At 67.7% G+C, this 55,262-nt stretch carries 57 protein-coding genes, 1 pseudogene and 1 riboswitch (1 of these 59 running past the window's edge); of the genes and pseudogenes, 26 read left to right on the top strand and 32 right to left on the bottom strand.

Annotation, left to right across the window (positions count from 1 at the left end):
* The 3 genes from PSV00_RS08020 to PSV00_RS08010 form a co-directional block, all read left to right on the top strand.
* A protein-coding gene (locus PSV00_RS08020; RefSeq protein WP_300446003.1) for an ATP-binding protein crosses the window boundary here: on the top strand, positions 1 to 1,507 show its 3' portion. It extends 827 nt beyond the left edge of the window; 1,507 of the gene's 2,334 nt are visible here — the last part of the coding sequence; the start codon falls outside the window, past its left edge; its stop codon occupies positions 1,505 to 1,507.
* Between the two features lie 83 nt (positions 1,508 to 1,590).
* Complete coding sequence (locus PSV00_RS08015; RefSeq protein WP_300446002.1) at positions 1,591 to 2,436, top strand: HAD family hydrolase; 846 nt, start codon at positions 1,591 to 1,593, stop codon at positions 2,434 to 2,436.
* Between the two features lie 65 nt (positions 2,437 to 2,501).
* On the top strand, positions 2,502 to 3,068 hold the full coding sequence (locus tag PSV00_RS08010; RefSeq protein ID WP_300446001.1) for a hypothetical protein: 567 nt from the start codon (positions 2,502 to 2,504) through the stop codon (positions 3,066 to 3,068).
* Positions 3,069 to 3,083: 15 nt separating this feature from the next.
* On the opposite strand, the gene PSV00_RS08005 is transcribed toward PSV00_RS08010, so the two are convergent.
* A complete protein-coding gene (locus PSV00_RS08005) occupies positions 3,084 to 3,884 on the bottom strand; it encodes a kinase (protein ID WP_300446000.1) in 801 nt (266 codons plus the stop codon).
* Between the two features lies 1 nt (position 3,885).
* On the bottom strand, positions 3,886 to 4,206 hold the full coding sequence (locus tag PSV00_RS08000) for a 2Fe-2S iron-sulfur cluster-binding protein (RefSeq protein WP_300445999.1): 321 nt from the start codon (positions 4,204 to 4,206) through the stop codon (positions 3,886 to 3,888).
* An 80-nt stretch (positions 4,207 to 4,286) separates the two neighbouring features.
* Between PSV00_RS08000 and PSV00_RS07995 the strand changes: the two genes are divergently transcribed.
* Positions 4,287 to 4,517, top strand: coding sequence for a hypothetical protein (locus tag PSV00_RS07995; RefSeq protein ID WP_300445998.1), 231 nt, complete (start codon positions 4,287 to 4,289; stop codon positions 4,515 to 4,517).
* Positions 4,514 to 4,888, top strand: a complete 375-nt coding sequence (locus PSV00_RS07990; protein ID WP_300445997.1) for a PIN domain-containing protein — start codon at positions 4,514 to 4,516, stop codon at positions 4,886 to 4,888. The genes PSV00_RS07995 and PSV00_RS07990 overlap by 4 nt, the downstream gene beginning before the upstream one ends.
* A 50-nt stretch (positions 4,889 to 4,938) precedes the next feature.
* Here the strand turns inward: PSV00_RS07990 and PSV00_RS07985 are convergent, their stop codons facing one another.
* Genes PSV00_RS07985 through sdhC form a run of 4 tightly spaced genes read right to left on the bottom strand, consistent with a single transcriptional unit; the run spans position 4,939 to position 8,389 of the window.
* A complete protein-coding gene (locus tag PSV00_RS07985; RefSeq protein WP_300445996.1) occupies positions 4,939 to 5,736 on the bottom strand; it encodes a succinate dehydrogenase iron-sulfur subunit in 798 nt (265 codons plus the stop codon).
* Positions 5,737 to 5,738: 2 nt separating this feature from the next.
* Positions 5,739 to 7,523, bottom strand: a complete 1,785-nt coding sequence (gene sdhA / locus PSV00_RS07980; protein ID WP_300445995.1) for a succinate dehydrogenase flavoprotein subunit — start codon at positions 7,521 to 7,523, stop codon at positions 5,739 to 5,741.
* A 6-nt stretch (positions 7,524 to 7,529) separates the two neighbouring features.
* Positions 7,530 to 7,937: a succinate dehydrogenase, hydrophobic membrane anchor protein gene (gene sdhD, locus PSV00_RS07975; protein WP_300445994.1), complete on the bottom strand. Its 408-nt coding sequence runs from the start codon at positions 7,935 to 7,937 to the stop codon at positions 7,530 to 7,532.
* Positions 7,934 to 8,389: a succinate dehydrogenase, cytochrome b556 subunit gene (sdhC, locus tag PSV00_RS07970; RefSeq protein WP_300445993.1), complete on the bottom strand. Its 456-nt coding sequence runs from the start codon at positions 8,387 to 8,389 to the stop codon at positions 7,934 to 7,936. The genes sdhD and sdhC overlap by 4 nt, the downstream gene beginning before the upstream one ends.
* Positions 8,390 to 8,577: 188 nt before the next feature.
* On the opposite strand from sdhC, the gene PSV00_RS07965 reads away from it, so the two are divergent.
* Positions 8,578 to 9,072 (top strand): hypothetical protein, encoded by a 495-nt coding sequence (locus PSV00_RS07965; RefSeq protein WP_300445992.1) that lies wholly within the window; start codon positions 8,578 to 8,580, stop codon positions 9,070 to 9,072.
* Here PSV00_RS07965 and PSV00_RS07960 read toward each other — a convergent pair.
* The 5 genes from PSV00_RS07960 to PSV00_RS07940 form a co-directional block, all read right to left on the bottom strand.
* Positions 9,069 to 9,485: an HIT domain-containing protein gene (locus PSV00_RS07960; protein WP_300445991.1), complete on the bottom strand. Its 417-nt coding sequence runs from the start codon at positions 9,483 to 9,485 to the stop codon at positions 9,069 to 9,071. The genes PSV00_RS07965 and PSV00_RS07960 overlap by 4 nt on opposite strands.
* A gap of 38 nt (positions 9,486 to 9,523) precedes the next feature.
* A complete protein-coding gene (locus tag PSV00_RS07955) occupies positions 9,524 to 9,907 on the bottom strand; it encodes a VOC family protein (protein WP_300445990.1) in 384 nt (127 codons plus the stop codon).
* Positions 9,908 to 9,957: 50 nt separating this feature from the next.
* Positions 9,958 to 10,254 carry a BrnA antitoxin family protein gene (locus PSV00_RS07950; protein ID WP_300445989.1) on the bottom strand — a complete coding sequence of 99 codons (297 nt, stop codon included), beginning with the start codon at positions 10,252 to 10,254 and terminating at the stop codon, positions 9,958 to 9,960.
* A 38-nt stretch (positions 10,255 to 10,292) separates the two neighbouring features.
* Complete coding sequence (locus PSV00_RS07945; RefSeq protein WP_300445988.1) at positions 10,293 to 10,556, bottom strand: BrnT family toxin; 264 nt, start codon at positions 10,554 to 10,556, stop codon at positions 10,293 to 10,295.
* 78 nt (positions 10,557 to 10,634) lie between these two features.
* Positions 10,635 to 11,408: an EcsC family protein gene (locus PSV00_RS07940; protein WP_300445987.1), complete on the bottom strand. Its 774-nt coding sequence runs from the start codon at positions 11,406 to 11,408 to the stop codon at positions 10,635 to 10,637.
* A 109-nt stretch (positions 11,409 to 11,517) separates the two neighbouring features.
* Between PSV00_RS07940 and mdh the strand changes: the two genes are divergently transcribed.
* Positions 11,518 to 12,480, top strand: a complete 963-nt coding sequence (gene mdh, locus PSV00_RS07935) for a malate dehydrogenase (protein ID WP_300445986.1) — start codon at positions 11,518 to 11,520, stop codon at positions 12,478 to 12,480.
* A 174-nt stretch (positions 12,481 to 12,654) separates the two neighbouring features.
* On the opposite strand, the gene PSV00_RS07930 is transcribed toward mdh, so the two are convergent.
* Both PSV00_RS07930 and zapE read right to left on the bottom strand, forming a co-directional pair.
* Entirely contained in the window at positions 12,655 to 13,227 is a 573-nt protein-coding gene (locus PSV00_RS07930) for a YbjN domain-containing protein (protein ID WP_300445985.1), read from the bottom strand.
* Between the two features lie 155 nt (positions 13,228 to 13,382).
* Positions 13,383 to 14,471: a cell division protein ZapE gene (zapE, locus tag PSV00_RS07925; protein ID WP_300445984.1), complete on the bottom strand. Its 1,089-nt coding sequence runs from the start codon at positions 14,469 to 14,471 to the stop codon at positions 13,383 to 13,385.
* 135 nt (positions 14,472 to 14,606) lie between these two features.
* Here zapE and PSV00_RS07920 point away from each other — a divergent pair, with 135 nt between their 5' ends.
* Both PSV00_RS07920 and rarD read left to right on the top strand, forming a co-directional pair.
* The gene (locus PSV00_RS07920; protein WP_300445983.1) at positions 14,607 to 15,653 is read left to right on the top strand and encodes an aspartate-semialdehyde dehydrogenase; all 1,047 of its coding nucleotides are present in this window, start codon (positions 14,607 to 14,609) and stop codon (positions 15,651 to 15,653) included.
* Positions 15,653 to 16,576 (top strand): EamA family transporter RarD, encoded by a 924-nt coding sequence (gene rarD / locus PSV00_RS07915; protein WP_300445982.1) that lies wholly within the window; start codon positions 15,653 to 15,655, stop codon positions 16,574 to 16,576. Before PSV00_RS07920 ends, rarD begins: the two co-directional genes overlap by 1 nt.
* Here the strand turns inward: rarD and PSV00_RS07910 are convergent.
* Together PSV00_RS07910 and PSV00_RS07905 are read right to left on the bottom strand one after the other, a co-directional pair.
* The gene (locus PSV00_RS07910) at positions 16,573 to 17,718 is read right to left on the bottom strand and encodes a serine hydrolase domain-containing protein (protein ID WP_300445981.1); all 1,146 of its coding nucleotides are present in this window, start codon (positions 17,716 to 17,718) and stop codon (positions 16,573 to 16,575) included. The two genes, rarD and PSV00_RS07910, sit on opposite strands and share 4 nt — an antisense overlap.
* Positions 17,719 to 17,759: 41 nt before the next feature.
* Positions 17,760 to 19,427, bottom strand: coding sequence for a M28 family metallopeptidase (locus PSV00_RS07905; protein WP_300445980.1), 1,668 nt, complete (start codon positions 19,425 to 19,427; stop codon positions 17,760 to 17,762).
* 255 nt (positions 19,428 to 19,682) lie between these two features.
* On the opposite strand from PSV00_RS07905, the gene PSV00_RS07900 reads away from it, so the two are divergent.
* From PSV00_RS07900 to PSV00_RS07890, 3 genes are all read left to right on the top strand, one after another.
* Positions 19,683 to 20,261: a fasciclin domain-containing protein gene (locus PSV00_RS07900; RefSeq protein WP_300445979.1), complete on the top strand. Its 579-nt coding sequence runs from the start codon at positions 19,683 to 19,685 to the stop codon at positions 20,259 to 20,261.
* Positions 20,262 to 20,390: 129 nt separating this feature from the next.
* Entirely contained in the window at positions 20,391 to 21,050 is a 660-nt protein-coding gene (locus tag PSV00_RS07895; protein WP_300445978.1) for a heme-binding protein, read from the top strand.
* A 125-nt stretch (positions 21,051 to 21,175) separates the two neighbouring features.
* On the top strand, positions 21,176 to 21,469 hold the full coding sequence (locus PSV00_RS07890) for a hypothetical protein (protein WP_300445977.1): 294 nt from the start codon (positions 21,176 to 21,178) through the stop codon (positions 21,467 to 21,469).
* Between the two features lie 462 nt (positions 21,470 to 21,931).
* Here PSV00_RS07890 and PSV00_RS07885 read toward each other — a convergent pair.
* A pseudogene (locus tag PSV00_RS07885) lies at positions 21,932 to 22,141 on the bottom strand (IS6 family transposase); the annotation flags it as partial.
* Positions 22,142 to 22,888: 747 nt separating this feature from the next.
* Between PSV00_RS07885 and PSV00_RS07880 the strand changes: the two are divergent.
* A complete protein-coding gene (locus PSV00_RS07880; protein ID WP_300445976.1) occupies positions 22,889 to 26,800 on the top strand; it encodes an autotransporter outer membrane beta-barrel domain-containing protein in 3,912 nt (1,303 codons plus the stop codon).
* 1,046 nt (positions 26,801 to 27,846) lie between these two features.
* Here PSV00_RS07880 and PSV00_RS07875 read toward each other — a convergent pair.
* A complete protein-coding gene (locus tag PSV00_RS07875; RefSeq protein WP_300445975.1) occupies positions 27,847 to 29,064 on the bottom strand; it encodes a TIGR03862 family flavoprotein in 1,218 nt (405 codons plus the stop codon).
* Between the two features lie 107 nt (positions 29,065 to 29,171).
* Between PSV00_RS07875 and greA the strand changes: the two genes are divergently transcribed.
* Positions 29,172 to 29,651 (top strand): transcription elongation factor GreA, encoded by a 480-nt coding sequence (gene greA, locus PSV00_RS07870; RefSeq protein ID WP_300445974.1) that lies wholly within the window; start codon positions 29,172 to 29,174, stop codon positions 29,649 to 29,651.
* A gap of 162 nt (positions 29,652 to 29,813) precedes the next feature.
* Positions 29,814 to 29,975: a hypothetical protein gene (locus tag PSV00_RS07865; protein WP_300445973.1), complete on the top strand. Its 162-nt coding sequence runs from the start codon at positions 29,814 to 29,816 to the stop codon at positions 29,973 to 29,975.
* Here PSV00_RS07865 and PSV00_RS07860 read toward each other — a convergent pair.
* Positions 29,972 to 31,300 carry a terminase family protein gene (locus tag PSV00_RS07860; protein ID WP_300445972.1) on the bottom strand — a complete coding sequence of 443 codons (1,329 nt, stop codon included), beginning with the start codon at positions 31,298 to 31,300 and terminating at the stop codon, positions 29,972 to 29,974. The two genes, PSV00_RS07865 and PSV00_RS07860, sit on opposite strands and share 4 nt — an antisense overlap.
* Positions 31,301 to 31,446: 146 nt before the next feature.
* Complete coding sequence (locus tag PSV00_RS07855; RefSeq protein WP_300445971.1) at positions 31,447 to 31,959, bottom strand: hypothetical protein; 513 nt, start codon at positions 31,957 to 31,959, stop codon at positions 31,447 to 31,449.
* Positions 31,960 to 32,224: 265 nt separating this feature from the next.
* Between PSV00_RS07855 and PSV00_RS07850 the strand changes: the two genes are divergently transcribed.
* Together PSV00_RS07850 and PSV00_RS07845 are read left to right on the top strand one after the other, a co-directional pair.
* Positions 32,225 to 33,274 (top strand): thymidylate synthase, encoded by a 1,050-nt coding sequence (locus PSV00_RS07850; RefSeq protein ID WP_300445970.1) that lies wholly within the window; start codon positions 32,225 to 32,227, stop codon positions 33,272 to 33,274.
* The gene (locus PSV00_RS07845; RefSeq protein ID WP_300445969.1) at positions 33,261 to 34,181 is read left to right on the top strand and encodes a hypothetical protein; all 921 of its coding nucleotides are present in this window, start codon (positions 33,261 to 33,263) and stop codon (positions 34,179 to 34,181) included. Before PSV00_RS07850 ends, PSV00_RS07845 begins: the two co-directional genes overlap by 14 nt.
* On the opposite strand, the gene PSV00_RS07840 is transcribed toward PSV00_RS07845, so the two are convergent.
* From PSV00_RS07840 to groES, 4 genes are all read right to left on the bottom strand, one after another.
* On the bottom strand, positions 34,178 to 35,143 hold the full coding sequence (locus tag PSV00_RS07840; protein ID WP_300445968.1) for an ImmA/IrrE family metallo-endopeptidase: 966 nt from the start codon (positions 35,141 to 35,143) through the stop codon (positions 34,178 to 34,180). The genes PSV00_RS07845 and PSV00_RS07840 overlap by 4 nt on opposite strands.
* A 125-nt stretch (positions 35,144 to 35,268) precedes the next feature.
* Positions 35,269 to 35,526: a hypothetical protein gene (locus PSV00_RS07835; protein WP_300445967.1), complete on the bottom strand. Its 258-nt coding sequence runs from the start codon at positions 35,524 to 35,526 to the stop codon at positions 35,269 to 35,271.
* A gap of 227 nt (positions 35,527 to 35,753) precedes the next feature.
* Positions 35,754 to 37,400, bottom strand: a complete 1,647-nt coding sequence (gene groL, locus PSV00_RS07830) for a chaperonin GroEL (protein WP_300445966.1) — start codon at positions 37,398 to 37,400, stop codon at positions 35,754 to 35,756.
* Positions 37,401 to 37,456: 56 nt separating this feature from the next.
* Positions 37,457 to 37,744, bottom strand: coding sequence for a co-chaperone GroES (gene groES, locus PSV00_RS07825; RefSeq protein WP_300445965.1), 288 nt, complete (start codon positions 37,742 to 37,744; stop codon positions 37,457 to 37,459).
* Positions 37,745 to 38,042: 298 nt separating this feature from the next.
* Here groES and PSV00_RS07820 point away from each other — a divergent pair, with 298 nt between their 5' ends.
* Positions 38,043 to 38,588, top strand: a complete 546-nt coding sequence (locus PSV00_RS07820; RefSeq protein WP_300445964.1) for a hypothetical protein — start codon at positions 38,043 to 38,045, stop codon at positions 38,586 to 38,588.
* 930 nt (positions 38,589 to 39,518) lie between these two features.
* Here the strand turns inward: PSV00_RS07820 and PSV00_RS07815 are convergent.
* Positions 39,519 to 39,806, bottom strand: a complete 288-nt coding sequence (locus PSV00_RS07815; protein WP_300445963.1) for a hypothetical protein — start codon at positions 39,804 to 39,806, stop codon at positions 39,519 to 39,521.
* 67 nt (positions 39,807 to 39,873) lie between these two features.
* On the bottom strand, positions 39,874 to 41,502 hold the full coding sequence (gene pgi / locus PSV00_RS07810; protein WP_300445962.1) for a glucose-6-phosphate isomerase: 1,629 nt from the start codon (positions 41,500 to 41,502) through the stop codon (positions 39,874 to 39,876).
* A 97-nt stretch (positions 41,503 to 41,599) separates the two neighbouring features.
* On the opposite strand from pgi, the gene PSV00_RS07805 reads away from it, so the two are divergent.
* A complete protein-coding gene (locus PSV00_RS07805) occupies positions 41,600 to 42,076 on the top strand; it encodes a hypothetical protein (RefSeq protein WP_300445961.1) in 477 nt (158 codons plus the stop codon).
* Between the two features lie 30 nt (positions 42,077 to 42,106).
* Here PSV00_RS07805 and PSV00_RS07800 read toward each other — a convergent pair whose 3' ends face one another.
* From PSV00_RS07800 to PSV00_RS07790, 3 genes are all read right to left on the bottom strand, one after another.
* Entirely contained in the window at positions 42,107 to 44,254 is a 2,148-nt protein-coding gene (locus PSV00_RS07800; protein ID WP_300445960.1) for a thioredoxin family protein, read from the bottom strand.
* Positions 44,255 to 44,319: 65 nt separating this feature from the next.
* Positions 44,320 to 44,775 carry an OmpA family protein gene (locus PSV00_RS07795; RefSeq protein WP_300445959.1) on the bottom strand — a complete coding sequence of 152 codons (456 nt, stop codon included), beginning with the start codon at positions 44,773 to 44,775 and terminating at the stop codon, positions 44,320 to 44,322.
* Between the two features lie 120 nt (positions 44,776 to 44,895).
* Positions 44,896 to 45,234: a YMGG-like glycine zipper-containing protein gene (locus PSV00_RS07790; protein ID WP_300445958.1), complete on the bottom strand. Its 339-nt coding sequence runs from the start codon at positions 45,232 to 45,234 to the stop codon at positions 44,896 to 44,898.
* Positions 45,235 to 45,406: 172 nt separating this feature from the next.
* On the opposite strand from PSV00_RS07790, the gene PSV00_RS07785 reads away from it, so the two are divergent.
* Genes PSV00_RS07785 through PSV00_RS07775 form a run of 3 tightly spaced genes read left to right on the top strand, consistent with a single transcriptional unit; the run spans position 45,407 to position 47,650 of the window.
* Positions 45,407 to 45,754: a hypothetical protein gene (locus PSV00_RS07785; protein ID WP_300445957.1), complete on the top strand. Its 348-nt coding sequence runs from the start codon at positions 45,407 to 45,409 to the stop codon at positions 45,752 to 45,754.
* 58 nt (positions 45,755 to 45,812) lie between these two features.
* Positions 45,813 to 46,799, top strand: coding sequence for a diacylglycerol kinase family protein (locus PSV00_RS07780; RefSeq protein WP_300445956.1), 987 nt, complete (start codon positions 45,813 to 45,815; stop codon positions 46,797 to 46,799).
* Positions 46,799 to 47,650 carry a metallophosphoesterase gene (locus PSV00_RS07775; protein WP_300445955.1) on the top strand — a complete coding sequence of 284 codons (852 nt, stop codon included), beginning with the start codon at positions 46,799 to 46,801 and terminating at the stop codon, positions 47,648 to 47,650. Before PSV00_RS07780 ends, PSV00_RS07775 begins: the two co-directional genes overlap by 1 nt.
* An 81-nt stretch (positions 47,651 to 47,731) precedes the next feature.
* On the opposite strand, the gene PSV00_RS07770 is transcribed toward PSV00_RS07775, so the two are convergent.
* The 3 genes from PSV00_RS07770 to PSV00_RS07760 all read right to left on the bottom strand — a co-directional run bounded on the left by PSV00_RS07770 (position 47,732) and on the right by PSV00_RS07760 (position 48,752).
* Positions 47,732 to 47,902: a DUF1328 domain-containing protein gene (locus PSV00_RS07770; RefSeq protein WP_300445954.1), complete on the bottom strand. Its 171-nt coding sequence runs from the start codon at positions 47,900 to 47,902 to the stop codon at positions 47,732 to 47,734.
* Positions 47,903 to 47,991: 89 nt separating this feature from the next.
* Positions 47,992 to 48,375, bottom strand: coding sequence for a hypothetical protein (locus PSV00_RS07765; RefSeq protein ID WP_300445953.1), 384 nt, complete (start codon positions 48,373 to 48,375; stop codon positions 47,992 to 47,994).
* On the bottom strand, positions 48,375 to 48,752 hold the full coding sequence (locus PSV00_RS07760) for a DUF883 domain-containing protein (protein WP_300445952.1): 378 nt from the start codon (positions 48,750 to 48,752) through the stop codon (positions 48,375 to 48,377). Before PSV00_RS07760 ends, PSV00_RS07765 begins: the two co-directional genes overlap by 1 nt.
* A 164-nt stretch (positions 48,753 to 48,916) precedes the next feature.
* On the opposite strand from PSV00_RS07760, the gene PSV00_RS07755 reads away from it, so the two are divergent.
* The 3 genes from PSV00_RS07755 (at position 48,917) to PSV00_RS07745 (ending at position 51,195) form a co-directional block, all read left to right on the top strand.
* On the top strand, positions 48,917 to 49,576 hold the full coding sequence (locus tag PSV00_RS07755; protein WP_300445951.1) for a fumarylacetoacetate hydrolase family protein: 660 nt from the start codon (positions 48,917 to 48,919) through the stop codon (positions 49,574 to 49,576).
* A complete protein-coding gene (gene maiA / locus PSV00_RS07750) occupies positions 49,573 to 50,205 on the top strand; it encodes a maleylacetoacetate isomerase (protein ID WP_300445950.1) in 633 nt (210 codons plus the stop codon). Before PSV00_RS07755 ends, maiA begins: the two co-directional genes overlap by 4 nt.
* Before the next feature lie 81 nt (positions 50,206 to 50,286).
* Positions 50,287 to 51,195, top strand: a complete 909-nt coding sequence (locus tag PSV00_RS07745) for an aldo/keto reductase (RefSeq protein ID WP_300445949.1) — start codon at positions 50,287 to 50,289, stop codon at positions 51,193 to 51,195.
* Here PSV00_RS07745 and PSV00_RS07740 read toward each other — a convergent pair.
* On the bottom strand, positions 51,179 to 53,029 hold the full coding sequence (locus tag PSV00_RS07740) for a TonB-dependent siderophore receptor (protein WP_300445948.1): 1,851 nt from the start codon (positions 53,027 to 53,029) through the stop codon (positions 51,179 to 51,181). The two genes, PSV00_RS07745 and PSV00_RS07740, sit on opposite strands and share 17 nt — an antisense overlap.
* Positions 53,030 to 53,196: 167 nt before the next feature.
* Positions 53,197 to 53,422: riboswitch (cobalamin riboswitch) on the bottom strand.
* 54 nt (positions 53,423 to 53,476) lie between these two features.
* Here PSV00_RS07740 and mutS point away from each other — a divergent pair.
* Positions 53,477 to 55,262 (top strand): DNA mismatch repair protein MutS (mutS, locus tag PSV00_RS07735; RefSeq protein WP_300445947.1); only part of this gene is annotated, 1,786 nt, incomplete at its 3' end.

The raw sequence follows: 55,262 nt of genomic DNA, 5'->3' as shown, positions 1-55,262 counted from the left end.
CGAGGCCCATGACGAAACCCTGAACCACCTGGCCGACGCGGTCGCCATCTTCGGCCCGTCCAAGCGGCTGGCCTTCCACAACACCGCCTTCCAGACCCTGTTCAACATCGATCCGGCCTGGCTGGACGAGCGCCCGACCCATGCCGAACTGCTGGATCGCCTGCGCCAGCGCCGCCTGCTGCCCGAGGTCATCGACTATGCCGGCTGGAAGGCGCGCGAGCTGGAATTCTACGGCGCGTCCGAGGCGACGCCCGACGACAGCTGGTCCCTGCCCGACGGCCGCACCCTGCGCGTCGTGCGCCAGCCGCACCCGCTGGGCGGCATATTGCTGCTGTTCTCGGACATCACCGACGAACTGCAGCTGCGCAGCCGCTTCAACGCCCAGATCCAGGTCCAGACCGCGACCCTCGACAAGCTGAATGACGCCGTCGCCGTGTTCGGCTCGGACGGTCGTATCCGCCTGCACAACGAGGCCTTCGAAACCTTCTGGAAGCTGACGGACGACCAGCTGACCGACGCCTCGGACTTCGACGCCATCGCCGAGCTGTGCAAGGCCACCCTGCCCGACCCGGCCCTGTGGCTGGGCCTGAAGGCGCGGGTCGCCGACCCTGACCCCGAAAGCCGCGTCGCCATCTCGGGCGAGGGCCGCACCGCCGACGGCCGCATGGCCTCGTGGCAGACCCGCCCCCTGCCCGACGGCGCGACCCTGGTGGCCTTCTCCGACGTCACCGCCCAGCGCGAACTGGAACAGGCCCTGGCCGCCAAGGCCGCCGCCCTCGAGGAAAGCCAGGCGCTGAAGCGCGAGTTTGTCGGCAGCGTCTCCTATGAGCTGCGCACCCCCCTGACGACCATCGTCGGCTATTCCGAACTGCTGGAGACCCTCGGTGGCCTGCCCGAGCGCAGCCGCCAGCAGGCCGGGGCCATCCGCGTCGCCGCCAGCCAGCTGGCCCGGTCGATCGACGATGTGCTGGACATGGCCCAGATCGACGCCGGCGAGATGGAGCTGAGCCTCGGCGACCTGCACGTCCGCGACATGTTCGCCGGGATCGTGTCCCGCTACCGGCCCCGGGTCGAGGGCCGCGGGGCGACGCTGAAGGCCAAATGTCCGGCCCGGCTGCCGACCATCCGCGCCGACGAACGCCGCATCACCCAGGCGCTCGACCACCTGCTGGAAAACGCCGTCCGCGCCGTATCCGAAGGCGGCGAGGTCACCCTGTCGGCCGAGGCCAACAGTTCCGAACTGCGTATCCGCGTCGAGGATACCGGGCGCGGCATCCCCTATCACCTGCAGGCCCATGTCTTTGACCGCTTCGTGCGGCGCGACCGCGGCGGTCCCGGCGTCGGCCTGGCCCTGGTCAAGGCCATGGTCGAGATGCACGGCGGCTGGGCCGAGGTCGAGAGCGAGCCCGGCAAGGGCGCGGCCTTCATCCTGCATCTGCCGCTGCGCGCCACCGGCGCGTCGGTGCCGCCCGAACTGGGTCTGGTCAGCGCGGTCGGCGCCGAGTGAGACCCGGCCCCGGCGGGCCCTTTTGACCGCCTGCCTTCCTGGCCCTAACTAGCCGCCACCCATCCCCCGCCCCTGGACATCCGATGGCCCTCAAGCCCCTCAAGACCGCCCTGATCTATGATTTCGACGGCACCCTCGCGCGCGGCAACATGCAGGAGGTCAGCTTCATCCCGTCGATCGGCATGACGCCGACCCAGTTCTGGAACGACACGGTCCGCCCCCAGACCATCGCCGCCGATGGCGACGGCATCCTGATGTATATGCAGATGATGCTGCAGGTGGCCCGCGACCAGGGCCAGCCGGTCACCCGCAAGGCCCTGCGTGACCACGGCCAGGACGTGGCCCTGTTCGAGGGGCTGCGCGACCTCAGCTGGTTCGAGCGGATGAACGCCGTCGGGGCCCGGTACGGGCTCGACATCGAGCACTACATCATCTCCGCCGGCCTGACCGAGATGATCGAGGGCTGCCCGATCAACCCGGCCTTCAAACACGTGTTCGCGTCCAAATACGCCTATGACCTTGACGATGTGGCCGTCTGGCCGGCGGTCGGGGTCAACTACACCACCAAGACCCAGTACCTGTTCCGCATCAACAAGGGCGTCCACAATCACTGGGACGACGAGCGTATCAACCGCTTCATCCCCGACGACGAGCGGCCGGTGCCGTTCGAGCGGATGATCTTCCTCGGCGACGGCGACACCGATGTGCCGACGATGAAGATGATGCACACCAAGGGCGGCTATTCGATCGCCGTCTATGATCCCGACAGCACCCCGCGCGACCGCGACAAGGTGCACCGGCTGATCAGCGAGGACCGGGTCAATTTCGTCGCCGCCGCCGACTATCGCGAGGGCACGGCCGTCGACCTGATCGTCAAGGGCCTGATCGGCCGCATCGCCGTCAATGCCGGCACCATGCCGGCGGACTGACCTGAATCAAGGACGGGAGCACCCGGGCCCGGAACACTGCCTCCAGACTGGATGGAGCAAACGCCATGGCCGAGACCGACAGCACCGAGACCGTACGCGAGGCCGTGGGCGTCTTCGCCGACGCCGACGCCCTGCAGGCGGCGATCGACGACCTGCTGACCTCGGGGTTCGACCGGGCCGAACTCAGCCTGCTGGCGGGCGAGGACTCGGTGGTCGAGAAACTGGGCCACCACTACAGCCGGGTCACCGAGCTGGAGGACGAGCCCGAGGTCGCCACCGTCTGCTATGTGTCGCCGGAATCGCTGGGCGGGGCCGAGGGAGCTCTGATGGGCGGCCTGCTCTACCTCGGGGCCGTCGCCACCACCGGAGCCATCCTCATATCCGGCGGCACCCTGGCCGCCGCGGCCATCGGTGCGGTCGCGGTCGGGGGGGCCGGGGGCCTGCTCGGCACCTGGCTGGCCAGGCTGGTCGGAGACGCCCATGCCGAATATCTGCAGGAACAGCTGGACCACGGCGGTCTGCTGCTGTGGGTCCGGACCTGGAACGCCGCCGATGAGGCCAGCGCCGTCAGGATCATGCGCGAGCATTCCGGCCGCGACGTCCATGTGCACGGGCTGCAGCCGGTCCCCTGATCCGGCGGCAGGCTCTCAGCCGGTCGCGATCGCCAGCGGCCGCCGCTCGCGGTCCAGCGATACCACGACGTCGGCGTCGACCCCGCCGGCGATCATCGATCGCGTGATCCGCTCGAAATAGCCGATGAACCCGGCCAGTCGCGCCCGCTCGGCTGCTGGCAGGTCGGCCGGGGCCAGCCCCCGCAGCCCGGCCTCCTGTTCGCAGCGCCAGTCCAGAACGACCGCAAAGGCCGGGGCCCTGAGAAACAGCAGGGCATCGAACCGGTCGAACCGCGCGCGATAGGGTCCGGCCAGCTGGTCATTGGCCGCCCGCCGCCAGCGGCCGTCCGCGTCCCGGTCCCGCTCCAGCGCATTGATCGGTGCCGCCAGAGCCGCCTCACCCTGTGGCCTCGCCCCCAGACACCAGCCGTCCAGCAGTATGGCCGTCGGTCGCCCGGCGAATACCGGCCAGACCTCCGGCGGCAGCCGGTCGTCGGCCAGCTTGTCGAAAGCGGGCAGGGCCGTCCGGGCATCGGGTCCGGCCGCCGCCAGAGCCGCGATCACCCGATCCAGCAGGCCCAGATCATGGGTCCCGGGCGGCCCCCGCGTCCCGAACAGCGGATGGACGGTACGGGCCAGAACCGCGCGCTCGACCCGCGTCAGATAGACATCGTCCAGTGACAGATGGGCCGCCCCGGTGCGGGCGGCCACGGCGCGGGCCAGGGTGGTCTTGCCCGAGCCCTGCGACCCGGCGATGGCGATCAGCGGCACATGACCGGGACGGGCGTGCGCCGCGATCAGGGTCTCCACGGCCGCGATGAGCCGCGGATCGATCATCTCAGTGCTGGTTTTCCGGCAGTCGCACGACCAGGCCGTTCAGGGCGTCCGAGACGCGGATCTGGCACGACAGGCGCGAGTTGGGCTCGACCGCCTCGGCGAAGTCGAGCATCGACTCCTCCATCGCGCTGGGCTTGCCGGTCGCCTCGCGCCAGGCCTCATCGACATAGACGTGGCAGGTGGCACAGGCGCAGGCCCCGCCGCAGTCGGCGTCGATGCCGGGGACATTGTTGCGGATCGCCCCCTCCATCACCGACAGGCCGGTCTTGACCTCGATCACATGCTCGCGGCCGTCGTGTTCGATATAGGTGATCTTCGCCATGGCACGCTCTTGGCAAAGCCGGGCGGGGGAGGCAAGGCCATAGATTGGTGCCGTATAAAAACTATGGTATTTTGTTGGGCATGAATGACGCCCGGAAAATCACGGCGGTCCTGCCCGCCCGCCTGCTGGCGACGGCCCAGACCAACAGCGGTGCCAGCCTGACCCAGACGCTGAAAACTGCCCTCGAGCAGTACAATCATTCGGAATGGTGCCGGAAACTGCTGGCCACACAGGGGCAGTTCAAGCTCGACATCGATCTGGAGGACCTGCGCCGGGATCGGGAGTTCGACGCCCACGGCAACGTGCTTTGATCGCCGCGGACTCCAGTTCCCTGATCGCCTTCTTCGCCGGCGACAAGGCCGCGGACACCGCCGCGATCGCGTCCGCTGCGATTGAGGAACAGCTGAGCCTGCCGCCGATGGTCCAGTTCGAGATCCTCGCCGGCGCGGTCCCCGCCGCCCACCGGGACCTGATCGCCAATGCGACGCTGCTGGAGTTGCAGCCCGGCTACTGGCAGCGCGCCGGACTGATGCGGCTCTCGTTGCAAAAGCGGGGCCTGAAGGCCCGGGCGGCGGACTGTCTGATCGCCCAGTGCTGCATCGACGCGGATGTGTCCCTGATCACCCGCGACCGGGACTTCCGCCATTTCGCCACCCATTGCGGACTGAAGCTGGCGGTCTGATGGTCATTGATGGACCGCCTGTTGGCGCGCCTAACCGCTGATCTTCGCAATCACGCCGTCGCCTTCCTGCGGTCCGGGGCCACCATCAGCTTCTTGGTCTCGGCGATGGCCTTGGCCGGGTTCAGTCCCTTGGGACAGACCTGGGCGCAGTTCATGATCGTGTGGCAGCGGTACAGTTTGAACGGGTCCTCGAGATCGTCGAGCCGCTTCTGGGTCGCGTCGTCACGGCTGTCGGCGATCCAGCGATAGGACTGCAGCAGGGCCGCCGGACCGAGGTATTCGGTCTGGTTCCACCAGTAGCTGGGGCAGGAGGTCGAGCAGCAGGCGCACAGGATGCACTCGTACAGGCCGTCCAGCTTCTCGCGCTCGGCCGGGGTCTGCAGCCGCTCGGTCGTCGGGTCCGGTTCATCCGACTGCAGCCAGGGCTGGATCGAGTCGTACTGGGCGTAGAACAGGGTCAGGTCCGTCACCAGGTCCTTGACCACCGGCTGGTGCGGCAGGGGCGAGATGGCGATGGTGTCGCCCGAGCATTCGTCCCAGCCCTTGGTGCAGGCCAGGGTGTTGCGCCCGTCGATGTTCATCGAGCATGAGCCGCAGATGCCCTCGCGGCACGAGCGCCGGAACGACAGGGTCGGGTCGATCTCGTTCTTGATGTGGATCAGGGCGTCCAGCAGCATCGGGCCGTGGTCGGCCGTCGGCACCTCATAGACGTCCCAGCGCGGGTCGGCGTCGACCTCGGGGTCGTAGCGATAGACCTTGTAGGTCTTGACGTTCTTGGAACCGGGCGCGGCCTTGTGGACCTTGCCGGTGGTCGGCTTGGAGCCGCGCGGGAGGGTAAGCTGGACCATATTCAGTACACCCGTGCCTTGGGCTCGATATAGGCGATGTCGTCGGACATCGTGTAGTTGTGGACCGGCCGGTAATCGATCTTCACGGCCTCGGTCGGGGTCTTCCAGGCCAGGGTGTGTTTCATCCACTGCTTGTCGTCACGGTCGGGGAAGTCCTCGCGGGCATGGGCCCCGCGCGACTCGGTGCGGTTCAGCGCCCCCTCGATCGTCACCAGGGCCTGGTCGATCAGATTGTCGTATTCCAGCGTCTCGACCAGATCCGTGTTCCAGATCAGGCCGCGGTCGGTGGTCTTGATGTCCGCGCCGCGCGCATGGATGTCGCGCAGTTTGGCGACGCCCTCCTCGAGGGTCTTGCCGGTGCGGAACACGGCCGCGTCCGACTGCATGGCCCGCTGCATCTCGATACGCAGCTTCGCCGTCGGGGTCGAACCCGAGGCGTTGCGGAACCGGTCCAGCCGCGCCAGGTGACCGTCGGTGACCGCGGCCGGGGCGTCCGGCACCTTCGCGGCCTTGTCGACCACCACACCGGCGCGCAGGCCGGCGGCGCGGCCGAACACCACCAGGTCGGTCAGGCTGTTGGAGCCGAGGCGGTTGGCCCCGTGCACCGAGACGCAGGCGGCCTCGCCCACGGCCATCAGACCGGGCACCACGGTGTCGGCATTGTCGCCGACCTTGGTCAGGACCTCGCCGTGATAGTTGGTCGGGATGCCGCCCATATTGTAGTGGACCGTCGGCAGGACCGGGATCGGTTCCTTGGTCACATCGACGCCGGCAAAGATCTTGGCGCTCTCGGAAATCCCCGGCAGCCGCTTGTGCAGGATCTTCGGATCCAGATGGTCCAGGTGCAGGTAGATGTGGTCCTTGTTCGGACCGACGCCGCGCCCTTCACGAATCTCGATCGTCATCGACCGGCTGACCATGTCGCGCGGAGCCAGGTCCTTCACCGAAGGGGCATAGCGCTCCATAAAGCGCTCGCCCTCGGAATTGGTCAGATAGCCGCCCTCGCCGCGCGCGCCCTCGGTGATCAGACAGCCGGCCCCGTAGATGCCGGTCGGGTGGAACTGGACGAACTCCATGTCCTGCAGCGGCAGGCCGGCGCGCAGCACCATCGCATTGCCGTCACCGGTACAGGTGTGGGCGCTGGTCGCGCTGAAATAGGCGCGGCCGTAACCGCCGGTGGCCAGGATCACCAGCTTGGCCCGGAACCGGTGCATGGTGCCGTCGTCCAGCTTCCAGGCCGTGACCCCGGTGCAGGCCCCGTCCTGCATGATCAGGTCGAGGCCGAAATATTCGACGAAGAACTCGACCTCGCGGCGCACGGACTGGCCGTACAGGGTGTGCAGGATGGCGTGGCCGGTGCGGTCGGCGGCGGCGCAGGTACGCTGCACCGGTCCGGCCCCGAACTCCTTGGTCATGCCGCCGAAGGCACGCTGGTAGATCTTGCCGTCGTCGGTGCGGCTGAACGGCACGCCCCAGTGTTCCAGCTCATAGACAGCCTTGGGAGCCTCACGGACCAGATATTCAATCGCGTCCTGATCGCCCAGCCAGTCCGACCCCTTGACGGTGTCGTACATATGCCAGCGCCAGTCGTCCTCGCCCATATTGCCGAGCGAGGCCGAGATCCCGCCCTGGGCCGCGACCGTGTGCGACCGGGTCGGGAAGACCTTGGTGACGCAGGCGACCTTCAGTCCCTGCTGGGCGGCACCGAGGGCCGCGCGCAGGCCCGAGCCGCCCGCGCCGACGACGACGACGTCATATTCATGATCGACGAATTCATAGGTCGCCATGGGCGATCAGGCTCCGAAACCGGCCGGCAGCGGCGCTGAACCCAGCGCCAGCCGCACGATGAGGAAGACACTGGCGAAGGCCAGCACCAGACAGAGGACGGCGATCAGGATCAGCAGGACCCCGCGCGTCGAGGGTTTGTGAATATAGTCATCGACGATGACCTTCAGACCCATATTCATATGCCAGAGGCTGGCCACAAGGGTCACGGCCAGCAGCCCGGCGTTGACCGGGCTCTGGAACCAGATCAGCGCCCCGTCATAGCCGCCCCCGGCCAACTGCGCCGCGCTCCACAGGCCCCAGACCGTCAGCGGCACCAGGATCAGCGAGGACAGGCGCTCGGCCTTCCACTCACCGGCTCCATGATGCTCGGATACCTTGACGCCCTTGACGAAGGTCTTGGTCGAACCGCTCACAGCGCAACACTCCCGGACATGAACAGCCAGGCCCAGAAGGCCACACCGGCCAGCAGGCCGATCCAGATCGACAGGCTGCTCAGCAGGCTGGCCGTCTTCGGCTCAAGGCCCTCACCCATGTCCCAGACCAGATGCCGGATGCCCGAGGCCAGGTGATAGGTCAGGGCCAGGGTCAGGCCGAACCAGACCAGCAGGCCCAGCGGCGAGGCCGACAGGCCGGTGAAGGTCGCATAGACCTCCGGGCCGCAGGCCAGGGCCAGCAGCCAGATCCCGACCAGCACCGCGCCGGCCGACAGGGCGCTGCCGCTGATCCGGTGCAGGATCGAGGCCGCCATCGTCACGTGCCAGCGCCAGACCTGGAGATGGGGAGACAGGGGGCGGGGCCGGCCATTGGGCTGGAGGACCGGGCGGTCGCTCTGGTCGTCGCCCGAGACCGGGAGGGGGCTCGTCATGCGAATGGTTCTCAAAACCGAAGGAAATCAATCACCCGAAGGCGCACACAGGCTTTAGTGACCCCGGCGGCGGGGTGTCAACGAAGGCGACCCCCGGCCGCCCGTTCCGTGACGGTTTTCGGGGGCGGTTTCGACCCGGGTGAACCGCCCGGGTGGCAATCCCGGCGCGAGTGCGGCACTCTGGGTCGATGCCTCCTCTTACCATTGTTGCCCTCACCGCCGTCCTGCTGATGCAGGATCCCGGCACGCGCCCCTATGCGCCCGCCGCCGCCGCCACCCGACAGATCTACCAGCCCCCGGCGATCCGCCCGTTCGAGACCGCGCCCGGGCCGGGGGTCAGCGACGTCGAGACCTTTTTCGACCAGGGCGTGGCCGCCGCCGAACGCAGCGCCGATGCCCGCGCCGGTCCGCTGGACGGGCGCTGGCGGGCCCTGGACCCGGACGGCCGCCCCTTGCTCAGCCTGGTGTTGCGGGATGCCGGTGACGGCACGGTCGAGGGGGCCTGGCGCCGGGGCGACGACGGCCGCGCCCGTCTGGTCGACGCCATTTCGGTCGACGGCGGCCGCGCCGCCCTGACCCTGGACCGGCACGACAGCCTGCGGCTGCGGCGCAGCGGCGACGGCTGGCGCGGCGAGTTCGTCCACAACGGCCAGGCTCGCCCCGTAACCCTGCATCGTCCCTAGACGATAAGCCGCGCCACCACCGCCGCCCGCGTTTCCGCGTCATAGGGCCGCGCCCCGTCCCGGCCCCAGACCGGATCGGGCCACAGGCCGTCGTCGCGCCGGCGTCCGACGACATGGACATGCAGCTGGGCGGTGACATTGCCGAGCGCGGCGACATTCAGCTTGTCGACCGACCGCCCGGCGGCGGCCCCAAGGGCCCGCACAAGCTCCCCGGCCCGGACGATCTCTTCCATCAACCGCCCCCGGTCGGCCGGCGACAGATCGTCCAGCTCGACCGCCCCGGCCACACGCGGGATCAGGACCAGCCACGGAAACCGCGCATCGTCCTGCAGCCGCAGCTGGCACAGCGGCCAGTCGGCGACGAAGACGGAGCCGCCGTCGAAAGCGGGATCGATTTCAAAGCCGGATTTCATACCCACCGGTCGCCCGCGCGAGACCCCGGGTCAAGTCGTCAGGCCGCCGCGCTCGCCTCCATCAGGAACGCGTTCAGCTTGTTGCCGTCCGGATCGCGGAAATAGGCGGCGTAGAAGGGCCCGCCGCGCGGTCCGGGCGGGCCCTCGCAGGTGCCGCCGTGGGCCAGGGCGATGTCATACAGCCGCTGGACCTGATCGCGCGACGCCGCCTCCAGCGCCACCATCACCCCGTTGCCGACGCCGGCCGCCTCGCCGTTGAATGGCTTGGTCAGCCCGATCCCGGCCCCGCCGCCCGGCGTGCCCCAGGCGATGTAGGTCGACGCCTCCATCATCCGCGTCACGCCCAGTTCGGCGGCGAGGGCGTCATAGAATTTCGCCCCCCGCTCAAGGTCATTGGTGCCCAGTGTCACATAGCCGATCATGATGAAGCCCTCCCGTTAAGCGTCCATCTAGACATGAACAAAACAGGAACTCAAGCCGGCCGTTTCACTGCCGGGGTCATCGGCTTCGGGTCCTGAGCCCGGTCCGTCGTCGCTTCCCGCAGGATACTGTTGATCCGGGTCTGCCACCCTTCACCCGTGGCCTTGAAATGATCGACCACGTCCTTGTCGAGCCGTATCGAGACCGGAACCTTCGGATTGTCCGCCGCTGGCCGTCCCGGCCTACGCCGGAACTGGGCCAGCACCGCCTCCGGCAGTACATCCCGACCGCGCCGGGCCTTCCTCACCAATTCCCGGGTCAGCTCCGGGGCGTCATCCTTGTCACCCATACGGGCCTCCGTGGCTCTCGGAGCTGTGTTCGCAGCTCTCATTCAGTGTAGCGTTTCACTTCCTTCGGCCTGGCCCGGCGAAGGCTGATCACCCGAATGTCCTCACCCCGAAGGGTGAAGGTCATCGCATGCAAGGCCTCGCCGATCAGCCCATAGGCATTGAACCGCTCTTCGCCGTAGTCGAAGCGGGTATCCGCAATGATCAGAGCGTCATCGAGGACCATCTCGCAGGCGGCCGAGAGGGACACGCCGTGTTTGGCGATGTTGGCGGCGTCCTTCCCGGGATCGAACTCGATGGCCATCGCCTATATGTGTATATACACAAATCGACTCATGACAAGGCGTTTCCGTATATACATCAATATCGCCCGGAAGACTGACTAGCTCTCCGCCAGCCACCGCATCCGGCAGGCCATCATCGCCGTCTCGCCCAGCCGCTCGACCAGCCGCCAGTTGACCACGGCCCCGATCGGTGCGCCGACCACCGGGATCAGCTGGGCCATCTTGGCCAGATCGATGTGGTCGCGATACTCGATCTGGAAGCTGCGCCAGTCGTAATCCTCGATCCCGTCCGGCTGGTCGCGATCGTCGATCCAGGCCTCCAGCGCGGCCAGGGCCCCGGGTCGCCGGGCGGCGCTGGCGAAGGCCAGATGGAAGATGTGCAGCACGAACAACCGCTCGCGGAGCGTGCCGCCGCCCCAGCCGTAGCCGCCGACGATCTCGCCCAGCATCCGCACCTTGATCGCCATCAGGGCCGGGAAGTCCGCCGCCGCCAGCACAAAGCCGCCGGCCCCGGCCACCCCGCCCTCGACCCCGGCCGTATTGCGATAACGGCTGATCACCTGACGCACCCGGACCTCCCGCGCCGCCAGCGAACCGTCCCCCAGCGGCCGCACCTTGAGCAGGTCCGACCCGGTCATGATGCCGCCGGTCATGGCCGCGATCCCGGCGGTGACGATCGCATGCACCCGTTCGGGGATGATCCGGTTGATCCGCACCTGGGCCCCGCGCGTGGTCCGGTCCCACAGGCCGGGGGCCTTCAGCACGCGCGCCCGCCAGACCGCGACCTCGGCACGCACGGCCGCCTCGTCGGTGACGGTGACCAGCCCGTCCGGCGTTTCGGCGGCGGCGATGAGTTCAGGCGATCGGGTCACGGCGGCTCCGGCTGACGCGGCGTCACAGTTGCAGGCGAAAGCGCGCGGGGCTAGACCGCCGCGCGACAGCGGTGGTTGCACCGCCCCCTTCCTCCTGGAGACGAACCCTATGGCACGCGCGAAAATCGCCCTCATCGGCGCCGGCATGATCGGCGGCACCCTGGCCCATGTGGCCGCGCGCGAAGCCCTGGGCGACGTGATCCTGTTCGACATCGCCGAGGGCACGCCGCAGGGCAAGGCGCTGGACATCGCCGAGGCCACCGCCGTGATCGGTTCGTCGGTCTCGCTGAAGGGGGCCAATGACTACGCCGCCATCGCCGGTGCCGACGTCTGCATCGTCACCGCCGGCGTGCCCCGCAAGGACGGCATGAGCCGCGACGACCTGGTCTCGATCAACCTCAAGGTCATGAAGGCCGTCGGCGAGGGCATCAAGGCCCACGCCCCCAACGCCTTCGTCATCTGCATCACCAACCCGCTGGACGCCATGGTCTGGGCCCTGCAGAAATTCTCGGGCCTGCCGCACGAGAAGGTCGTCGGCATGGCCGGCGTGCTGGACTCGGCCCGCTTCGCCTATTTCCTGTCGGAAAAGACCGGCATCTCGGTCCAGGACATCCACGCCTGGACCCTGGGCGGCCACGGCGACGACATGGTGCCGATGGTGCGTCATTCGACCGTCGGCGGCCTGCCCCTGCCGGACGCGGTCACGGCCGGCTTCCTGTCGCAGGCGGACCTCGACGCCATCGTCACCCGCACCCGCAAGGGCGGCGGCGAGATCGTGGCCCTGCTGAAGACCGGCTCGGCCTTCTACGCCCCGGCCGAGAGCGCCATCGCCATGGCCCGCTCCTACCTGCTGGACCAGAAGCGCGTCCTGCCCTGCGCCGTCTGGCTGTCGGGCGAATACGGCCTCAAGGACCTCTACGTCGGCGTCCCCGCCCTGATCGGTGCCGGCGGCGTCGAAAAGGTCATCGAGTTCACGACCAATGCCGAAGAGAAGGCCATGTTCGAGAAGTCGGTCGCCTCGGTCCAGGGCCTGCTCCAGGCCTGCAAGGACATCGACAGCTCCCTGGCTTAAGGGCGCTACGCTCGCGACGCGGTCGCTCGCCACTTGAGCGCGCGGCGAAGCCGCCAGGCCGCGTCGGGTCGGGAGGTCCCCCCGGCTTGATCGGGGGGCCGACGACCGCGGCCCAACAAAAAAAGAGGGCCGCGGATCACTCCGCGGCCCTCTTTTCACGGGCCGGTCGCCGGACTATTGGGCCGGCGCGGCCTCGGGAACGAAAAAGCCGACGTGGGTCGCGAAGGTCGGCAGCAGCCCGACCCAGACCGAGGTCGGATCGATCAGCTGCTGGATGCCCACGCCGTCGACCAACAGGACGTCGAACTGGACGATGGCCGTGCCGGCCGACGCGCCGGGCGTGAAATAGGCCTTCAGGAACCGGTGCTCGAGGTTCCACTGGTTGACCAGGTCGGGCGTGATCGTCGGATTACTGAACGCCGCCATATACTGGATGTCGCCGCAGACGTCGGCCTGGCAGCCGTTGAAGAAGACCAGCCAGGTCATCGGGCCGTCGGTGACGGTGATGGAGGTGCGGCCGTCTTCGCGGGTCACCGCGCCGACCGTGGCCCCGACGCTGATCAGCCAGTCGCGCACGGCGGTGATCGCCAGCCCGCCCTGGGCCGGGGCGGCGGCCGGGGCGGCCTGGTAGGCGGCCTGGGTCACGGCACCGGGCGTGGTGGCCCCCGATGCGGCGGCAAGCGCGGCCCCGGGAGCGGCCAGCAGGGCGACGGTGGCGAGGGCAGCGGCGAAACGACGATGGATCATGGTGGGAACTCCGGTTTGGCCCATCTTAGAGCGAAATCGGTCTGGACGCGATCGCGTCCAGGCTCGGATTTCGCTCCAGAATTATGCTGGAGCCTGATTCACGGCATCGGCGGAATCGCGCAGCGATTCCTCCTCAACCGATCAGGCTCCGGCCCTCAGTCACGCGATTGCGCCAGCCAGTCGGCGCTGGTCATTTCGTGCAGGCGCGAGGCGGTCCGTTCGAATTCGAACGCCCCGTCACCGGCTGGATACAGGGCGTCCGGACCCGCGGCGGCCCGCGCCACCAGCCGCACCCGCGCCTCGTACAGGGCATCGACCAGGGTGACGAACCGCTTCGCCTGGTCGCGGCGGGCCGGGGCCAGCACCGGCACCGCGTCGAGGAACAGGGTGTGGAACCGCTCGGCGACGGCCAGATAGTCCTGCGGCCCGAGGGCCCGGCCGCACAGCTCTTCAAAGCCGGCCCAGGCCATCCCCCCGGCCGTGCGCGCGACCTTAACATCCCGCCCCAGCACCGTCAGATGCGCCGGCTCTTCCGGCTCGTCGCCCCGCAGGTCGGCCCACAGGGTCTCGAACTCCCCATCCCCGGTCTCGAACCACAGCCGCCCGGCCGCCAGCCGGTCCAGCCGCCAGTCGCGCGCCCCGGCCACCTGCAGCACTTCGCAACGCGCGGTGATCCGGTCGACGAAGGGCAGGAACAGCTGGCGGTTGATGCCGTTCAGATACAGCTGGTCCGGGGCCCGGTTGGAGGTCACGGCCAGCACCACCCCGCGCTCGAACAGGGCCTCGAACAGCCGGCCCAGGATCATCGCGTCGGCGATGTCGGTGACCTGCAGCTCATCGAAACACAGCAGCCGCGATTCCGAGGCGATCAGCTCGGCCACCGGCGCGATCGGGTCATCGCCCCGGTGGGTGCCGAACACGGCCTTGCGCTGCGCCTTGTCGCCCTCGCGCCACCGGCGGATCAGGTCGTGCACCCGGGCCATGAAGGCGTGGAAATGGGCCCGGGTCTTCCGCGGCTCGGGCGCGCAGGCGAAGAACAGGTCCATCAGCATGGATTTGCCGCGCCCCGGCGGCCCCCACAGATAGACGCCGGTCACCTCGGGTACCTTGCCGAACCGGCCGCGTCGCTTCAGGTCGTGGCTCAGCCGCGACAGGGCCGCGATGGCCTCGTCCTGGGCTGGATCGGGGCTGAGCTGCCCGTTGTGGATACGCTTGTCATAGGCGGCGCGGAGGCGTGTGGGCATGGTGACGGGGCTTAACGGTCCGGATCACGTCTGAAAAGCCGTTGCTTCGCGCCTGCGAAAGCCCATATGCAGCGCCTACGGCCAGTTCCACCGCGCCTCCAGGTGAAGAGCGGCCGCGTATTGAAGGAATTCCCCATGGGCTATCGCGTCGCCGTCATCGGTGCCACCGGCAATGTCGGCCGGGAAATGCTGAACATCCTCGAGGAACTGAATTTCCCCGTCGACAAGATGCACGCCCTCGCCTCGCGCAAATCGCGTGGCATCGAGGTGGCCTGGGGCGATCGCACGATCAAATGCGAGGACATCGACACCTTCGATTTCAAGACCGTCGACCTGGTGCTGATGAGCGCCGGCGGCGACGTCTCGCGCGCCTGGTCCGAGAAGATCGGCAAACAGGGCCCGATCGTGATCGACAACTCCTCGGCCTTCCGCAAGGACCCCGACGTGCCGCTGATCGTGCCGGAGGTGAACCCCGACGCCATCAAGCTGGTGACGAAGAAGAACATCGTCGCCAACCCCAATTGCTCGACGGCCCAGCTGGTCGTGGCCCTCAAGCCCCTGCATGACGCGGCGAAGATCAAACGCGCCGTGGTCTCGACCTATCAGTCGGTGTCGGGGGCCGGGAAGGAGGGCATGGACGAGCTGTGGAACCAGACCAAGGCCATCTACGGCCTCGGCGACGCCACGCCGAAGAAATTCCCCAAACAGATCGCCTTCAACGTCATCCCCTATATCGGCAGCTTCCTCGACGACGGCTACACCGACGAGGAGGCCAAGATGTGGGACGAGACCCACAAGATGCTGGACCCCGCCATCAAGCTGACCGTGACCTGCGTGCGGGTACCGGTCTTCGTCGGCCACTCCGAGTCGATCAACCTCGAGTTCGACCGCCCGATCAGCCCCGAGGAGGCCCGCGCCATCCTGCGCGACGCCCCCGGCGTCCAGGTCATCGATAAGCAGGAACACGACGGCTACATCACCCCGGTCGACGCCGCCGGTGAGCACGCCGTCTATGTCTCGCGCATCCGCAAGGATCACACGGTCGAGAACGGGCTCAACATCTGGGTCGTGTCGGACAACCTGCGCAAGGGGGCCGCCCTCAACGCCGTGCAGATCGCCCAGCTGCTGGACGAGACCGGCATGCTCAAATCCGCCACCGGCTTTCGTACCCTGACGGTCTAGTGACCGAATCCACCCCTGACGTCCGCCCGGCCCTGTTCGCCGGCGTCGCCTGCTATGTGATCTGGGGCCTGTCGCCCCTGGTCTATCAGCCGATGGGCGCGGCCGGGGCCGACGCCTGGGAGATCATGGGCCACCGCGCGGTCTGGGGCGTGATCTGGGCCGCCGGCCTGGTCCTGCTGGCCGGCCAGTCCGCCGGGGTGCGCCGCGCCCTGACCGACTGGCGCACCCTGGGCTGGCTGATGCTGTCGACGGTGATGATCGCCATCAACTGGGCCCTGTTCATCTGGGCGGTCAACCACGGCCATACGCTGGAGACCAGCCTCGGCTACTATCTCAATCCGCTGCTCAACATGGCCTTCGGGGCCTGGCTGTTCCGCGAGCGCATCAGCCGCGCCGGCCTGTTCGCCATCGCCCTGGCCGCCGTCGGCGTGGCCCTGCAGGCGGTGGCCCTGGGCCGGCTGCCGCTGATCTCCCTGACCCTGGCCGTGTCCTTCGCCATCTATGGCGTGATCCGCAAACAGGTGAAGGCCGAGGCCCAGACCGGCCTGTTCATCGAATGCCTGCTGATGGCCCCGCTGGGCCTGGCCTGGCTGGTCTGGCTGCACCTGAACGGGGCCGGCCATTTCGGCACCACGCCCAACGCCACCTTCTGGCTGCTGATGGCCGGACCGATCACGGTCGGCCCGCTGGTGCTGTTCGCCTGGGCGGCGCGCCGCCTGCCGCTGTCGATGGTCGGCTTCCTGCAGTTCATCGCCCCGACGCTCAGCTTCATCATCGGCGTGGCCCAGGGCGAGACCTTCACCTGGCTGCGCGGCGTCTCGTTCGGCTTCATCTGGCTGGGGGCCGGCGTCTTCCTCTGGGCCGCCCTGACCCAGGCCAGGGCCGCCCGGGCCGTGCTCAGGGCCCGCACCGGCCCGATCTAGAGGGACGCGTACAGCGCCCTGATCAGCCGCAGGGGCCGTGGATCGCCCAGCAGATGCGGCGACTGGCGCGTCATCACATAGGCGGCCGATATCCCGGTGGCCGGATCGGCGAAGACGCAACTGCCGCCCCAGCCGCAATGGCCGACCGCGTCCGGATTGGGCCCGAAGATGTCCAGACCGGCATTGCGCATCAGCCCCGCCGCCCAGCTGATCGTGAACGGCAGGACCCTGTCCGGCCCGTGACTCCGCTCGCGCGTCGCCTGGGCCAGCGCGCCCGCCGACAGGACGGTCTGCCCGTCCAGCGTCCCGCCGGTGGCGAGCGGCGTCAGCATCCGCGCCAGACCCGCCGCCGTCGCATGCATATTGGCCGACGGAATCTCCATCTGCCGCCATTCGCTGGACCCGCGCCCGCCGGGAGCCGAGCCCCGGTCGAGGAAGGCCGCCGTCTTGATCGCGTCGATCACGCCCAGGTCGGGAGCCGCCGTCGGCTTGCGCATCTGGGCGACCCGGTCATGTTCGCTCTCGGGCAGGCCGATCCACAGGTCGAGGTCGAACGGATCGGCGAAATCCTCGGCCAGGGCCGTGCCCATGGTCCGCCCGTCGACCAGACGGAACAGCTCGCCCGCCAGATAGCCGATGGTGATCGGATGATAGCCCGAGGCCGTGCCCGGTGGCCACATCGGGGCCTGGGCGCACAGCCGGTCCAGCACCGCCTCGCGGTGGCACCAGATGGCCGGCTCGGCCGGCTCGGAAAAGCCCGACAGCCCGGCCTGGTGGCTCATCAACTGGCCGACGGTGATGCCCGCCTTGCCTGCCTGGCCGAAGTCCGGCCAGTAGGCGGCGACCGGGGCTTCATATGACAGCAGGCCGCGCTCGACACAGCCGGCGATCAGCAGGGCCATCACCGCCTTGCCGGCCGAGAACACCGGGACCAGGGTCGCATCGGTGAAGGGCTGGGTCCGCGCCGTATCGGCATGACCGCCCCACAGATCGATGACCGGCTCGCCGCCGATACAGACACTGAACCGCGCCCCCAGCTCGTCCAGCCCCTCGGGGGCATCGCTGAAGTTCGCGGCGAAAGCCTCGCGCACCGCGGCGAAACGCTCGGGGCAGGGGCCATGGATATCGGGGAGACCGGTCATGGGATCGTCCTAACCGACCACCCCTGCGCCGTCACCCTCGCCTATTCCGGCCGCTGATCGTCCGACGCCACCCGCGCCGCCTCGAACTCGGCCCCCGGGGTCCATTGCGGCCAGGCGCGGCTGTCGGCCAGGTCGCGGCCGACCGCATACAGCAGGTCGATGTCGACCGCCGCCGCATCCATCACCCAGTCGGGCGACCAGTCGTCCGAGGGCTGGTGATAGCGGTGGGCGACATAGTCCTGGCTGGCGGCATTGTGGCCGGTAAAGCCGGCCGCGCCGAACAGGGCCGGCACCCCCATCTTGGCCAGGGGGAAATGGTCCGAGCGATAGAAGCCCCCGGCCTGGGGCGCGGGATCGGGGATCAGCACCCGCCCCTGTTCGGTGGCGCGCCGTTCCAGCCAGCCGTCGGTGTCGCTCTTGCCCGCGCCGATGACCACGATCTGCGGCGAGACCTCGGTGCCCGGCAGGAAGCTGTCCATATTGATATTGACCACCGTCGTCTCCAGCGGCCAGACCGGATTGGCGGCATAGTATTCCGAACCCAGCAGCCCGGCCTCCTCGGCGGTCCAGCTCACGAACACCACCGACCGGTCCGGGGCCGGGCCCGCCTTGAACAGCCGCGCCAGCTCCAGCAGGCCGGCCACGCCGGTCGCATTGTCGACCGCGCCGTTATAGATGGCGTCGCCGTCCTTGGGCGTGGCGATGCCGAAGGCATCCCAGTGGGCCCCGTACATCACCGTCTCGTCCGGGTGACCGGCCCCGGGAATCCGGGCCAGCACATTGCGGCTTTCGATCCGGTCGGCGGTCTGGCCGAAATCGATCGACATCGTCACTCCGTCCAGCGCCACCGGCCGGAATTCCGGCGTGCGCGCCTGGGCCTTCAGGGCGGCGAAATCCAGCCCCGCCGCCGTGAACAGGTCGGCGGCGACATCGCCCTGGATCCAGCCCTGGGCGGCGACCCGTTCGGCCTCGGGATCGGCGCGCACGATGTCGAATTTGGGCGCGGTCGAGGAATTCTCCAGCACGCTCCAGCCATAGCCGGCCCCGGCCGTGTCGTGGATCACCAGCACCGCCGCCGCCCCCTGGCGCGCCGCCTCCTGGAATTTATAGGTCCAGCGCCCGTAGAAGGTCATGGCGTTGTCGTCGAACCGGCCCGCCACCGGATGGCCCTCGGGCGCGCCGAAGTCGGGGTCATTGACCAGCACCAGCAGGATCTTGCCCCTCAGGTCGACGCCCTTGAAATCGTCCCAGCCGCGTTCCGGCGCATCGACGCCATAGCCGGCGAACACGATCGGGGCGTCGGACACGGTGATGTGGCTGACCGGCCGGTCACTGGATACCAGCACCTGCGGCCCGCGCTCCAGCGACCGCGTCGTGCCGCCGTGGCTGACCGTGATCGTCGCCGGCCCGTCCTGCCGGGTCCGGCCCAGCTGGGCTACCTGCACCCACTGGCCGTCCGGCCCGCCCGGCTCCAGCCCCAGGGCCTGGAACTGGCTGACCAGATAGTCGACCGTCTTCTGCTCGCCCGGCGTGGCCACGCCGCGCCCCTCGAATTCGTCCGAGGCCAGCACCCGCACATACGCATTCAGCCGCGCGCCTTCGGCGGCCGGGGCCGCTGACGGGGCCCCCGACTGGGCGAGCACCGGGCCCGACAACAGGGCGAGGGCGGCGGTCGACAACAGCAGTCGGGTCAGGCGGGAGGAGCGCATGGTCACATCCGGGTCGGGTCAGGGGGAGGCCGCCACCCTGACCCCCCGACCCCGCCCTGTCGAGGGCCGGTACAGGATCGCGGCCGGCCCCGCCCGGCGTGCCCGCCCCCGCCACGCCCCCGCCACGCCCCCGGCCCGGCGACGGCCCGGGGCCGCGGCCAGACGTCGCACGACGCATCGATGGCGCATCCGGCAGGCGACCGCCGTCGTCTCTTCCTGCGATCGCACCAAGGCGATCCGTCCAGGACTCCCGTCATGAAGCTCTCGACCCTCATCAGTGCCGTCTCGGCCGCCGCCCTCCTCGCCGCCGCCCCCGCGGCCTTCGCCCATCAACACGGCGGCATGAACCATGCGTCGGTCACCGTCGGCGGGGCCGCCATGTATGCGAACAAGACCATCGTCGAAAACGCCGTCGCCTCGCCGATCCACACGACCCTGGTCGCCGCGGCCGTCGCCGCCGGCCTGGTCGAGACCCTGTCCGGCCCGGGCCCCTTCACCATCTTCGCCCCGACCGACGCCGCCTTCGCCGCCCTGCCTGCCGGCACCGTCGAGACCCTGGTCCAGCCCGCGAACAAGGCCACCCTGACCAAAATCCTGACCTATCACGTGGTCGCCGGCCGGGTGACCGCCGCCGATGTCATCGCCCTGATCGAGGCCGGTGGAGGCTCCGCGGCCATCACCACCGTCTCGGGTGATACTCTGACGGCGTCGCTGCGCGATGGTTCGGTCATCCTGACCGACGAGAACGGCGGCGTCGCCACCGTGACCCAGGCTGACGTCTTCCAGTCCAACGGCGTGATTCATGTCACGGATGCCGTGTCGCTGCCGAACTAGGTCCCGGCGCGGCGGTGTCGAAAGACACTTCCGCCCACCGGCGCTGTCCCCGAGGCGTTGAGTCCAACGCCCGATCCGTCCAGATCCGGGGACAGCGCCGGATTCCTGCCATCCAGAGGGAGACGTGAAATGCTGAAGGCTTTGGTCGGACTCGCTGCCGCCGTGATGGCGTCGGCCTGTTCCACAGTCGGCGTGCGATCCGGGACGGAAGAGCCCGTCTATCAGGTGGTGGAGCGCGTCGGCGATCTGGAAATCCGTCGCTACGGTGAACGTATCGCGGCCCAGACGGTCGTGACGGGCGATAGCGCCGAGGCCCGCAACGCAGGATTTCGCAAGCTGGCCGGCTACATCTTCGGCGGCAACGATCGGCGCATGTCGATCTCCATGACCGCCCCGGTGGCCCAGGCCGGTGACCCGGCGACGGGGTCCGAAACGATTTCCATGACCGCGCCGGTGGCGCAGACGCCCTCTGGCGCGGACCGCTGGACCGTGCAGTTCTTTATGCCCGCCGCCTACACGATGGAGACGTTGCCGGTTCCGCGCGATCCCGCCGTCCAGCTGGTCGTCGTCCCTGCCGAAACCTATGCGGTTCTGAAATTCAGCGGCATGGGCTCGGTCCCCGCCGTGGAGACCCACACGGCCGATCTCCTCTCGGGTCTGGCGACAAGCCGCTGGATCCCGCGCGCCGATCCGGTGGCGTGGTTCTATGATCCGCCCTGGACGGTTCCGTCGTTCCGCCGCAATGAAATCGCGGTCCGCGTCGAGCCCGCCACCGCCGAGCGGCCTTGATTATTCAACCCGGCGCGGTCCCGCCGGTGTTGTGAGCCAGGCGCCAGCCCGCCTCCGACCACCCCGTACACCAGCGTTCTGCGGCGGGCCGTGCGCCAGGAAAACCCAACCCAGGAGGATCGGTCATGAGAAAATTTGTCGTTCACGCATGGAATTTCATCTTCAACCACAATGTGAGCCCGCTCCGGCACATCAAGGACGTGGCCATCAGACATTACGTTCTTCAGGCCCTGGGCTTCATGTGGGCCGTCAGTTTTTCGATTGCGATCGGTAGCTACGTGACGGCCTTCGCGAATATTGTCGGTCATGCCGTGTTGATCGGTGCTGCTGCCATCACCGTTTCCACCTACACCGCCGCGCGGGTTAAGCCGTCCATGTTCACGGGTTTTGGTCGACGACCGAATGGCGAGCACGAGTAGGCCAGCCGACCTGACTATCGGCTTGAACAGGCATCCTCTGGACGCCGGTAGAATTTCAGGATGCGCGCGCCTTTTGCAGGTATGGCGCAGGCCGAAATTCCGGCGTTTCCCACGTCAGGGCGCGTGACCTGGGAAACGCCTTCACCGACCTCTCCAGCGCGTCTGGGAGGAGGCTGGGTGGCAATAAAATATGCTCCGATTATGGGCCAAGTAGCCGCACATAAACGCTTCTTAGCCACTTCTTCCCTGGCCTTCGTAATGCGGGGGTCAGGTGTTCGAGTCACCTGACCGGCACCACCTGTCCAGAGCCACTCTGGACAGGAAGTCGGCGGGCGAGCGGCCGGAGTGCCGCAACGCTGGGAAGCCGCGTGGGTCCTGCATGGGACGGCCGGAGCACCGACCGGGCAAGGGTGCTGTCAGGGTAACCGCGCCAGGTCGAGAAGCGTCCTGCCCTGCCTGAAATCAGGCAACCACATCCGCCCAGGCGGAAGCCGCATCAGCGCGAAAGCGGCGCAGGGCGGGTCTGCTGATCAGATGGCGCTGGATATTGAAGGTGGTGTGGATGGCCGCGTGGGTGGTGAGGAACCTCCGGGCTGAGGCGGGGGATTTGAACCGCTGCTGCTGACGTTCTCGTCGTCGGATCGGCAGGTGGGAGTTCTCGACGCGGTTATTCTCCCGCAGCCGACCCGGCCGGAAACCGATGGCGGTTGAACGAAATCAACATTACGAAACAGCCCCTCCGTCAGCGGCTTACAGCCGAACTACCGAAGGTCCTCTAGCGTTCACCTGACGGCACCACGGGGTCTGACCGAAGACCGGCTTCCGCTTCCCGGCGGTTGTAAAAATACAGCGTCTCGGCCCCGACTATTTCGTAGATTGTGGTGCACAACCGCCCGTCGACGCCAACAAATAGAACTTCCGTTAGTAGCCGGTCGCCGACGTGAAAAATCTCACGCATTAGAATCATGATCAGGCCGCACATATTGCGCCGGGAGCCCACGACACTTCCGGCAGTGACAAGAGACGCCTTTCAGACGCCAATCTAACCAAAACTAACCTTGGCGACACTGGAAACATTTGAAAAACATAAATATTTACTTACGTTTTCAGCCGCTCCGATCATTTTCACCAAAGCTGAGTTCAGTCAATAGAATTCCTGCGCATGAAACAAGCATCAAAACAGGCCGCCAGAACACACAAGATCCATAGATTAATTCAAACAGCCGACTTTATATGTCGTTTACACGACATATAGGCCGTTTACACAGAAATCCTGAGTTCTCAAAAAATTGACCGAGATCAAGGGTGGGCAACCTGGTTTTCCCTATTTGAAAAAGGGCCGGCACAACTTGAAGTGATTGGCCGTGTCCGCGAGCGTCTCGCGCCATTAATTTCAAAAGTTAAAGCGGAGATAGAAAAATGACTAAGAATTCTAGGTACATTCGACTGTCCGTCGGCGTGTCGGCCTTGGCACTGATCGTCGCGTCTCCGGCCCTGGCCCAGGCGGTTGTGAGTCCCGGACTGGACGTCGATCCGGTCTTCGTCATCACCGCCGATCAGGTGCTCACGCTCGGCGTCACCGACGCCGGAACGCCCGCCGCGACCGCCGTTGTCGCATCGACCGCGACCGGCACGATCGTGCAACGCCTGAGCGTCGGCGAGGAAGAGCCGGTGCCGCTGGCCCCGGCCGCCGCGCCGGGCGACCTCGACGCCATCATCTCCATCGACAATGCCGGCACGGTGTCGATCAAGGCGCTGGCCACGGCCACCAACGACGAAGGACATGCGGTCGCGAACGCCGACCTTGTGGACGCGGTCACACAGATCGCGACGGCGCCCAACGCAACCGTCTCGGCCTCGCTGGTCAACTCCGGTCTGTTTGACCTCGGCGCGAGCGCCAGCGCGACGGGCACGGACTTCCCCGGCGACATTGCGGCGCGGGCCACGGCGAGCGCCATCGGCGGCCTGCATCAGGAAGCCACCGTCGAAGGCGGCGGCGGCGGATCCGCCAGCACCTCCATGATCAATAGCGGAACCATCCTGTTCAACGGTACCGCCACGGCCAATGCGGTCGGCGACGCGCTCGCGCGCGCCACGGCCGGCGAAGCCCTGTTCATGCGGGCCCAGGCCAACGGCGGCGGCGACGGCGTGACCAGCACAACCTTCTCCAACAGCGGAACGCTGACGGCCGGTGCGGCCGCCCTGGCCACCTCCAGCGCCGGTGCGGCCACCGCCGAGTCCACACTGGGCGGCGGCGAACATGGCCTGTTCCACCTGCGGACCGCGTCCAACGGTTCGGGGGACGACAGCTCCACGGTGACCGTCACAAACGCCGCTGCCGGCCGCATCACCGGAACGTCCATCGCGACCGCCAACGGGACGACCATCGCCGACAGCAACGCGGTCGCCGACAGCCTTCTCGTCACCAAGGTCCAGTCCAACGGTCAGGACGGCGGCCTCTCGATCGCCACCGTCACCAACAACGGGCGGATTAATTTCGGGGCCACGAGCGTGGCGAGCGCCTTGGCCGAAGGCTCCCGGTCCGGGGCCATCGCGACGATAGGCTCCGCCATTCTGCAGGTGGCCGAAGCCGAAGGCTCTCCCCAGATCGAGAACCGGACCGCAGCCGTAACCCTCACCAACAGCGCGAGCGGCGTGATCAATGTCATCGGGTCCGCCTCGGCGACCGGCGACTTGGCCAACGCCAGCTCGCAGCTGGATCCGGCTGTGCTGCAGCAGGCCACCACCACCGGTGCCGCCAGCGCCGCCTTCACCAACGGCGGCTCCTTCCTGGCCAGCAGCAGCGCGTCTGCGACCGGCCTTACGGGAACGGCGCAAGCCGGCGCGGTTGGCGTCGAGCAGGAAGTCACCGGCAACACCGCCCTGGCCACGTTCGCCAACACGGGTACCTTTACGGTCCAGTCGATCGCCGGCGTGTTCGGCGAGACCAGCGGCTCGGCCTTGGCCAGTTCGATCGGCTACACGGCGTTTGGCGACCCGCTGACGCTGGCTGTGACCAATAGCGGGGCCGTGGTTGTCACCGCTGACGCCCAGGTTGCTGGCCCGGCGACCGCCGGGGCGCTCGGCCTTGGCTTCTACGGCACCTACGACCCGACCGTGGTCGTCGAGGGCGAAGAAGGCGGTGGCCATGGCGGCACCGAAGGCCACGGCGGCCCCACCAATGGGGGCCACGGCACGGGTGAAGGCGGCCCGGTCATCTGGGAAGAAGAGGCAGCCAACAGCCTCTCCGGTGCCGTCACCAACTCCGGCAGCCTGACTGTCACTGCAAGCGCCACCGGCTCGATTCTGATGGACGCCCCTGTTCCTGGCCTGGCCTTGCCCGCCGCGCCCGCCGACCTGCCCGTCGGCGCCACGGCGGTCGGCATGGACTTCGAGTCGGCCGTCAACACCGCCACCCTGACCAACACCGGGGCGATCATCGTTTCGGCGCGCACGAATGTCGGCGTCGCGTCGGCGACCGGCATTCTGGTGCGGGACTTTGATGCCTCGCCCATTCTGCCGCCTGAAGGCGCGGTCTTCACCATCATCAACGACGGTGGCACGATCACCGCCCGCGAGAGCACCGACGGCGGTCTGACCTGGACACACGGGCTGGCGATCGACACGATCCTGGCCCCAAACGCCGTGGCCATCCGCCTCCTCGGCGGCGGCTCCATTTACGGAAACGTCGATATCTCGGCCGATGACAGCATCACCATCACCGGCGGCACAACCACTCTCGACGGCCTGATCAATCCCAACGGGGAGTTTGAGGGGTCGCTGACCATCGCCAGCGGCGGTGCGTTGCACCTTGTGGATTCGCGCACCGCCAACCCGTCCTATGACGGACCTGCCGGCGGCTATGTGAACACCTTCACTGTCGCATCGGGTGGCACTCTGGTGCTGGACATGCCGCTGTCGTTCGGCGGCTCCGGAGCGCCCTTGGGATCGGTCGGTGCCTTGGCCATCCCGTCGCCTATCCAGGTGATTGCGGCCAATACGGTCACGCTGGCGGGAACGCTGCAGCTCAACCTGTCGACGTCGAACGGCCTGTTCGAGAACTTCTACAGCATCGACAACATCATCGACGCCAACGTCCTCAACGGGACCTTCTCAAGCGTGGTCACCAATACCGGAAGCCCGCTGCTGGTTCCGGTAGCCGTCTATGACAGTGGGGCCAACGTTGACCTGACCATCACTCGTATCGGGTTTGGTGCCGTATCGGGCCTGACAGGCAACCAGGGCGCGGTCGGCGGCGGCATCGAGGCGGTTTACAGCCCGACCCTGACGGGCCCGTTCGCCAGCTTGCTCTCCAACCTGTTCCTGCTGGACGCCACGGACTACCCCCTGGCGCTGGATCAGCTCACCGGTGCTCAGACCGCTGGCTATCTCCAGTCCCTGCGTAACAGCAGCCAGCAGCTGAACACCGCCATCGCCGACCAGTCGGACTGCCTGAGCAGCCCCGAAGGTATCGAAAGCTGCCGCAATCCGGAAACCGGGTTCCGCCTGTGGATGGCTGGCGGCCTGACCAGCGCCAACCTTGATGGCGACGCCAATGCGCCGGGGTCCGACGCCAAGCAACAGTTCGCGATTGTCGGCCTGGACCACGTGATGGACAAGGTGAGGGTCGGCGGCTACGTCGGCTATCGCGATCTGGAGGTCGACTTTGACCGCCAGAATGGCCGGATCAACGCCGATGGCTGGCTGATCGGACTGCGGGCGGCATATGACACCGGCGACTACTATCTGCGCGGCGTCGGCAGCTTCACGAAGCTGAGCGGCTCCAGCATCCGGTCCATTGGCATCCTGAGCACGGCCGGAACCGCAGCGGGCACGCCGGACACCGGCACTCTTTCGCTCTATGCGGAAGCGGGGGCCCGCTTCCCGGTCCAGGGCACATGGCTGACGCCGTTCATCGCGCTGGACCACGCCGGCTCTGAGCTGAGCGCCTTTACCGAAACGGGCGTGCCGGGAGCCAATCTCGCCTACTCCGACCAGTCGGTGTCGCAGACATCGCTGCTGGCCGGCCTGAAGTGGACGGGCCGCATGGGGTCGTTCATCCCCGAGGCGCGCATCGCCTACCGCAGTGACCTGGGCGACTCGGCCTTCGACGTGACCGCCCGGTTCGCAGACGCTCCGGCGGGGAGTGCGTTCACCGTTCAGTCGCCGGTCGTTGATCGCGGTTCGTTCCTCGCGGGTCTCAGCCTGACGGGCGCTTTCTCGGACCGAGTGAGCGGGAGGATCGGCTACACGGGTCGCTTCGGTAGCGGCATTGATGACCAGGCTGTCTACGGCAGCGTGACCATCAGGTTCGGTGCCGGCGCTCGATAGTCCCGAGATCCTCGGCTCAAAAGCGTTGGGGGGCCGGCAGCAATGCCGGCCCCCTTTCACATTCCGCCGCATGGACATGGTGCCCGGCGCAAAGGCGACGGCGTCATCCGGGACCGTTTGCGCGTTTCACCAGAACGTTGCGCCAGGCTCGCGGGTCGGACAGCGACGACCATGCCCGTGAGGCCATCGTCACCGGCTGCTCGATCGCTCCCTTTGTGGCCGTCAGTTGCCCTCCCGCGTCGTCGAATTAAGGACCGCCCCTCTCGCAAATGGTGCTCGCGCCCCGCCGGTTGGAATTAGCCGGTTGAATCAGCAGACGCGTCGCCCTTCCGCCCGCCCAACACATCGACGGCTGAAACGTGCGCGGTTTCCGATCGGTACTGCAGCCCCCCTTCTGAGATGCCAGTGGGGTTGGAAGAGCAGATATCGCAACCGGCCGTCGCCGTCCGAAGGGCCAAGATGAGCCGGAGACCGATGTGCGCTTAAAGAATGGAGAGCGTGGGCTCCGAAGTGACGGTGGCGTTTCGGGATTGCCCGGCGTTTCCCACGGAAAGCCGCCTTAACCAGGAAACGCGCCAGGGGTCCCGATTTCCGAAGCCGGGAAGGGGCTGGGTGCTGGTGAAACGCACCCTGCATTCAGACGCCAACAAACTGACCGAAAACACCTTTTACCCTGTCGTTCCCGGGCGTTCGTAATGCGGGGTCAGGTGTGCGAGTCACCTGAGCGGCACCACTTTTCCAGTCGCACTCTGGCGAGGATGCCGGCAAGCGAGCGGCGGAAGGGCCGTCGCGCTGGATCGACGCGTGGCTCCGGGCTGGGTGGCGTTCAGAGGGACGCGCTCCACGATGGGGGCCGATCACCCGGCAAATGTCATTAGGTTCAGATGAGACGCGAGGGTCACGTCACCTTCAGAGCCGCAGCCGGATGCCGCATATCGTTCCCTTTGCGAATCCGTCGGCGACCGAGACCGACGGCGCGGAGAGGCCAGGGCGGCGGCATGGGTGCGGCTGGCCGGGGCGCGCTTCTGCTGACCCGGCGTTGACCCTCACCCCGCCGCCAGCCACGCCTCCACACCCATCGCCGCCACAACCCCCGACGCCAGCGACGCCTGCAGCAGATAGCCGCCGGTCGGGGCTTCCCAGTCCAGCATCTCGCCGGCCACGAACACCCCCGGGCGGGCCGTCAGCATCAGGTCGGGGCCGGTCGCGTCCAGCCGGACGCCGCCGGCGGTCGAGATGGCGCGGGCCAGGCCCTGGACCCCGGTCACCGTCAGCCGCAGCGCCTTGATCCGGCGGGCCAGCTTGTCCGGGCCGGTCGGCATCTCGCCCGGCACCTCGCGCAGCAGGGCGGCGGCGGGCGCGGACAGCCCCCCGGCCTTGCGCAGCCAGCTGGCCATACTGTCCTTGCCGCGCCCGGCCTGCAGCCGCGCCGCCAAAGCCTCGACCGACAGGTCGGGCCGAAGGTCGACGGTCAGCAACGCCGACCCCTCCGCCGCCACCGCCTCGCGCAGGGCCGCCGACAGCGTATAGACCGCCCCGCCCTCCAGCCCGTAGGTCGTGACCACCGCCTCGCCGCGCACGGTGCGGTCGCCGACCGTCAGGGCCACCCCCTTCAGCGGCTGGCCGGCGACGCGCGCGCGCACCACCTCGGACCAGTCAATATTGACGCCCATGTTCGACGGTCGCAGCGGCACCACCGCCACCCCGGCGGCCGCCAGCGGCTCGACCCAGGCCCCGTCCGCGCCCAGTTTCGGCCAGCTGGCCCCGCCCAGGGCCAGCACCACCGCATCGGGCCGTTCCAGCCGCTCACCGTCCGGGGTGTCGAACCGCAGGGCCCCGTCCGCGCTCCAGCCGGTCCAGCGCGAGCGGGTGCGCAGCTGCACGCCCAGCCCGTCCAGCCGCGCCAGCCAGGCCCGCAGCAGGGGCGAGGCCTTCATCGCCCGCGGAAACACCCGGCCGCTGGAGCCGGTAAAGGTGGCCTGGCCCAGCCCCTCGGCCCAGGCGGTCAATTCGTCCGGCGAAAACGCGTCCAGCCACGGCGACACCGCCGCGGCCGCGCCGCCGTACCGGCCCTCGAACGCCGCCTGGTCCTCCGAATGGGTCAGGTTCAGCCCGCCGCGCCCGGCCATCAGCAGCTTGCGCCCCGGCGACGGCATCCGCTCATGCACGGTCACCTGCGCCCCCGCCTGGGCCAGCCGTTCGGCCGCCATCAGCCCGGCCGGTCCGGCCCCGACGATGTGGATGGTCTTCGCTGCAATGGTCATGGCGCGGTCCCTAGCCTGTTCCGCGCAGCGCGTCATCGCGCCCGCCCAACCGCTGTTGCGTAAAAACCGTTCGTGGAACGTCCGCACCCGGCATACGCTCCCGCCCCATGAGTGTTGCCTTTACCCGCGAGGAGGATCTGGAGGCCACGGCCGCCGACCTGCCCGACCGCCCGATCTCGCCCCACCCCAACCGGGTCACCCCGGCCGGGCTGGCGGCGATCGAGTCCGCCCTGGCCGCGGCCCGCGCCGCCTATGGCGCCGCCCAGGCCCATGGCGAGATCGAGACCGACCGCACCGCCATGGCCCGGGCCACCCGCGACCTGCGCTACTGGTCGGCGCGGCGCGCCTCGGCCCAGCCGGTCGAGATCGCCCCCGCCGACGGCCGCGTCCGCTTCGGCGGCTCGGTCACCCTGGAACGCGACGACGGCCGCAGCCAGACCTGGCGGATCGTCGGCGAGGACGAGGCCGATCCGGCCAAGGGCAGCGTCAGCCATATCTCCCCCCTGGCCGTGGCCCTGAGCGGCAAATGCGTCGGCGACACCGCCGTGATCGCCGGGCGCACCGTCGAAATCACCGCCGTCGACTGAGTCATCTTCACCCGGAAGGTTGTCCCCGGCGGCCCGATGGCTCAAACAGGGCGGGACGGGCGGGTGACCGCCCCGGGACCGCGCGCCGCGCGCCGGTGCCATATCGACCTCCCGGCGCTCCCGCAGCGCGAAGCGCGACAGCGCCACGAAAGAGAGACCTCCATGGCCCGCAAGCCCAACTACAGTTTCGAACGCATGGAGCGCGACCGCGCCGACGCCAAGAAGGCCGCCGAAAAGGCCGCCAAGAAGGCTGAAAAGAAAGCCCAGGCCGCCTGGGAAGCCGGCGAGGGCCCGCAGCCCGAGACCCCGCCCGCCGAGGACTAGAGCGCCCGCACCCAGGGGCCGTCCCGCCGCTGCAGCAGCAGGTCGGTGACGGCCCACACCAGCGCATCCGCCCGGTCGGGGCTGGCGCGACCGCCGCCCTCACCGCCCAGACCACACAGTTCCTCTTCCAGCGGCTCCAGCCCGGCGGCATGGGCGACCCGGCCCTGTTCATAGAGGGCCGCCACCGGCTCGGCCCGCGCCGCCTTGCCCAGCACCGCATGCACGCGCCGGATCGGCACCGTCAGCCCCGCCGCCCGCAGCACCGCCCCGGCCATGGCCCCGCCCTGGTTGGTCTCGACCACCACCCGGTGCGCGCCATACGCCTCGACCGCCGCCCGCACCCGCCCGGCCCAGCCCTCGGGCGACAGCCCCCGCACCGTCCGGTCGGCCAGCACCAGAACCCGGTCCCCCGCCCGTCCCGCCACCACGATCCCGCACGCATCCCGCGCCCGCCCGGATAGCGGCCCCGCCGGCGGGTCCACGGCAACAACCACTTCTTGCAGGGGGCTATCGCGCTTCGCGCTACTTGAGCCCCGAATGGTCCCGGACGGTTGATCGTGCCCTACCCCGTTCATCCCCGCGAAGGCGGGGCCCCAGTCGGCTCCCAGCGCTCTCGCCTTATCGATTTCCTCCAGCCCAAATAGCGCGCCCTCGACCTCCAGCACCCGTCCGTCCAGCTCCTGCGCCGCCCGTCGGGTGCCGCCGTAAAGATCGAGCATCGCCGCCAGAAACCCGGGGGCGAGGTGTGCGGAATTGGTCGCCGTCGCCGCGTCCGTCCGAACCAGCCCCGGCTCGTCAAGCACACCCCTCAGCAACCGCCCCGGCTTCGGCGTACTCGTCAGAATCAGCCGGGGTCTTTCCCCCAACCTCAACCCCAGCCGCAACATCGCCAGCGTTTCCTGCCCATACTCCCACGCACAAAACTCATCCCCCCAGGCCGCATGAAACTGGGGCCCGCGCAGCCGCTCCGGTTCGCGGGCCGAGAAGATCAGCCCCAGCACCCCGCCCGGGAACACCACCCGCCGCAGCGACGGCTCGAACCGCGCGCCCGAGCGGAACGGCAGGTTCAGCACCCCCGACGGCCCCTCGACCATCACCGCCCGCGCGTCATTCAGCGTCGGCGCCACCAGGGCGATCCGCCCCGCCGCCCCCACCGTCCGCGCCAGCCGCGCCGCCTCGGCCCAGACCCATTCCGCCCCCGCCCGCGTCTTGCCCGCCCCGCGCCCGCCCAGAAACAGCCAGGTCGTCCAGTCCCCACCCGGCGCCCTCTGCCCGTCATGCGCCACCCGATCCCAGGCGGCGGCACCGGCGCTTTCGGCGTCCAATTCAAGAGCCCTCCCCCTCGATGGGGGAGGGTTGGGTGGGGGTGACACTCTGACCGATTGAGTCTCCGGCGTTCCCTTCGGCACCCTCGTGCCTTCACCCCCATCCCCGGCCCTTCTCCCATCAAGGGGGAAGGGGGCATCATCGCTCAACCCGCCCCCTCCCCCCGCAGAAAGTCCAGCGCCGCCCGCCGCCCCCGCTCGGTCCCGTCGGGGTCATCGCCATCCCCCCCGGCCCCGCCGCGCGCCAGCCGTTCCAGCGTCCCGGCCAGCCGCGCATAGGTGTAGGCCCGGGCCGGTTCCAGATCGCGCAGCATGCGGATCGCGCTCTGCGCCGCCGCCCGCGCCGCCTCCCCCAGTGAGGCATCCACCGCCAGCGCCCGGCACGGCGCATCGGCCGCCGCCACCCCATCCTCAGCCCCCAGCACCCGCACCACCGCATCCGCCTCTGCCGGCGACAGCCCCGTCAGCGGCGGCCGGTCGTCCTTGCGCCGCCAGCCGTCGCGGCGTGCGCGGGCATACAGGGTCCGTTCGGTCCCGCCATACTGTTCAACCAGCGCCTTGGCCGTGGCCCCGGCCTGATACAGCCGCCGCATCTCGTCCCATTCGGCGTCATTGCGGCGGCGATAGGGTTTGCGGTGAAGAGGTGTGGATCGGGTCATGCCCGCATTATCGGGCAGGCCGGAACGGGGGCGGGAAATTGGCGCTCAGAAACCGTGAGGCCATTGATCGGTCGGGGGTTTTTCGCAGGAATTAGGCGGAAACGTACCCGATTCCCCCCCACCGGACGACAGCAGCACCGGAACGGCGGTTGGAGGGGCGCGCCTCCCTTCCTGACGATTTGGGTAGAAAGCTAGAAACGCTCGCAACCGGAGGACGGTTAGCGCAAGCTCCAACGAAGCGAGTCACAGAGGTCGGATAGTTGCTATGTATTTGAAAGCGGCCACACTCGATGACCTGCTAGCGCGTGTTTTCGACAAACTGCTCAAAAGCAAGGTGCGCCTCAAAGCGACAAAGGGTGACAACGTAGAAATTTCAGGGGTCAGCCTAGAGCTCACCCAACCTAGAGCTAGACTTAGCAGAACCGAAGTAAAGGGGACAATCTTCAGCTGTCTCGGAGAGTTTCTTTGGTATGTGTCATGCTCAAACACCTCATCACAAATTGAGTATTATATAAGTAGATATAAAGATTTCGCGGAAACTGATGGCACAATATGGGGCGCCTATGGGCCCCGCATTTTCGGCGGAGAACGATCACAGTACGAGATCGTAATCGACACGCTTCGAAAAAAGCCGACTTCAAGACAAGCCGTTATACAGTTGTTTGACCGCACTGATATTGAGGAGGAGCACAAGGATATTCCGTGCACATGCACTTTGCAGTTTCTACAGCGTGACGGCGCCCTTCATATGATCGCACACATGCGATCAAACGATGCATATTGGGGTCTCCCTCACGACATTTTCGCTTTCACTATGATACAGGAGATCGTCGCGAACGAGCTAGGTTATAGGCTCGGTAGCTACAAACATCTTGTTGGAAGCCTTCATCTCTACGACGCTTCCCGTGATGAGGTCGGGCGGTTTTTAAGCGAGGGTGTCCAGCCTACAAGCGCGATGCCCCCCATGAGCCCAGGGCGTCAATGGCCCGACATCAACGAAGTCTTTGCTGCAGAAGCATTGCTTAGAAGACAGGGGATTTCTGCGGTGGATACCGCTATCGCGACAGCGGCTAGACTAACCCCCTTTTGGGCAGACATGGTGAGGCTTCTCGCAATCTATGCCCTGACCAAGGGTTCACATGGGGAACCAGAGAGATTGAGGCCGGTCGTCAAGCTACAGAACGAAATGTCGTCCAGCTATTTCAGAACCTATATCCGCAGGCGCTCGAGAGTGATCGAGCGGAAACAGGAAGAGCTCAATCTGAGCATCGCTGAAAGTCCAGAACATGAGGAGAGCGCCCTTGCGGCCAGCTGACGTTACCCGAGCGAATGCGCTCACGGCAAAGCTCATCGAGTTCAACAATCAACTTGCTTTACCCGGTATTGGCACGGACGAGCGGCGCTCCAGTCTGGTGAGGCAGATGATCGACAGCCTTCACCGCGTTGAATATGTAGAACGTCTAGGCGAGAGGGACATTGCCACCGAGAGAGCAGATCCAAGCAGCGACCTCTTCGATCCTTTGAAGGCCGCTGTTCTGCACCTACGAGCTGGTGACGTTGATGAAGCCGCTTGGCTAGTATTTCTATCCACCCATTTCGGTTTTCACAGGCGCGTGGGATGGCGATCGACGCGTATGGTATATGGCGCGCTGGGCGGTGATCCGTGGACGTGGGCAAAGGTATCAACGGATCCCCTAGGCTTCAGGGCATGGTTTCAAGGCCGCGCTACCGAACTGCGCGGCGCGGTTTTTGGTAACCACCGCAAATATGAGAGCATCCGCGTCGACGCGCGGGAGAACTTGTCAGACACGATTGAGAGCTATGTTGCTTGGGTGGGTGCCAATCGAGGGCATGCCCTCATGTTTTCCGACGCCTTGAATTCAAATAACCACGACCCGAGAAAGACGTTTGACGCGCTGTATAGAAGCATGAATGTCGCTAGGTTTGGGCGTACCGGGCGGTTTGATTATCTCACGATGGTCGGAAAGATCGGGGTTGTGAACGTGGACCCCCCCCACCCATATTTTGGCGCTGCCACTGGCCCTGTTGATGGGGCTAGGCTCCTTTTCACAGGCTCGAAAGTCGGACCTGCTCGCCCACCTGAACTTAGTGCCCAGGTCGTTCGACTCGGTGATTTTTTAGGTCTGGGCATGCAGGTTATGGAAGACAGTTTGTGCAACTGGCAAAAATCTCCTGGGCGCTACACCCCCTTCAGAGGTTAGGCCGCCTTCATTTGCGACCAATCATAGCGAACCTTGAGGAAGTTGAGCTGATCGTATCGGATCAGCCCTCGCTTTTGCATTTGTCCCACAACGATGCCTGGAGAGATGCCGGCACGTTTGGCGAAGCGCATAACCTTCTTGAAGTCTTTACCCAAGCTTTCGAGCTCGTCCTGCATTTCCGAGCTGAGCAACGCATTCTGAGAAAAGCGATCTGCTTCAGCTTCCTCTTCCCCGGAAATATAATCGGCTCCTTCCACGAACATGGGCGACGATGAGTGGAGAACGAGATGCCCAATTTCATGGAAGACCGTGAACCAAAAATGGTCGTCGGATCGGTACCGGAAACTCAATTGAATGATTGGCCTACCCGAGGGCGAAAAGTGCGTCGCGCCGCTAGCTCGGCAGCCAGTAGGTGTTCGGACAAACACGATAGCCACGCCTGCTTTTCGCCCCAGCTCGACAAGTGCCGGGAAAAACTCCGCAGGATCCTTCACCCGTGTCAGCGGCCTGATACTGCTCACGGCATCAGCAAGCGCCCCAGGTTCCCAGTTCGAACAATCGACCGCGCGAGCTTGAACAATCCCTTGTCTCAGCCACGCTGCTACTGCCGCCGCATTGGCCTCGTGAGCTACTGAGGTCCGGAAGGCTACGGCCTCTACGATATCTCGGCCGTTTCGACGCCAATCGCCGTAGTCATCCTCAAAGAAAGCAAGAGCGGAGTTCCGTGTCGAAGTGCCCTCGTTCGGAGCAAGCCAACCAAGGGCTTTCATGTCGCGCAGGGGCAACTTGTCGAGAAAAGCAGCTTGCTCGGAAGCTAGCGTCCGGATGTCCGAGCTTTCGGATTGTTGTCGAAAAAGTTGGTCTCTCTTGATCCAGAACGGTGCGCTTGGGCCGAAGAGATTTGCAAGGCGGGAAGCAAGCTCTTGATCAATCGGCATCGCGCCGTCGATCAGATCGACCAATCCATCCAACGTTAGGTCAAGCTGCGCGCTGACATCACCGTGGAGCAATTGCCTTGAGGTTATAATATCTTGGACGGTCGCGCCGGGCGAGACTGCCCAATCTCGCTCGAACAAAGATCGATTAGTCATGTCCGATCAAGCCTTTTTATCAGCAAGCGTTCCACCCTATTCCAATCGATGACGTCGCCTCGCTTCGGCGGCTTGGCCTCATTTGCTTCAACGAACAGGCGATAACGAGGGTGAAATTGGATAGCAACCGAAGTTGCTCCGATCTCCATCGGAACCCAGCTGATGTCTGTGATTATATCGGCCGCCTCAAGATCGGCCAGCCTCGCATGCAGAGCAGCGGCGGCTTCCTCACCCATTTGCTTCTGGGCCTTCAATCGGCTCTCGCAAATGAAGCGAAGCGCCTTATCCCCGAAAGCCAAGTCCAATCGCTTCGCACCACAATGATCTCCGCTTACGACGGAATCGCGTGAAATGGACGGTACACCGCTTTCGCCTTGTAGAACTATGTTCTTGTGAGCGTCTGTCGCAAGTAAGAAAAAGGGCGGCCCCGTCACCGGAGCCGCCCTCTTCTGTTCGTTCAGCTTTAGCCTGAAGGCGTGGACTAGAAGTCCATGCCACCCATGCCGCCGCCCATGCCGCCCATGTCGGGGGCACCGCCGCCGGACTTCTTGGGCGCATCGGCCACGGCCGCTTCGGTGGTGATCATGATGCCGGCGACCGAGGCCGCGTCCTGCAGGGCGGTGCGAACCACCTTGGCCGGATCGATCACGCCCATCTGCACCAGGTCGCCATACTCTTCGGTCTGGGCATTGAAGCCGTAGGTGGCGGACTTGTTGTCCAGCACCTTGCCGACCACGATCGAGCCTTCAACGCCGGCGTTTTCGACGATCTGGCGGATCGGGGCCTGGATGGCGCGACGGATGATGGCGATACCGGCCGTCTGGTCGGCATTGTCACCGGTCAGGCCTTCGAGGGCGCGGGTCGCCTTCAGCAGGGCGATGCCGCCGCCGGGGACGATGCCTTCCTCAACGGCCGCACGCGTGGCGTTCAGGGCGTCGTCGACGCGGTCCTTCTTCTCCTTGACCTCGACCTCGGTCGAGCCGCCGACGCGGATCACGGCAACACCGCCGGCCAGTTTGGCCAGACGTTCCTGCAGCTTCTCCTTGTCATAGTCCGAGGTGGTGTCCTCGATCTGGCGCTTGATCTGGCCGATGCGGGCCTCGATCTCGTCCTTGCCGCCGATGCCGTCGACGATGGTGGTGTCGTCCTTGGTGATGGTGACCTTCTTGGCCTTGCCCAGCATGTCGAGGGTGACGTTCTCGAGCTTGATGCCGAGGTCTTCCGAGATCACCTGGCCGCCGGTCAGGACGGCGATGTCCTCCAGCATGGCCTTGCGGCGGTCACCGAAGCCCGGGGCCTTGACGGCGGCGACGCGCAGGCCGCCACGCAGCTTGTTCACCACGAGGGTGGCCAGGGCCTCGCCCTCGATGTCCTCGGCGATGATCAGCAGCGGACGACCGCTCTGGACCACGGCTTCCAGGATCGGCAGCATCGACTGCAGCGACGAGAGTTTCTTCTCGTGCAGCATGATCAGGGGTTCCTCGAGCTGAACCTCCATCTTGTCGGCATTGGTGATGAAATAGGGGCTGAGGTAGCCGCGGTCGAACTGCATGCCCTCGACGACGTCCAGCTCGGTCTCGGCGGTCTTGGCCTCTTCAACCGTGATGACGCCTTCGTTGCCGACCTTTTCCATGGCCTTGGCGATCATTTCGCCGACCTCGACGTCGCCATTGGCCGAGATGGTGCCGACCTGGGCGATCTCGGAATTGTTCGAGACCTTCTTGGCCGAGGCCTTGATCTCGGCGAGGACGGCGGTGACGGCCTTGTCGATGCCGCGCTTCAGATCCATCGGGTTCATGCCGGCGGCGACGGATTTGAGGCCTTCCTGCACGATGGACTGGGCCAGGACGGTGGCGGTGGTGGTGCCGTCGCCGGCCTTGTCATTGGTCTTGGAGGCGACTTCGCGGATCAGCTGGGCGCCCATGTTCTCGAAGGGATCCTCGAGCTCGATCTCCTTGGCGACCGAGACGCCGTCCTTGGTCGAGCGCGGGGCGCCGAAGGACTTCTGGATAATGACGTTGCGGCCCTTGGGACCGAGGGTGACCTTGACCGCATTGGCCAGGATGTTGACGCCGCGCAGCATCTTCTCGCGGGCTTCGGTGGAGAACTGAACTTGTTTGGCAGCCATGTGAGGCGGCTCCTGTTATCTATCGTTGAGGGGAAAAGTCGAGGAAACGCCGGTGCTTACGAAAGCACGCCCAGCACGTCCGACTCTTTCATGATGATCAGGTCATCGCCGTCGATCTTGACCTCGGTGCCCGACCATTTGCCGAACAGGATGCGGTCGCCGGCCTTCAGGTCCATGGCGACATGTTTGCCGTCCTCGTCACGACCACCGGGGCCGACCGAGACGACTTCACCTTCCTGGGGCTTTTCCTTGGCCGAGTCGGGGATGATGATCCCGCCCTTGGTCTTGGATTCTTCTTCAACGCGCTTGACCAGCACGCGATCGCCGAGAGGACGAAACGCCATCTGTGTATTCTCCGATTGCAGACTTCCAGAATGAGTCGCCAGCGCCTCGGGACCGGTTTTGGCAGCCGATGCCATCGAGTGCTAACGTGAGGGGCAAGTAGGCAGACGGCAGCGCATCGTCAAGCGGGGCGGGCGGATATTCCCGTATCCGGCGCATGGGACACGCCCGCCCGGTCGTCGTCGCGATGAACCGGGGATGAACAGACCCCCCCGACCCTGTTCAGACGGCATCCGCCAGGATGGGGCTCAGGATTTCGGCAGCCCCGCCGACCCCAGACCGAAGGGACGGACCATGACCATGCTTTCCAGACTCACCCTCGCCGCGCCGGCCCTGGTCGGTGCCATGGCCGTCAGCCTGCTGGCCGCGGCCCCCGCCGACGCCCAGAGCCGCTACCGCACCCATGACAACGACCGCGACCAGACCGGCGACGTGCTGATCGGAGCCGCCATCGGGGCCCTGGCCGGGGCCCTGATCGGCCAGGGTGACGGCAGCTATGTCGCCGGCGGGGCCCTGGCCGGGGCCGCCCTCGGGGCCGCCTCGAACAGCGGCGGCGACTGCGACTATTATCGCGGCGGCCAGTGCTACCGGAACCAGGGCCACTGGGAACGCGAACACGGCATCGACCGCAGCCGCGGTTACGGGAACGGCTATGGCACCGGCTACGGCTATGGCGACAATCGCGGCTACAGCCAGTCTTCGCGCCAGCGCGCCGACTGCAACTACTATCGTGGCGGCGTCTGCTACCGGAACCAGGGCCACTGGGAGCGTGAGCACGGCATCGACCGCAATGATCGCAACCCGCGCGATGACCGTCGCGAATACCGCTACGACCGTCGCTACTAGAGCGCTACGGGTCTGACCCCATACGTCCGGTCGCGTCGCCTTTGATCGGACGGGCGAGAAGGCGGCCCCCGGAAACGGGGGCCGCCTTTTTCATGGTGTTCGCCATCCGGGATGACAAACCTTCCATCCCGTCATCCTCGGGCTTGGCCCGAGGACCCATGGGTCAGCGGCTGGAGCGTCGGATCAGGGCCCGGATGATACCCCCGCGAGACATCCACCGCCCGCAAGGCCCCGCAATGGGTCCTCGGGACAAGCCCGAGGATGACGGGTCTTGGAAGAGAACGCGCCGCACGACACCAGTGCCCCCTTGTCATCCCGGAAGCGCCAAAGGCGCTATCCGGGACGCTTGACCACCCCAATCCGATCCTCCCGGAAGCGGCGTCAGCCGCTGTCCGGGAGACAGGTCAGGCTCCCGCAGGACGGCACCCGTCTCCCGGACAATCGCGCCGCGATTTCCGGGAGGCCCCGAGCAGCGGAGGCAGGCCGTCCCGGATCGCCGCTTCGCGGCCTCCGGGATGACAAGGTGACCGGGTCTTTGTGCGTGTTGACTAGCCGCTATCCACCCGTTGCGAACGTTCGAGCGCGCTGCAATGCTCCGTGTTCGGGAGAGGCACAACGGATGGACACTATCTACTCTGGCAGTTCGTTTCGACCAGACGTGCGCGAGGTGTTGTTTGGTCGTGAAGGCGGTGCAGGCTGGAAGCTGGACGTATTCGGGCACGATCCGAACTAGTCCGATCCCTATGGCGATGCGTGGGAGCAGACGCTCGATGAGATACTTCCGCACCTCGCGCGGTTTGTAGACAGCAATAGCACGTGGAAAATTCACCTCTCGGGCGAACCTGTCACTTTCTGGGCGGTTATCTCAGGGCATATCATCCCTGCTGGCTCGTGGTCGCTCAACGCCGCTAACCACCCCAAAGCGGACCTTCAAATGCGGATGATCTGCGTGGGGCCGTCAGCAGTCACCCGCCACGCTGTCGCGAACTCGACGACCTGATCGAGAGTCTCGCCGGGGTGGCTGGACGTGGTGATAAATCGGCTGGGGTCCGAGCCGTCGCCAACGATTAGCCAGTCGATCTCGTCTTCGATGCCTTCACACCCTTCTCCGATCACTGCGATCAGGGATACATTCTCGGCAAGGCACCTCTCCACGAATGCCGGGAGCAATGCTGCATCCGACATGGGCAGTTCCAGCACTATCTTTGGCTCGGTCATCCGGCGGAAGCTACCGAACGCAGCGTCCGACTACCACCCATGGCGAAAAGTCCGCGCCCCATCCCCCTCACCCGATCAGCCGCCTCAACAACCCCGCCGTCGACGGATCCAGCCCCGCCGACGCCGTCCCCGCCTTCACATCCTTCAGGATCGCCGTCGCCAGCACCTTGCCCAGTTCGACGCCCCACTGGTCGAAGCTGTTGATGTCCCAGATCACCCCCTCGACGAAGGTCTTGTGCTCATACAGGGCCAGCAGGGCCCCCAGGGCCTCGGGCGTCAGCCGCTCCATCACGATCGTGGTCGAGGGCCGGTTGCCGGGAAAGGCCTTGTGCGGGGCCAGCCGGTCGGCCTCGGCCGCATCGGCCCCGGCGGCCAGCAGTTCGGCCCGGGCCGTGGCCGCGCTCTTGCCGACCATCAGGGCCTGGGCCTGGGCCAGGGCGTTCGCCCACAGGGGGGCGTCGCCGATCCCGTCACCGGTCTCGCCGGTGTGGCGCACGATGATGAACTCCGCCGGCACCACCCCGGGCCCCTGGTGGATCTGCTGGAAGAAGGCGTGCTGGCCGTTGGTGCCGGGTTCGCCGAACACCACCGGGCCGGTCGGCGTATCGACCGGACTGCCGTCGCGGCGCACCCCCTTGCCGTTCGACTCCATCTCCAGCTGCTGCAGGAAGGCCGGCAGCTGGCGCAGGGCGTGGGCATAGGGGGCCACGGTCCGGGCCGGCCGCTTCATCCCGGCGACATTGAACACCTGGGCCAGGGCCAGCATCACCGGGGCATTGCGCGCCAGCGGGGCCGAGAGGAAATGGGCGTCCATCTCCGCCGCCCCAGCCAGCAGCCGTTCAAAAACCTCGGGCCCCGCCGCCACGGCCACCGACAGACTGACCGCCGACCACAGCGAATACCGCCCGCCGACCCAGTCGCGGAAACCGAAGGTGTGGCCACAGCCGAAGGCCGCCGCCCTGTCCGGGGCCGCCGTCACCCCGACCAGATGGCGCTCACGCCCGGCCTCGGGCAGGGCCGCGGCCAGCCAGGCCCGGGCCCGTTCGGCATTGGCCAGGGTCTCCTGGGTGGTGAAGGTCTTGGACACCACCACCACCAGGGTGGTCTCGGGATCCAGCCCGGTCAGGGCCTCGGCCATGTCGCGCGGGTCGATATTGGCGACGAACCGCAGGTCGATCGCCGGATCCAGCGGCCGCAGCGCGTCCCACAGCAGACGCGGCCCCAGATCCGACCCGCCGATGCCGATGTGAACGATGGCGCGGAACGGCTTGCCCGTCGCCCCGGCCTCGCTGCCGCTGCGGACCGCCGTGGCATAGGCGGCGATGGCTTCGCGCACGGTGGCGACCTCTTCCGAGACCGGCTCGCCCAAGGCGTGAAAGTCCGCGCCGGGGGCGGCCCGCAGGGCCGGATGCAGCACCGCCCGACCCTCGGTGCCGTTGACCGCCTCACCCGCGAACAGGGCGGCGCGACGGCCCTCCAGATCGCAGGCCTGGGCCAGGGCCAGACAGGCCTCGAACCCCTCGCGGCTCCAGCCCTGTTTCGACAGGTCCAGCCACAGGCCGGCCGCCTCCAGACCCATGCGCGCCGCGCGCCAGGGATCGGCGTCAAACTGCTCCAGGATCGCCGTGTCCGCATCCAGACGCGCGATGTTTTCCAGCCTCGTCAGGGCCTGGGTGCGCGGCGATGTCACGGGCATGTCAGCAGTCTCCGGGCGGCAATCAAGCTCTCGTTTACGGGTCAGGCGTAAGCCGGTTCAACCGCTGATTCGCGAATTCCGTCCCGAGAGGTCTGCCATGTCCTGTGGTCTCGCCATTGCTTCCATGCTGATGCTCACCAATCCCGACGTCGCCCTGGCCGCGGCCCGGCCGCCGGCGGCGGTCGACGCGCCGGTCTCGGTCGCCGGCGAGCCCCTGTTCGCCGACATCGTCGCCCGCTCGGGAACGCTCAAGGCCATGGTCGACGGCTGGGCCGCCGACGGCGTCGCCGACCAGACCGGCTTCATGACCGGCGATGTGTTTTCCGGCTTCAAGGCCCGCGCCGCCGAACTGGCCGATCTGGACATGCAGGGCCATATCATCCTGCGCGAACGCGGCACCGACGGCGATCTGAAATGCATCCTGCGCGGCATCGCCGAGGATATCCCGAAGAAGGTCGCCGCCCTCGAGGCCGCCACCACCGCCCCGGCCCGCGCCGACGCCCTGTCCGAGCTCGCCTATCTGCTGAACGACAATGTCGAGGTCATCACCGCCCCGCCCCAGCCGGAAGCGTGACGTTGACACCCTCTCCCAGTGGGAGAGGGTTCAGCGACGATCCTTCAACGCCTCCACCACCACCCCCTCGGTCAGCAGTTGCGGCAGGAGGCGCGGCTCGACCTGTCCGGGGGCGTAATACAGATACAGGGGCACGCCCGAGCGCCCGTGGCGCGCCAGTTCAGCGGTGATGGCGTCATCGCGCCGGGTCCAGTCCCCGACCAGATAGACGGTCCCCGTCGCCTCCAGCGCCGCCGCCACCCGCGCTGAGCTCAGCGCCACCCGTTCATTGATCTTGCAGCTCACGCACCAGTCGGCGGTCAGATTGACCAGAACCGGCTTGCCCTCGGCCCGCGCCGCCGCAACGGCGGCCGCGGACCAGGGCGTCGAGACCGGTCCGGACGAGGCCCCGCCGGGCCGGGTCACCGCCATCTCTGCCGGGATTACCGATGCCAGCAGGGCCGTGGCCCCGGCCAGGGCCAGGACGACCACGCCGACGGCCAGATACAGGCGGCGGGTCACGCCCGGGGTCCGCTCGCCCTGACCCGTGCCGACCAGCCAGACCCCCAGCGCCAGCAGCACGCCGGCCGCGAACAACAGCCCCAGGGCCTCGGCCCCGGTCTGCCGGCTGAACACCCAGGCCAGCCACAGGGCCGTCGCATACATGGGGAAGGCCAGCAGCCCCTTGAGCCGCTCCATCCACGGTCCCGGAGGGGGCAGTTTGCCCAGCAGGGCCGGCGACAGGCTGACCGCCACATAGGGCAGGGCCAGGCCCAGACCCAGGGCCAGAAACACTGCCAAAGCCAGCGGCCAGGGCATCAGCAGGGCCGCCCCAAGGGCAAAGGCCATGAAGGGAGCGGTGCAGGGGGCCGCGACCACCACGGCCAGCACCCCGGTAAAGAAGGCCCCCAGCCCGCCGGGCAGGCGCGCCAGCGGCCCCGACCCCACGCCCTGCAGACCCGCCCCGACATGAAAGACGCCGGACAGGTTCAGGCCGACGGCCAGCATCAGCAACGCCAGACCGGCGATTACCGCCGGGGACTGCAGCTGAAACCCCCAGCCGACCGACTCGCCCAGGGCCCGCAGCACCAGCATGGCCGCGGCCAGGGCGACAAAGCTCACCAGGACCCCGGCGAGGAAGGCCAGGCCGTCGCGCCGCGCCTCGACCGGGTCATGGGCCGAGGCTGACAGGGCCGCCGCCTTCATGGCCAGGATCGGGAAGACGCAGGGCATCAGATTGAGGATGAGCCCGCCGAGCAGGGCGAACAGCAGGGCCTGGACCACGACCAGCGCCCCGGTCGTCGTCGGGCTGTCGTCGATCGGCGGCAGGGCCCCGGCCCCGGTCGTGCCCGGCAAGGGCGGGCCAGGCTCGGCCCGGATTTCAAAGGCCCCGGCCGCCGTGGCCAGCACCCCCTCGACCGGGCCGTCCAGCCCGGCGGCGACCCGGTCCCCGGCCGGCTGCAGTTTCAGGGTCAGGCCCTCGGCACCCCGCTCCCCGGTCTGGACAGCCGGGTGCAGGATCAGATCGCTGCGATAGGGGAAGAAATAGGCCGGCCCATCGGCGATTTCGGCCAGCGGGCCGTCCCGGGCCGACAGGGTCAGGACCCCGTCGGCCAGGCTGACGCGGGCGGTGATCCCAGCGGGCCGGGGGGCACTGTCGAGTATTGTGCGGATCGGCGCGCCGACGCGCGGCGACAGCGGGGCCGCCCCCTCACGGATCGGCAGGTTCAGCCCCAGGGTCATTTCGTCCGGCACGCACATCTCGGCGCTGCACACCAGGATCAGGACCTTGACCGACAGGGGCAGGGTGGTTCCCGGCCGGGCCGTCGGCGGAATTTGTACCGGTACCGGCAGATATGTCTCGCCCGCATACCCGTAATTCATCAGCCCCAGCAGCGGCTGGCGGCCGGGCAGGGGCCAGACCACCGCACCGGCGGTCACGTCCGGTGGCAGGATCCAGTTCAGGGTGGGGGCCCCGCCGGAGTCGCCCGGGTTGCGCCAGTAGGTATGCCAGCCGGGGGCGATCGTCTGGCGCACGGCGACCACGGCCGTCGATCCGGGCGCGGCCCAGGCCGACATCGCCACCAGTTCGGCCTCGATCCGGGGCGTCGACTGCGGGCCCGCTACCGCCCGGGCCGCAACCGGCAGGGCGCTCAGGGCCAGCAGCAGGCCGGTCAGCAAGAAGGTCAGTCTGCGCAAGGCGAATATCCGGCGGCCGAAACAGCGGCGACCTTAGCCAAGCCCCGGGGTCGGGGCCACCGGTCTCAGCGTCGCGGCGCGGCCTCGACCAGAACCTCGGTACGACGGCGCATCGGTTCGCGGGCCCCGGTGTCGGTCACGGCCCCGGCCTCACCCACGCCCTCGACCGCGAAGACCGGAACCGGCCAGCCGGCGGCCTTCAGCGCATCGGCGACCGCCATCGCGCGGCGCTCGGACAGGCTCTGGTTGGCCGCCCCGCCACCCCGGGCATCGGACAGGCCGACCACCTGCACGCGCTGGATGTCGCAATCCCGCAGCTGGGCGGCGGTGGCGCCGATGGCCTGACGCGCGGACTCGGTCAGCCGGGCCTCGCTGTCGGCGAAATAGATCTCGAACCGCTGCGGCACACAGGTCGCCGGCACCGCCACCAGGGCCTCGCGGCTCCCGAACATGCCCGCACCCAGCCCGCACCCGGACAGCGCCAGCCCCGCCGTCACCGCGATCAATGCTGTCCGTTTCATCTCAGTCCTCCAGGGCAACCCCGCCTCCCCGGCAGGACCCGCACGCAAAAAGGGCGGTCCGCCACATGACGAACCGCCCCGTTACCGGACCGGGTCAGACCCGGTCCAGTATGGTCTCGCCTAGTAGCGACGCTGACCGTTTTCCCAATAACATTCAGTCTGACGGTTATCGTAGCAGTAGTAGTAGCGGCCCTGGGCGTCCTGGTAGCGCTGCTGGTTGTTGCGATCCTGCTGCGAGCCGCGGATAGCACCCGCCGCGCCGCCGACCACAGCCCCGATGGCCGCGCCACGTCCGGCGTTACCGTCGCCAACGTTGTTGCCGATGATCGCCCCGGCGACGGCACCGATACCGGCACCGATGGTGCCCTGGCGCAGGGTTTCGTTGTTACCGTACGGATCACTGGCGCAGGCGGTGGCCATCAGGCCGGCGGCTGCAATCGCGATAAGTGCCTTGTTCATATTGATGTCCTTCATCCCTTAAGGGTTCGCCCCGTGGGGGAGAACGCTGGATTGTCATGACGGTTCCCGCGCTATTATCCACTTCAAGGCTGTATTAGGCTTTGGATCCAGTGGATTTGTGCGGTCGCGCAGGGGGTGCGGTCCGGATCCACAGGACGATTAGGGGGCTTTCATGCGATTTTCTCAACCCGTCAGAATGGCCGATGGCGGCGAAACCAGTCCGGTTTGGGCCCGTTCGCGCAAGCGTTCCGGCATGCCGATCGTCGGCCTGCTGGTTACGCTGCTGGCGTTGTTCGGTGCCCTGACCGCGGTTCTCGGCATCAAGGAACAGTCCCTGGCCGCCGGTGGCGCGGTCGTTGACGGCTGGATCACCAGCGGGTGGGACGGTGCCAGAGGCCTGATCGGCAAGGCTCCGGCCGCCGCTGATGACGCGGCAGCGGAAGCCGGCGCGGCAGCGGCCAAGGCCGGGGATGCCCTGCAGGCCGGAGCCGAGACCACCGCCAACGAGATGAAGAAGTAAACCTCATCCCGCATTCAACCCGGCCGGAACATCACTCCGGCCGGGGCGTTCGGGCCTGATGAGCGAAACCTTGATCGATCCGACGGCCGCCCTGGCCGCCGATTTACGCGCCGGAACCGGATCAAACCCCGGCCTGCCGACTTTGACGGCCCATGTCGCGTTGAAGCGTGTGATCATGCTGGTGAATCCCCTGTCCGGTGGCGTCGGGGCCCAGGCCGTAGCGGAAGCGACCAGCCTCCTTGCGGACTATGATTTCGAATCCTCGGTCGTCGAGTTGACCCATGACGATTTCGACGCCCGGGTCGATGCGGCCCTGGCCTCCGCTCCGGATGTCCTGATCGTCCTCGCCGGCGACGGGACCGCCGGCACCATCGCCTCACGCGCCGGGCCCGACGGACCGCTGATCGCGCCCCTGCCGGGCGGAACCATGAATATGCTGCCTCGCGCCCTCTATGACACCGCTGACTGGAAGGCCGCCCTGCGCCTGGCGCTGGAACAGGGAACGGTCCGGGACATAGCCGGAGGCGAGATCAGCGACGCTGACAGCCGACACACCTTCTATTGCGCGGCCATCCTCGGGTCCGCGGCCCTGTGGGCTCCCGCTCGCGAGGCGATCCGTGCCGGCCAGCTGAAACTGGCCTGGGTCTATGCACGGCGCGCCCTGCGGCGCGCCTTCAGCGGCCGGCTGCGCTATGCGCTGGACGGCGCGAGCGGACGCCAGACCGAGGCCCTGGTTCTGATCAGCCCGACCATCTCCCGGGCCATCGGCGACGATGCCGGGCTCGAGGCGGCGGCGATGAACCCGGTCGATGCCGGACAGGCCGTCCGTTTGGCGGCCCACGCCCTGTTCACCGGCTGGCGGCAGGACCCGTCGGTACGGACGACAGCGATCCGCAGCGCCAGTGTCCGGTCCCGCTCTCGCATTCCGGCGGTGATCGACGGCGAACCGACGCTGCTGCGACATGAGGCGAAAGTCCGCTTTATCCCCCGGGCCTTCCGGGCCCTGGCTCCGACCCCGCCCGCCCCGGCGACGGACGCCGCCTAGTGGGGCGTATCCTCCAGTTCTCCGACATTCATTTCGGCTGTGAGCACGGGCAGGCCACGGCTGCCGCCCTCGACTACGCCCATTCGACCCCGGCCGACCTGACGCTGATTACCGGCGACGTGACCCAGCAGGGCCGCCCGGATGAATTTCAGGCCGCGGGGGCCTGGATCCGGGCCATGCCCGAGCCGACCTTCGTCGTCGTCGGCAACCACGATGTGCCCTACTGGGACGCCATGGCGCGGCTGTTCTGGCCGTGGCGCGCTTTCGAGACGGCGATCGGCCACCCGGCCCACGATCACCAGTTTCTTGGTGCGGCCCTGATGGTCCGGGGCGTAACCACGGCGCGCGGCTGGCAGGCCCGGCTCAACTGGTCAAAGGGCGTCATCGACCTCGACCAGACCCGGCGCGCCGCCGAGGCCCTGCGCCAGGCCCCGATCGGGGCGCTTCGGGTCCTGGCCTGTCACCATCCTCTCATCGAAATGATCGGCGCGCCGATGACCGGCGAGGTCCGGCGCGGCGAGGCCGCTGCCCACATCTTTGCCGAGGCCGGGGTCGACCTGATCATGACCGGCCATGTTCATGTCCCCTTCGCCCTGCCGATCGAATTGTCGGACCGGTGCTCCTATGCCGTCGGTTGCGGCACCCTGTCGTTGCGCGAGCGCGGCGCGCCGCCGGGCTTTAACCAGATCGACTGGGACAGCCGGGCCATCACGGTTACGGCCATGGGCTGGACCGGCGACCGTTTCGAGCCGCAACAGGTCTGGAAACTGCCGCGCCGACAGGACACCCGCACGGCGGCGACGGCTCCCGATCCCCATGCGGCCGGCGTGATGGAACAGGCGGCCACCTGATCAGGGCGGTTCGGTCAGGGCGTCAAAAAGGCCGCGATCATCGCGATCGCGGCCTTCTGAATCGTAGTCGTCGCGCGAGGCCTAGAGTCGGGATCCACCCCCCTTGCCGGTGACGAAATGTACCACCAGCAGGATCAGGAACACGACAAACAGAACATAGGCGATGTTGATGGAAACGGCGGCGACGCCGCCCATGTTCAGGGCACCGGCGACCAGCGCCAGAATGAGAAAGATGATGGCGTAGCGAAGCATAGGGGTTCTCCGGAAGCGGTTGATGGAGACGCGTCCATCAAGGCCACGCCTGCCGTATCAACGCCCCCGGCGAAACGACGTTCCCTCGGCTAGCGCCGTCGACCGGCACCCTTTTCGGTAAAGGCTGCGGCGACCATGGTCGCCAGGGCCGGATTGCGCAGGAAGATGAAGCCACCGGCCAGGGCGGCTGCGGCCCCCATCAACGGCCGGTCACGGAACAGGGCAAAGGCGCGCGCGGCCAGACCCTCCGGCTCTTCTTCCTCCTCGAACTCGGCCCGGGCGACGAAGACCACCGCCACCACGATGGCCACCAGGGCGAACAGCAGGGCGGTGATCGCCGCCGCCGCGACCGGCAGGACCAGCAGGGCCAGCGCATGATACAGGGTCGCCCCCAGGGCGATCACGGCCACAAAGGCCGCGCCCGCCGCCACCGCGGTGGCGACGGCCTTGCGAACCAGACTGCGCCCGACCATCAGCGGCGGCGACCGGCCAACAGCAGGCCGAGCACGACGCCCACGCCCAGGGCAATGGCGGTCGACTGAACCGGCCGTTCCTGGACCCGCTCGGTGATGTAGCGCTGGGCCTCATCGATCCGTTCAGAGGCGTCGTCATAATATTCGCGACTGCGATTGCGGGCCTGGTCGTAATAAACCCGGGCGCGCTCCCGGACCTCCTCGCCCTTTTCACGCAGCAGGGTTTCGGCCTCGCCGGCCTTTTCGCGCAGGCGAGCCTCGGCCGCCTCGGCCTTCTCGCGCAGACGCTGGGCTTCCTCGCGCGCACCGACCGACAGATCCGCCTTCAGGGTCTTGAGGTCAGCCTTGATGTCTTCTCGTGCCTTGGTCGTCGCCATGATGCGCTCCGGGGATAAAAAATGGATATGATACCCCAACAGATAGGGTCGCCAAGCCTGAAACGCCAGCCGTCGCGGTCAGTTCCTGCCGCCACACCGCTCCGTTTGCCGGCCCGGAGGCATCGCCTCTGGCGAAGCGCGCCGGTCCGACCTAGAAAATGCAGATGACCTCCTGGCTGTTCCCGCCCGCCCCCGCCCCGTCCCTGCCAATTTTTGGCGCAACCGAGCGTTTTCCGGTGCGCCGGATCCTCTGCGTCGGCCAGAATTACGCCGCCCATGCGCGGGAAATGGGCGGCGATCCGTCCCGGCCGGCCCCGTTCTTTTTTTCCAAGCCGGCTGACGCCCTGGTCACCGACGGGGCTGACCCGACCTATCCGCTCGCCACGACGGACCTGCACCATGAGATCGAACTGGTCTGCGCTGTCGGCGAAGGCGGGGCCATCGTCGGCTGGGCCGTGGGTTGCGACCTGACCCGCCGGGACCTGCAGGCCGCGGCCAAGGCAGCCGGCCGGCCGTGGGACGCGGCCAAGGGCTTCGACCAATCGGCACCGTGCGGCACCCTGACCCTCGGGACCCTGCCGGATCCCGCCGCAGCCATCCGTCTCGAGGTCAATGGCGTGGCCCGACAGACAGGCCACCTCGACGAGATGATCTGGAATCCGTCCGAGATTCTGGCCAAGGCCGGCGAACTCTGGGCCCTGCAGGCCGGCGACCTGATCTTCACCGGCACGCCCGAAGGTGTCGGCCCGTTGCTGGCCGGGGACCGGGTCACGGCGACCATCGACGGACTGAGCTCCCTGGAATTCACGGTGCGACCGCGATGATCCTGCACGGCTACTGGCGATCCGGCACCGCCTACCGGACCCGGATCGCCCTGAACCTCAAGGGGCTGACCTATGACCAGGCCGGCGTCGACCTGCGTCAGGGTGAGCAGAAGTCTGCCGCCTATCTGGCCCTCAACCCCCAGGGCATGGTGCCGGCACTCGAGGTCGACGGTCTGGTGCTGACCCAGAGCCCGGCCATCCTCGAATGGTTGGAAGAAACCTACGCCGAACCGCCGTTGCTGCCCGCCGACGCCGGCGGTCGCGCCAGGGTTCGCGCGATGGCGGCCCTGGTCGGCTGTGACATCCATCCCCTGAACAACCTGCGGGTCCTGAAGGCGCTGCGCGAATCGTTCGACGCCGCACCGGCCCAGACCGACGCCTGGGCCGGACGCTGGATCACGGCCGGATTTGCCGCGCTGGAGACACTGGTCACGGGCCACGGGGACGGCTGGGCCTATGGATCGAGCCCCGGCCTCGCCGATTGCTATCTGATTCCGCAGATTTATTCCGCACGGCGCTTCAATGTTGAGTTGGACGCCTACCCGCGCCTGCGGGCCATAGAATCGGCCGCAAATGCCCACCCAGCCTTCATCGCTGCCCATCCGGACCGTCAACCCGACGCCGACTGATCACCGACCGGCGCTCTGCGGGTAAGACTCTGTAAAAGTCTCGGTGAGGCGGCCTTAAACTTTGGCCGTCAGGGTCGAAGGGTGAAGCCGTCTTCTCCCCAGTCTCCAGTCGCCAAACTCGCCCTGTCGGTGGTGCATGAGCCCGAGCGCGCCCTGCCCGCCCCGAGCGGCGCGCGCGAGGAGGCCCTGCGCTTTTTGCTGCAGACGGCGGCCGACGCCGGCGTCGGCCTGATCGCCACCCGCCCGGACGGCGACGGCGAGCGGCAACTGGGCCAGGCCTGGCCCTTTCCCTCCCCCTTCCAGGTCACGGTCCGCACGGTACCGCTGAGCGAGGGTCTCGACCGGGTCGAGGCCCGGGCCCGGCGCTCGCTTGAGCGACTCGGCCTGCCGCGCGGTGACACCCTGCTGGTGTCCCAGGCGACCGACCTGGCCGGGGTTGACGGCCGGGCCCTGTGGGATCGCCTCAAGGCCCTCAAGGACCGCGGCCTGTTCCGGCACATCGGCTTTTGCGCGACGGTCGAGGACGGTCCGACCCTCTTGGCCCGGCGCTACCAGCCCGACGTGGTGCAGATGCCCGGCAACCTGCTGGATCAGCGCGCCCACAGGACCGGCATCCTGTCCGAGCTGGCCGGTCTGGACGTGGCTGTCCATCTGTCATCGGTTTTCGCCCGTGGCCTGCTGTTCATGAGCGGCGAATCCCTGCCCGCCCATCTGGCTGAGTACGCCCCGACCCTGTCGCGCACGCGCCGCCGGCTGGCCGAGGCGCGGATCGATCCGATGCAGGCGACCCTGGCCTATACCCTGGGCCTGCCCGAGGTCGCCGCCGTCGTCGCCAGCGTGGCCTCGGCCGCCGAGATGCGCGCCATCCTCGCCGCAGCCCACGCCCCCCGGCCGGATCTCGACTGGGAGGCGCTGGCTTTCGAACAGCCGGCGGCCCTGGCGCAAAGCCCCGGGACCGCCGCCCGTCGCGCGATCAGTAACGCAGCCTGACCCCGACATAGCCGGCCCGTCCCGGCTCCCCGTAGCCGAACACCTGCTGGAAATGCCGGTCCGTGAGATTATCGACCCGCGCCGTCAGGCTGACCGCCGGCGTCACGATCCACGCGCCCGACAGGCCTGTGGTGACGAAGGCTTGGCGCACCCCGCCGGCATCGTCCTGATCCCCTTCCGCCCGCACCGTCAGCGCCCCTGACAGGCGCGCCCCGGTCCAGCCCAGGGTCGCCGACCCGGCATGTTCAGGCACCCGCAGCAACCGCGCCCCGGTCGTGCGATCCGTCGCGTCGGTCCAGCCATAGGCCAGGGTCAGGGCCAGCCCCCCGCCCAACAGGGCCTGCCCTTCAAGCTCGACACCGTCTGTCCGGGTCCGGTCGATATTGACGTAGACACTGTCGAAACTCACCAGGTCGAAGACATAGGTGATCTGGTCCTCGACATTCAGCCGGTAGGCGGTCGCCCGCGCCCGCACCCGCCCGTCCGCCGAGCTCCAGCCGAGCGCCAGCTCGACACTGTCGGCCGTCTCGGGCCGCAGGACCGGGAAGGGTGAGGCAGAAATGCAGTAGTCGCAGACCGCCTGGCTGATCGAGGGGGCCTTGAATCCCGTCCCCCAGGCCCCGGACAGGATGAATCCGGCGTCCAGATCCCAGGCCGCCGACAATCGCCCGGTGGTCGCACCGCCGAAATCGTCGGTTTCGTCACGCCGGAGAGCCCCGGTCACACCCAGTCGCGGCGAGACCTGCAGTCGCGACACCCCGAACACCGAGGTCACCCCCATCCGTTCGGTGGCACCGGTGGACAGGGCGGCCCGGTCCTCCTCCCGTTCGGCCCCCAGCGTAAAGTCGACCCGGTCAGCCAGGGCCGTCCCGGTGGCCTGCCAGCGATAGACCTGGCGGTCGGCGGTGAAGGTCGAGGCAAAATTGCCCTGGTTGGCGCGGGTCAGATCGATCGCCGACACACTGAGCTGATGGTCCAGACCCGCGGCCGCGAACAGCAGACGACCGCTGGCCGACCATTGCTCGCTTTCGGTGGTGTCGGCGGTGTCGGCGGGCACATAGATCGGCGGCGGATTGCCGTCGAGGTCGCCGGCACTGCGGCTCCAGCGCACCGTGCCCTCGACCCGCGCCCCGGGCGCGAACCGGTAACGCCCCCGAACACCGGCCGAGGTGCTGCCGAAACCATCGCGCTCGGGGTTACCGTCGGCGGCGTCGGCGGCCGAAATGCCCGCCGTGTCGAAGCGCGACACCCAGGCCCCGAGGGCCCAGGCCTCTTCTGCGCGGCCCAGGGCCAGACGCCCGCGCACCGTGTCGAACGACCCGGCCTCGGCCTCGGCCCGCAGCCCGTCGATCTCGCGGGTGGTGAAGGCGATGACCCCGCCGATGGCCGCCGACCCCCACAGGGACGACTGCGGCCCGCTCAACAGCTCGATGCGATCGATGTCGCCGAGGTCGAAGCCCGAGAAATCAAAGGCTCCGTTGATCTCGGACGGGTCATTGACCGGCACCCCGTCGACCAGCACCAGGGTCTTGCCCGGTGCGGCACCCCGCATCCGCACCTGGGCGATGCCGGCAAAGGCCCCGGACCGGGTTACCGACAGGCCGGGAATGTCAGCCAGAATGTCGGCGGCAAAGATCGCCCCGCGCTGTTCGATGGTGGCGGCGTCGATGACCCGGGCTCCGGGCGTGTCGGCAACGATGGCCGGCAGCCGGGTGGCGGTGACGATCACCTCGGGCAGGATCGCGGTCCGGTCGTCATCGGGACTCCGGGCGAGGGCAGGCAGGGCAAAAAGGGTCGCGAACGCGACCGTGGACAGCAGGATGGACCGCTTCATCAGCGTATCTCCGTCAAACCGCCGCGAATGCGCGCGCAGCGGCGTTGAATGCGACCGATCCGCCAGACCGGACGGTCTGGTGACGCATGGATCGGGTCGCTTCGACGGACGGATGCCTTCGGCTGAAGGCAGGACAGGCCCCGCGCCTCTGTCTGGTCCCGGACAGCGGACGAACGACGTCGGCGGCCAGGTCTCCTGGCTTGCGGGTCAACAGCCGCCGTCCTCACCTTCCCGGACGCCCGTGAGCCTCCAGTGGTGCCGGATCATCGCTGATCCGGAGCGAACGACGGCCTCACCGCCTACAGTTGCGGGCACAGCCACGGTATCGCACCGTGTTCCCTTAAACCGCCTGACCCGCTTGTCGCAGGCCGATGCCGCGCCGACAAGTCGATTGCACGCCATTCCGCTTGAGGGCAGGGACGCAATCCTTCACCCTGTGACGACGCCATGAACGCCCCCCTGAAGCCACTACCGAAAGCCGAGACCGTCGACACCGGGACCACCCCGGTGATGGCGCAATTCCTCGCGGCCAAGGCCGGGGCCCCTGACGCCATCCTGTTCTTCCGCATGGGCGATTTCTACGAACTGTTCTTCCGGGACGCCGAGATCGCCTCGGCCGCCCTGGGCATCACCCTGACCAAGCGCGGCAAGCATCAGGGCGAGGACATCCCGATGGCCGGGGTCCCGGTCCATGCGCTGGAAGGCTATCTGGCCCGGCTGATCCGCCAGGGCTTCAAGGCCGCGATTTGCGAACAGGTCGAGGCTCCGTCCGAAGCGAGGAAGCGCGGCTCCAAGGCCGTGGTCAAACGCGAGGTGGTGCGGGTCGTCACCCCGGGTACCCTGACCGAGGACACCCTGCTGGACGCGCGCGGGGCCAACCGGCTGGCGGCCGTGGCCGTGCGCAAGGGCCGGGCCGCCGTGGCCGTGGTCGAGCTGTCAGCCGGCACCGTCGACGCCGTGGCCTGCGACCTGGCCGATCTGGGCGCGACCCTGGCCGCCTTCCGCCCCAGCGAGGTGCTGGTGCCGGACCGTCTGTTCTCTGATCCGGCCGCCCAGGCGGCGCTCGATGGCTGCGGCGGCGTGGTCCAGGCCCTGGCCCAGGCCCTGGCCGAGCCGCTCGGGGCCCGGGTCCGGGTCGAGCGCCTGTACGGTGTCGCCTCACTGGACGGCTTCGGGGCCTTCGAGGAGGCCGAGGTCTCGGCCCTCGGCCTGGTCGCCGCCTATCTGGAGACGACCCAGGCCGGCAAGATCCCGGCCCTGGCCCCGCCGCGCCGCTCGGGCGAGGCCGGCTTTCTGGCCATCGACCCGGCCACCCGCCTCAGCCTCGAGATTGACCGCACCCAGCGCGGGGAGCGCGACGGCTCCCTGCTGGCCTGTATCGACCGCACCGTGACCTCGGGCGGGGCCCGGGCCCTGGCCGAGCGAATCGCCCGGCCGTTGCGCGACGTGACCACCATCAACCATGGACTCGACGCCGTCGGCTGGCTGCTCGAGCGCCGCGACCTGCGCCGCGACCTGCGCGATGCCCTCAAGGCCTCGGCCGATGTCGCCCGGGCGACATCGCGCCTGGCCCTGGGCCGGGGCGGACCGCGCGATCTGGCGGCGATCCGCTCGGGCCTGACCACCGCCCAGGGTCTGGCCGGTCTGTTCGCCGGCACCGGTGAAACGCTGACCGGACCGTCCACGCGTATCGCGGCCTGTCTCGACAGACTGACCCTGAGCCCGGACGTCGACCACCTGCTGGCCGGCCTGGTCGACGGTCTGGTCGACGAACCCCCGCATCTGGTCCGCGATGGCGGCTTCGTCCGTCCCGACCACCGGCCGGAACTGGACGAGGCCCGTCGCCTGCGTGACGACAGCCGCCGGGTCGTCGCCGACCTCGAGGCCCGGGCCCAGCGCGAGGCCGGCATTCCGCTGAAGGTGCGCCACAACGCCGTGCTCGGCTATTTTCTCGAGACCACGGCCAAACACGCCGAGCCCCTGATGCGGGCCGGGCCCGACAGCCCCTTCATCCATCGCCAGACCCTGGCCAGTCAGGTGCGGTTCACCACCGTCGAACTGTCCGAGCTGGACGCAAAAATCAGTCAGGCCGGTCACCGCGCCCTGGCCATCGAGGGTGAGACCTTCGAGACCTGGCGGCGGACGGTTCAGACCCTGGCCCAGCCCCTGCAGGCCGTCGCCGAGGCCCTGGCCGAGCTGGATGCCCACGCCGCCCTGGCCGAATGGGCCGAGG

The sequence above is a fragment of the Brevundimonas sp. genome (assembly GCF_029945885.1).
Lineage (GTDB): Bacteria > Pseudomonadota > Alphaproteobacteria > Caulobacterales > Caulobacteraceae > Brevundimonas.
This window is presented reverse-complemented; position numbering and strand designations above follow the sequence as displayed.

Coding starts and splice junctions, on each gene's coding strand:
- PSV00_RS07895 (WP_300445978.1), top strand. CDS start 20,391: ATGCTGAAGGCTTTGGTCGGACTCGCTGCCGCCGTGATGGCGTCGGCC.
- PSV00_RS07765 (WP_300445953.1), bottom strand. CDS start 48,375: ATGGTCGGGCGCAGTCTGGTTCGCAAGGCCGTCGCCACCGCGGTGGCG.
- PSV00_RS07855 (WP_300445971.1), bottom strand. CDS start 31,959: ATGACCCGATCCACACCTCTTCACCGCAAACCCTATCGCCGCCGCAAT.
- zapE (WP_300445984.1), bottom strand. CDS start 14,471: ATGCCCACACGCCTCCGCGCCGCCTATGACAAGCGTATCCACAACGGG.
- PSV00_RS08000 (WP_300445999.1), bottom strand. CDS start 4,206: ATGGCGAAGATCACCTATATCGAACACGACGGCCGCGAGCATGTGATC.
- PSV00_RS07865 (WP_300445973.1), top strand. CDS start 29,814: ATGGCCCGCAAGCCCAACTACAGTTTCGAACGCATGGAGCGCGACCGC.
- PSV00_RS07955 (WP_300445990.1), bottom strand. CDS start 9,907: ATGATCGGCTATGTGACACTGGGCACCAATGACCTTGAGCGGGGGGCG.
- groES (WP_300445965.1), bottom strand. CDS start 37,744: ATGGCGTTTCGTCCTCTCGGCGATCGCGTGCTGGTCAAGCGCGTTGAA.
- PSV00_RS07795 (WP_300445959.1), bottom strand. CDS start 44,775: ATGAAACGGACAGCATTGATCGCGGTGACGGCGGGGCTGGCGCTGTCC.
- PSV00_RS07880 (WP_300445976.1), top strand. CDS start 22,889: ATGACTAAGAATTCTAGGTACATTCGACTGTCCGTCGGCGTGTCGGCC.
- PSV00_RS07785 (WP_300445957.1), top strand. CDS start 45,407: ATGCGATTTTCTCAACCCGTCAGAATGGCCGATGGCGGCGAAACCAGT.
- PSV00_RS07960 (WP_300445991.1), bottom strand. CDS start 9,485: ATGAAATCCGGCTTTGAAATCGATCCCGCTTTCGACGGCGGCTCCGTC.
- PSV00_RS07740 (WP_300445948.1), bottom strand. CDS start 53,029: ATGAAGCGGTCCATCCTGCTGTCCACGGTCGCGTTCGCGACCCTTTTT.
- PSV00_RS07920 (WP_300445983.1), top strand. CDS start 14,607: ATGGGCTATCGCGTCGCCGTCATCGGTGCCACCGGCAATGTCGGCCGG.
- PSV00_RS07755 (WP_300445951.1), top strand. CDS start 48,917: ATGACCTCCTGGCTGTTCCCGCCCGCCCCCGCCCCGTCCCTGCCAATT.
- PSV00_RS07905 (WP_300445980.1), bottom strand. CDS start 19,427: ATGCGCTCCTCCCGCCTGACCCGACTGCTGTTGTCGACCGCCGCCCTC.
- PSV00_RS07805 (WP_300445961.1), top strand. CDS start 41,600: ATGTCCTGTGGTCTCGCCATTGCTTCCATGCTGATGCTCACCAATCCC.
- PSV00_RS07820 (WP_300445964.1), top strand. CDS start 38,043: ATGCTTTCCAGACTCACCCTCGCCGCGCCGGCCCTGGTCGGTGCCATG.
- sdhA (WP_300445995.1), bottom strand. CDS start 7,523: ATGGCGACCTATGAATTCGTCGATCATGAATATGACGTCGTCGTCGTC.
- sdhC (WP_300445993.1), bottom strand. CDS start 8,389: ATGACGAGCCCCCTCCCGGTCTCGGGCGACGACCAGAGCGACCGCCCG.
- PSV00_RS07770 (WP_300445954.1), bottom strand. CDS start 47,902: ATGCTTCGCTACGCCATCATCTTTCTCATTCTGGCGCTGGTCGCCGGT.
- PSV00_RS07930 (WP_300445985.1), bottom strand. CDS start 13,227: ATGATCCATCGTCGTTTCGCCGCTGCCCTCGCCACCGTCGCCCTGCTG.
- PSV00_RS08010 (WP_300446001.1), top strand. CDS start 2,502: ATGGCCGAGACCGACAGCACCGAGACCGTACGCGAGGCCGTGGGCGTC.
- PSV00_RS08015 (WP_300446002.1), top strand. CDS start 1,591: ATGGCCCTCAAGCCCCTCAAGACCGCCCTGATCTATGATTTCGACGGC.
- PSV00_RS07995 (WP_300445998.1), top strand. CDS start 4,287: ATGAATGACGCCCGGAAAATCACGGCGGTCCTGCCCGCCCGCCTGCTG.
- PSV00_RS07760 (WP_300445952.1), bottom strand. CDS start 48,752: ATGGCGACGACCAAGGCACGAGAAGACATCAAGGCTGACCTCAAGACC.
- PSV00_RS07875 (WP_300445975.1), bottom strand. CDS start 29,064: ATGACCATTGCAGCGAAGACCATCCACATCGTCGGGGCCGGACCGGCC.
- PSV00_RS07780 (WP_300445956.1), top strand. CDS start 45,813: ATGAGCGAAACCTTGATCGATCCGACGGCCGCCCTGGCCGCCGATTTA.
- PSV00_RS07900 (WP_300445979.1), top strand. CDS start 19,683: ATGAAGCTCTCGACCCTCATCAGTGCCGTCTCGGCCGCCGCCCTCCTC.
- pgi (WP_300445962.1), bottom strand. CDS start 41,502: ATGCCCGTGACATCGCCGCGCACCCAGGCCCTGACGAGGCTGGAAAAC.
- groL (WP_300445966.1), bottom strand. CDS start 37,400: ATGGCTGCCAAACAAGTTCAGTTCTCCACCGAAGCCCGCGAGAAGATG.
- PSV00_RS07945 (WP_300445988.1), bottom strand. CDS start 10,556: ATGGCCATCGAGTTCGATCCCGGGAAGGACGCCGCCAACATCGCCAAA.
- PSV00_RS07815 (WP_300445963.1), bottom strand. CDS start 39,806: ATGACCGAGCCAAAGATAGTGCTGGAACTGCCCATGTCGGATGCAGCA.
- PSV00_RS07890 (WP_300445977.1), top strand. CDS start 21,176: ATGAGAAAATTTGTCGTTCACGCATGGAATTTCATCTTCAACCACAAT.
- PSV00_RS07910 (WP_300445981.1), bottom strand. CDS start 17,718: ATGACCGGTCTCCCCGATATCCATGGCCCCTGCCCCGAGCGTTTCGCC.
- greA (WP_300445974.1), top strand. CDS start 29,172: ATGAGTGTTGCCTTTACCCGCGAGGAGGATCTGGAGGCCACGGCCGCC.
- PSV00_RS07965 (WP_300445992.1), top strand. CDS start 8,578: ATGCCTCCTCTTACCATTGTTGCCCTCACCGCCGTCCTGCTGATGCAG.
- PSV00_RS07985 (WP_300445996.1), bottom strand. CDS start 5,736: ATGGTCCAGCTTACCCTCCCGCGCGGCTCCAAGCCGACCACCGGCAAG.
- PSV00_RS07850 (WP_300445970.1), top strand. CDS start 32,225: ATGTATTTGAAAGCGGCCACACTCGATGACCTGCTAGCGCGTGTTTTC.
- PSV00_RS08005 (WP_300446000.1), bottom strand. CDS start 3,884: ATGATCGATCCGCGGCTCATCGCGGCCGTGGAGACCCTGATCGCGGCG.
- PSV00_RS07950 (WP_300445989.1), bottom strand. CDS start 10,254: ATGGGTGACAAGGATGACGCCCCGGAGCTGACCCGGGAATTGGTGAGG.
- PSV00_RS07790 (WP_300445958.1), bottom strand. CDS start 45,234: ATGAACAAGGCACTTATCGCGATTGCAGCCGCCGGCCTGATGGCCACC.
- mdh (WP_300445986.1), top strand. CDS start 11,518: ATGGCACGCGCGAAAATCGCCCTCATCGGCGCCGGCATGATCGGCGGC.
- maiA (WP_300445950.1), top strand. CDS start 49,573: ATGATCCTGCACGGCTACTGGCGATCCGGCACCGCCTACCGGACCCGG.